General features: G+C 28.0%; 54 protein-coding genes, 1 riboswitch and 1 other annotated feature (1 of these 56 running past the window's edge). Of the genes, 2 read left to right on the plus strand and 52 right to left on the minus strand.

Annotation, left to right across the window (positions count from 1 at the left end; genetic code table 11):
* Positions 1 to 167 precede the first annotated feature (167 nt).
* From phoU to Q0Y03_RS02835, 39 genes are all read right to left on the minus strand, one after another.
* Positions 168 to 824, minus strand: a complete 657-nt coding sequence (gene phoU, locus Q0Y03_RS02645) for a phosphate signaling complex protein PhoU (protein WP_297712289.1) — start codon at positions 822 to 824, stop codon at positions 168 to 170.
* A 28-nt stretch (positions 825 to 852) separates the two neighbouring features.
* The gene (gene pstB / locus Q0Y03_RS02650) at positions 853 to 1617 is read right to left on the minus strand and encodes a phosphate ABC transporter ATP-binding protein PstB (RefSeq protein ID WP_297712290.1); all 765 of its coding nucleotides are present in this window, start codon (positions 1615 to 1617) and stop codon (positions 853 to 855) included.
* A 127-nt stretch (positions 1618 to 1744) separates the two neighbouring features.
* Positions 1745 to 2569, minus strand: a complete 825-nt coding sequence (gene pstA, locus Q0Y03_RS02655; protein WP_297712291.1) for a phosphate ABC transporter permease PstA — start codon at positions 2567 to 2569, stop codon at positions 1745 to 1747.
* A gap of 2 nt (positions 2570 to 2571) precedes the next feature.
* Positions 2572 to 3465 carry a phosphate ABC transporter permease subunit PstC gene (pstC, locus tag Q0Y03_RS02660; RefSeq protein WP_297712292.1) on the minus strand — a complete coding sequence of 298 codons (894 nt, stop codon included), beginning with the start codon at positions 3463 to 3465 and terminating at the stop codon, positions 2572 to 2574.
* 91 nt (positions 3466 to 3556) lie between these two features.
* Positions 3557 to 4408: a phosphate ABC transporter substrate-binding protein gene (locus tag Q0Y03_RS02665; protein WP_297712293.1), complete on the minus strand. Its 852-nt coding sequence runs from the start codon at positions 4406 to 4408 to the stop codon at positions 3557 to 3559.
* 225 nt (positions 4409 to 4633) lie between these two features.
* Positions 4634 to 6334: an ATP-binding protein gene (locus Q0Y03_RS02670; RefSeq protein WP_297712294.1), complete on the minus strand. Its 1701-nt coding sequence runs from the start codon at positions 6332 to 6334 to the stop codon at positions 4634 to 4636.
* Positions 6335 to 6340: 6 nt separating this feature from the next.
* Positions 6341 to 7036: a response regulator transcription factor gene (locus Q0Y03_RS02675; protein ID WP_297712295.1), complete on the minus strand. Its 696-nt coding sequence runs from the start codon at positions 7034 to 7036 to the stop codon at positions 6341 to 6343.
* An 18-nt stretch (positions 7037 to 7054) separates the two neighbouring features.
* On the minus strand, positions 7055 to 7792 hold the full coding sequence (pgeF, locus tag Q0Y03_RS02680; RefSeq protein ID WP_297712296.1) for a peptidoglycan editing factor PgeF: 738 nt from the start codon (positions 7790 to 7792) through the stop codon (positions 7055 to 7057).
* Between the two features lie 151 nt (positions 7793 to 7943).
* Positions 7944 to 8402 (minus strand): transcriptional regulator NrdR, encoded by a 459-nt coding sequence (gene nrdR, locus Q0Y03_RS02685; protein ID WP_297712297.1) that lies wholly within the window; start codon positions 8400 to 8402, stop codon positions 7944 to 7946.
* 60 nt (positions 8403 to 8462) lie between these two features.
* Positions 8463 to 8741, minus strand: a complete 279-nt coding sequence (locus tag Q0Y03_RS02690) for a YlmC/YmxH family sporulation protein (protein WP_297712298.1) — start codon at positions 8739 to 8741, stop codon at positions 8463 to 8465.
* A 111-nt stretch (positions 8742 to 8852) separates the two neighbouring features.
* Positions 8853 to 9626: an RNA polymerase sporulation sigma factor SigG gene (sigG, locus tag Q0Y03_RS02695; protein WP_133014246.1), complete on the minus strand. Its 774-nt coding sequence runs from the start codon at positions 9624 to 9626 to the stop codon at positions 8853 to 8855.
* 81 nt (positions 9627 to 9707) lie between these two features.
* Positions 9708 to 10415, minus strand: a complete 708-nt coding sequence (gene sigE, locus Q0Y03_RS02700; protein ID WP_297712299.1) for an RNA polymerase sporulation sigma factor SigE — start codon at positions 10413 to 10415, stop codon at positions 9708 to 9710.
* Positions 10416 to 10429: 14 nt separating this feature from the next.
* The gene (locus Q0Y03_RS02705; RefSeq protein ID WP_297712300.1) at positions 10430 to 11233 is read right to left on the minus strand and encodes a sigma-E processing peptidase SpoIIGA; all 804 of its coding nucleotides are present in this window, start codon (positions 11231 to 11233) and stop codon (positions 10430 to 10432) included.
* 245 nt (positions 11234 to 11478) lie between these two features.
* The gene (gene ftsZ / locus Q0Y03_RS02710; RefSeq protein ID WP_297712301.1) at positions 11479 to 12594 is read right to left on the minus strand and encodes a cell division protein FtsZ; all 1116 of its coding nucleotides are present in this window, start codon (positions 12592 to 12594) and stop codon (positions 11479 to 11481) included.
* Positions 12595 to 13000: 406 nt separating this feature from the next.
* Positions 13001 to 14056 carry a type IV pilus twitching motility protein PilT gene (locus tag Q0Y03_RS02715; RefSeq protein WP_297712302.1) on the minus strand — a complete coding sequence of 352 codons (1056 nt, stop codon included), beginning with the start codon at positions 14054 to 14056 and terminating at the stop codon, positions 13001 to 13003.
* A gap of 99 nt (positions 14057 to 14155) precedes the next feature.
* A complete protein-coding gene (sigK, locus tag Q0Y03_RS02720; RefSeq protein ID WP_297712303.1) occupies positions 14156 to 14851 on the minus strand; it encodes an RNA polymerase sporulation sigma factor SigK in 696 nt (231 codons plus the stop codon).
* 491 nt (positions 14852 to 15342) lie between these two features.
* Positions 15343 to 16959 (minus strand): penicillin-binding transpeptidase domain-containing protein, encoded by a 1617-nt coding sequence (locus Q0Y03_RS02725; protein WP_297712304.1) that lies wholly within the window; start codon positions 16957 to 16959, stop codon positions 15343 to 15345.
* Positions 16960 to 17012: 53 nt separating this feature from the next.
* Positions 17013 to 17630 carry a uridine kinase gene (gene udk / locus Q0Y03_RS02730; RefSeq protein ID WP_297712305.1) on the minus strand — a complete coding sequence of 206 codons (618 nt, stop codon included), beginning with the start codon at positions 17628 to 17630 and terminating at the stop codon, positions 17013 to 17015.
* Positions 17631 to 17643: 13 nt separating this feature from the next.
* Positions 17644 to 18888 carry a U32 family peptidase gene (locus tag Q0Y03_RS02735; RefSeq protein WP_297712306.1) on the minus strand — a complete coding sequence of 415 codons (1245 nt, stop codon included), beginning with the start codon at positions 18886 to 18888 and terminating at the stop codon, positions 17644 to 17646.
* A 4-nt stretch (positions 18889 to 18892) separates the two neighbouring features.
* Positions 18893 to 19537 (minus strand): O-methyltransferase, encoded by a 645-nt coding sequence (locus Q0Y03_RS02740; protein WP_297712307.1) that lies wholly within the window; start codon positions 19535 to 19537, stop codon positions 18893 to 18895.
* 18 nt (positions 19538 to 19555) lie between these two features.
* Entirely contained in the window at positions 19556 to 20635 is a 1080-nt protein-coding gene (gene mltG / locus Q0Y03_RS02745; protein WP_297712308.1) for an endolytic transglycosylase MltG, read from the minus strand.
* A gap of 92 nt (positions 20636 to 20727) precedes the next feature.
* A complete protein-coding gene (gene typA, locus Q0Y03_RS02750) occupies positions 20728 to 22554 on the minus strand; it encodes a translational GTPase TypA (protein ID WP_297712309.1) in 1827 nt (608 codons plus the stop codon).
* Positions 22555 to 22838: 284 nt separating this feature from the next.
* Positions 22839 to 24506 (minus strand): ribonuclease J, encoded by a 1668-nt coding sequence (locus Q0Y03_RS02755; protein WP_297712310.1) that lies wholly within the window; start codon positions 24504 to 24506, stop codon positions 22839 to 22841.
* A gap of 65 nt (positions 24507 to 24571) precedes the next feature.
* Positions 24572 to 25033 (minus strand): Fur family transcriptional regulator, encoded by a 462-nt coding sequence (locus tag Q0Y03_RS02760; RefSeq protein ID WP_297712311.1) that lies wholly within the window; start codon positions 25031 to 25033, stop codon positions 24572 to 24574.
* Positions 25034 to 25054: 21 nt separating this feature from the next.
* The gene (locus Q0Y03_RS02765; RefSeq protein ID WP_297712312.1) at positions 25055 to 25330 is read right to left on the minus strand and encodes a DUF1292 domain-containing protein; all 276 of its coding nucleotides are present in this window, start codon (positions 25328 to 25330) and stop codon (positions 25055 to 25057) included.
* A 123-nt stretch (positions 25331 to 25453) separates the two neighbouring features.
* On the minus strand, positions 25454 to 25873 hold the full coding sequence (ruvX, locus tag Q0Y03_RS02770; protein WP_297712313.1) for a Holliday junction resolvase RuvX: 420 nt from the start codon (positions 25871 to 25873) through the stop codon (positions 25454 to 25456).
* A 94-nt stretch (positions 25874 to 25967) separates the two neighbouring features.
* Positions 25968 to 26225, minus strand: a complete 258-nt coding sequence (locus tag Q0Y03_RS02775; protein WP_133014261.1) for an IreB family regulatory phosphoprotein — start codon at positions 26223 to 26225, stop codon at positions 25968 to 25970.
* Positions 26226 to 26361: 136 nt separating this feature from the next.
* Complete coding sequence (gene alaS, locus Q0Y03_RS02780) at positions 26362 to 29010, minus strand: alanine--tRNA ligase (RefSeq protein WP_297712314.1); 2649 nt, start codon at positions 29008 to 29010, stop codon at positions 26362 to 26364.
* 116 nt (positions 29011 to 29126) lie between these two features.
* Positions 29127 to 29302: a binding site (T-box leader), on the minus strand.
* A gap of 161 nt (positions 29303 to 29463) precedes the next feature.
* Entirely contained in the window at positions 29464 to 30492 is a 1029-nt protein-coding gene (locus Q0Y03_RS02785) for an AI-2E family transporter (RefSeq protein WP_297712315.1), read from the minus strand.
* Complete coding sequence (locus Q0Y03_RS02790; protein WP_297712316.1) at positions 30476 to 30976, minus strand: PRC-barrel domain-containing protein; 501 nt, start codon at positions 30974 to 30976, stop codon at positions 30476 to 30478. Before Q0Y03_RS02790 ends, Q0Y03_RS02785 begins: the two co-directional genes overlap by 17 nt.
* Before the next feature lie 174 nt (positions 30977 to 31150).
* The gene (gene ybaK / locus Q0Y03_RS02795) at positions 31151 to 31636 is read right to left on the minus strand and encodes a Cys-tRNA(Pro) deacylase (protein ID WP_297712317.1); all 486 of its coding nucleotides are present in this window, start codon (positions 31634 to 31636) and stop codon (positions 31151 to 31153) included.
* A gap of 156 nt (positions 31637 to 31792) precedes the next feature.
* Positions 31793 to 32542: an N-acetylmuramoyl-L-alanine amidase gene (locus Q0Y03_RS02800; protein WP_297712318.1), complete on the minus strand. Its 750-nt coding sequence runs from the start codon at positions 32540 to 32542 to the stop codon at positions 31793 to 31795.
* A 71-nt stretch (positions 32543 to 32613) separates the two neighbouring features.
* Positions 32614 to 34251, minus strand: coding sequence for a HAMP domain-containing sensor histidine kinase (locus tag Q0Y03_RS02805; protein ID WP_297712319.1), 1638 nt, complete (start codon positions 34249 to 34251; stop codon positions 32614 to 32616).
* A gap of 365 nt (positions 34252 to 34616) precedes the next feature.
* Complete coding sequence (locus tag Q0Y03_RS02810; protein ID WP_297712320.1) at positions 34617 to 35171, minus strand: metal-dependent hydrolase; 555 nt, start codon at positions 35169 to 35171, stop codon at positions 34617 to 34619.
* A gap of 135 nt (positions 35172 to 35306) precedes the next feature.
* Positions 35307 to 36707, minus strand: a complete 1401-nt coding sequence (locus Q0Y03_RS02815; protein WP_297712390.1) for an FAD-binding oxidoreductase — start codon at positions 36705 to 36707, stop codon at positions 35307 to 35309.
* Positions 36708 to 36755: 48 nt separating this feature from the next.
* Positions 36756 to 37976 (minus strand): electron transfer flavoprotein subunit alpha, encoded by a 1221-nt coding sequence (locus Q0Y03_RS02820; RefSeq protein WP_297712321.1) that lies wholly within the window; start codon positions 37974 to 37976, stop codon positions 36756 to 36758.
* A 13-nt stretch (positions 37977 to 37989) separates the two neighbouring features.
* Positions 37990 to 38778 carry an electron transfer flavoprotein subunit beta/FixA family protein gene (locus Q0Y03_RS02825; RefSeq protein ID WP_297712322.1) on the minus strand — a complete coding sequence of 263 codons (789 nt, stop codon included), beginning with the start codon at positions 38776 to 38778 and terminating at the stop codon, positions 37990 to 37992.
* Positions 38779 to 38957: 179 nt separating this feature from the next.
* Positions 38958 to 39659, minus strand: a complete 702-nt coding sequence (locus Q0Y03_RS02830) for an LrgB family protein (protein ID WP_297712323.1) — start codon at positions 39657 to 39659, stop codon at positions 38958 to 38960.
* A 1-nt stretch (position 39660) separates the two neighbouring features.
* Entirely contained in the window at positions 39661 to 40068 is a 408-nt protein-coding gene (locus Q0Y03_RS02835) for a CidA/LrgA family protein (protein WP_297712324.1), read from the minus strand.
* A gap of 371 nt (positions 40069 to 40439) precedes the next feature.
* Between Q0Y03_RS02835 and Q0Y03_RS02840 the strand changes: the two genes are divergently transcribed.
* Positions 40440 to 40850: a hypothetical protein gene (locus Q0Y03_RS02840; RefSeq protein ID WP_297712325.1), complete on the plus strand. Its 411-nt coding sequence runs from the start codon at positions 40440 to 40442 to the stop codon at positions 40848 to 40850.
* 367 nt (positions 40851 to 41217) lie between these two features.
* Here Q0Y03_RS02840 and Q0Y03_RS02845 read toward each other — a convergent pair whose 3' ends face one another.
* From Q0Y03_RS02845 to Q0Y03_RS02875, 7 genes are all read right to left on the minus strand, one after another.
* Positions 41218 to 41913, minus strand: a complete 696-nt coding sequence (locus Q0Y03_RS02845) for a FadR/GntR family transcriptional regulator (RefSeq protein ID WP_297712326.1) — start codon at positions 41911 to 41913, stop codon at positions 41218 to 41220.
* 186 nt (positions 41914 to 42099) lie between these two features.
* Entirely contained in the window at positions 42100 to 42477 is a 378-nt protein-coding gene (locus Q0Y03_RS02850) for a NifB/NifX family molybdenum-iron cluster-binding protein (RefSeq protein WP_297712327.1), read from the minus strand.
* A complete protein-coding gene (locus tag Q0Y03_RS02855; protein WP_297712328.1) occupies positions 42477 to 42863 on the minus strand; it encodes a metalloregulator ArsR/SmtB family transcription factor in 387 nt (128 codons plus the stop codon). The genes Q0Y03_RS02850 and Q0Y03_RS02855 overlap by 1 nt, the downstream gene beginning before the upstream one ends.
* Before the next feature lie 200 nt (positions 42864 to 43063).
* Complete coding sequence (locus Q0Y03_RS02860) at positions 43064 to 43858, minus strand: histidinol-phosphatase HisJ family protein (RefSeq protein WP_297712329.1); 795 nt, start codon at positions 43856 to 43858, stop codon at positions 43064 to 43066.
* Positions 43859 to 43974: 116 nt separating this feature from the next.
* Positions 43975 to 44358, minus strand: a complete 384-nt coding sequence (locus Q0Y03_RS02865) for a VOC family protein (RefSeq protein ID WP_297712330.1) — start codon at positions 44356 to 44358, stop codon at positions 43975 to 43977.
* A gap of 793 nt (positions 44359 to 45151) precedes the next feature.
* Positions 45152 to 45763: a hypothetical protein gene (locus tag Q0Y03_RS02870; protein ID WP_297712331.1), complete on the minus strand. Its 612-nt coding sequence runs from the start codon at positions 45761 to 45763 to the stop codon at positions 45152 to 45154.
* A 131-nt stretch (positions 45764 to 45894) separates the two neighbouring features.
* Positions 45895 to 46584, minus strand: a complete 690-nt coding sequence (locus Q0Y03_RS02875; protein ID WP_297712332.1) for a radical SAM protein — start codon at positions 46582 to 46584, stop codon at positions 45895 to 45897.
* 140 nt (positions 46585 to 46724) lie between these two features.
* Positions 46725 to 46771: riboswitch (PreQ1 riboswitch) on the minus strand.
* Positions 46772 to 46960: 189 nt separating this feature from the next.
* Between Q0Y03_RS02875 and Q0Y03_RS02880 the strand changes: the two genes are divergently transcribed.
* A complete protein-coding gene (locus tag Q0Y03_RS02880) occupies positions 46961 to 48028 on the plus strand; it encodes a PTS sugar transporter subunit IIC (RefSeq protein ID WP_297712333.1) in 1068 nt (355 codons plus the stop codon).
* 52 nt (positions 48029 to 48080) lie between these two features.
* Here Q0Y03_RS02880 and Q0Y03_RS02885 read toward each other — a convergent pair whose 3' ends face one another.
* From Q0Y03_RS02885 to Q0Y03_RS02910, 6 genes are all read right to left on the minus strand, one after another.
* Positions 48081 to 49304 carry a hypothetical protein gene (locus tag Q0Y03_RS02885; protein ID WP_297712334.1) on the minus strand — a complete coding sequence of 408 codons (1224 nt, stop codon included), beginning with the start codon at positions 49302 to 49304 and terminating at the stop codon, positions 48081 to 48083.
* Positions 49305 to 49590: 286 nt separating this feature from the next.
* Positions 49591 to 50235, minus strand: coding sequence for a YoaK family protein (locus Q0Y03_RS02890; protein WP_297712335.1), 645 nt, complete (start codon positions 50233 to 50235; stop codon positions 49591 to 49593).
* Between the two features lie 133 nt (positions 50236 to 50368).
* The gene (locus Q0Y03_RS02895; RefSeq protein ID WP_297712336.1) at positions 50369 to 52207 is read right to left on the minus strand and encodes an ATP-binding protein; all 1839 of its coding nucleotides are present in this window, start codon (positions 52205 to 52207) and stop codon (positions 50369 to 50371) included.
* 236 nt (positions 52208 to 52443) lie between these two features.
* Positions 52444 to 53037: a GNAT family N-acetyltransferase gene (locus Q0Y03_RS02900; protein ID WP_297712337.1), complete on the minus strand. Its 594-nt coding sequence runs from the start codon at positions 53035 to 53037 to the stop codon at positions 52444 to 52446.
* Positions 53038 to 53300: 263 nt separating this feature from the next.
* Positions 53301 to 54749, minus strand: a complete 1449-nt coding sequence (locus tag Q0Y03_RS02905; RefSeq protein ID WP_297712338.1) for a leucyl aminopeptidase — start codon at positions 54747 to 54749, stop codon at positions 53301 to 53303.
* A 221-nt stretch (positions 54750 to 54970) separates the two neighbouring features.
* On the minus strand, positions 54971 to 57671 hold the end of the coding sequence (locus Q0Y03_RS02910) for an endo-alpha-N-acetylgalactosaminidase family protein (RefSeq protein ID WP_297712339.1). 3071 nt of this gene lie beyond the right edge of the window; only the last 2701 of its 5772 coding nucleotides appear in the window; the start codon falls outside the window, past its right edge; its stop codon occupies positions 54971 to 54973.

The following is a 57671-nucleotide window of genomic DNA, read 5'->3' on the forward strand; positions in this document are numbered from 1 at the left end:
ATTAATTTTATTTTGCTATTTTTCATTTATTAACCTCTAATTACAATTTACTAATTTACCACAAAAAATAGCCGAAAGCTAGATTTCATCTAACTTTCAGCCATTGAAAATTTTATACTTTCCTATACATTAAAAAAAGAATATAGGTTACCCCATATCCTTTATTATTACTCATTTAAATCTACATAATCACCTTTTGCAGAAAAAATTATCCACTCACAAATATTTGTTACGTGATCTCCAACTCTTTCAAGATATTTAGAAGCAAATAATATTTGAGCTCCCTTGTTGATTATAGTCTCATCCTTTGCCATCTTTTTTAACATATCGTTAAATAATCCACGATATATTATATCAACTTGATCATCCATTTTACATATCTCATAAGCCGCATCTACATCTCCTGCAACAAATGCTTCAATAGACTTATTAATCATTTTTCTTAATATATCTACCATTTGCCAAATAGGATCACATTCTTCACCTAAAACATCTGACTCAACTCTTTTAGCAATCTTGCATATGTCAACTGCATAATCAGCCATTCTTTCTAAATCTGTTACTATTTTAGAAGTTGTAAATACTTTTCTTAAATCTGTAGCAACTGGTGATTCCATAGCCATAAATTTTAAACACTGTTCTTCGATTTTTCTATTTAACTCATCAACTTTATCATCATTTTCCATAACTTGCTTTACAAGTTTCATATCTTTATTTTTAAAAGCTTCTATACTATTATATATTTGCTTTTCAACTAAACTCCCCATTTCAGCAAGTTCAGATGTTAGTAACTTCATTCTCTTGTCTAAAAGATTTCTTGTCATATTCTCACTCCCTATCACAAATTAAATTTTAGCCAAATCTTCCTGTTATATAATCCTCTGTTCTTTTATCCTTAGGTCTATAGAAAATATCTTCCGTTTTACCATATTCTATAACTTCTCCTGATAAGAAGAATGCAGTTTTATCAGCAATTCTTCCAGCTTGTTGCATGTTATGAGTAACAATTACAACTGTGTATTGCTTCTTTAATTGATCCATAAGCTCTTCCATTTTATTAGTTGAAATTGGATCTAGTGCTGATGTAGGTTCATCCATTAAAATTATTTCTGGTGATACAGCTATAGTTCTAGCTATACATAATCTTTGTTGTTGTCCTCCTGAAAGCCCTAAAGCAGATTTTTTTAATCTATCTTTAACTTCATCAAAAAGGGCAGCTCCTCTTAAGCTTTTTTCAACAATTTCATCTAAAGTTTTTTTATCTTTTATTCCATGTATTCTAGGACCATAAGCTATGTTATCATAAATTGACATAGGAAATGGATTTGGTTTTTGGAATACCATACCAACTTTTTTTCTAAGGTCTATTTCATCATAGTCCTTATATATATCTTTCCCATCAATTAAAATTTCACCATTAATTTTAACACCTTCAATTAAATCATTCATTCTATTTAACGTTCTTAAAAATGTAGATTTCCCACATCCTGAAGGCCCTATTAATGCTGTAACTTTCTTTGATTCTATATCTAAATTAATATTCTTTAACGCTTTATTATCACCATAAAATAATTCTAAGTTTCTAACTTGAATTTCTGGCTTTACTACATTTGACATATTTACACCTCAAAATCTTATGATTTTCTTTAATCTACAGTATGTAACTTGTTAAAATTAAAAAGTCACAAATTTAATCTATTATTTTAATACTATTCTAATATTTCATTTAATATTATTATAATTACTAATAATTTGCTTTATTAAATTTCTTACTAATAAATTTTGCTAATAGATTTAATAATAAAATAATTACAATTAAAACTATTCCAGCAGCTGCTGCAGAAGTAATATCACCTTTTTCCTTAGTTTCAAGGAATGCATGAACAGTTAATGTTCTACCACTTGACATTATACTTGTTGGTATTTTATATACTGTACCTGCTGTTAAGAATAATGCTGCTGACTCTCCAATTACACGTCCCATAGAAAGTATTACACCTGAAAGTATCCCTGGTATAGCACTTGGAAGTATTACCTTATATAAAGTTTGGAATCTTGTTGCTCCAAGCCCAAGTGATGCCTCTCTATATGATGGGGGAACTACTTTTAATGCTTCTTCTGTAGTACGAATTATTACAGGTAAAATAATTATTGAAAGAGTTAATGATCCTGCTAAAAGTGAATAACCAAACTTTAATGCAGTTACAAAAAATGCTGCTCCGAATAATCCATAAACTATTGATGGTATTCCAGCCAATGCTTCTGTTGAATATCTAATTACTCTAACAAGTTTGCCTTGCTTTGCATACTCTTGTAAGTAAACAGCTGAAAGCACTCCTATTGGTGTTGCTATAAGTAATGATAGTCCTACAGTATATAATGTAGAAATAATAAATGGCTTTATCCCACCACCACCAGATGGCTTATATTCTCCAAATAAATAATTTAAATTTATTAATTTATAACCTTTTATAAATATGAATCCTATTATAAATACTAAAATTCCAACCGTTATTACTGCTGATAAATATAATAATATCTTTAATATATTTTCTTTAAATTTTCTCATTTTTATTTACCTTCCTTGCTAGAAAGTTTTGAAATCACTAAGTTTAATATTAAGATAAATGCAAATAGTACAACCCCTGTTGCAAATAACAATTCTTGATGTGATTGTGTTGCATATCCCATTTCTAAAGCTATGTTACTTGTAAGAGGTCTTACTTTATCAAAAATAGATGTAGGTATTTGAACTGAATTACCTCCAACTAAGATTATAGCCATTGTTTCTCCAATTGCTCTACCACAACCTAATACTATTGCTGCAAGTATACCTGACTTTGCTGCAGGTACTACAACCTTAAAAGTTGTTTCTATATGTGATGCTCCAAGACCTAATGAAGCTTCTTTATAACTTTTTGGAACAGCCTTTATTGCAGTAGTAGAAACTGAAATAATTGTTGGAAGCATCATAACTGCTAATACAATAATTACTGCTAACAAGCTTTGTCCTTGTGGTAAATTAAAAGTATTTTGTATCCATGGAACAATTACTGCCAGACCAAATAGCCCATATAATACAGATGGTATTCCTGCTAAAAGCTCAACTGCTGGAATTATAATTTTAGATACTCCTTTTGGCGCTACTTCTGCAATAAATATAGAAGTTAGTAATCCTATAGGTACTCCTATTATTAAAGCTCCTATAGTACCACAAGTAGATGCTATTATCATTGGTAATATTCCATATTTCGGATCTTGAGATGTTGGATACCACTCCGTTCCAAAAATAAACTGCGTAAATGATTTTCCTTCTGCAAAAAACGGTTTTAACCCCTTATAAAATACAAAACCTATTATTAATACTAAACTTACTACTGCAATAAGTGCACATATTAAAAATATTATTTTTGTAACTTTGTCTATAATATATTTACTTTTATTTTTCTTATTTTCCTCTACCATTTTAGTCCTCCTAATGGTAATAAAACACTTTGATTTATTTATATAGTAAAGATGCCCCAACACCTGAAGCATCTCTAAAGTTGTTTTAAACTTACTCTATAGTTATTAATTTATTTTCTCCTACTATTTGTTGACCTTCAGCACTTAATACAAAGTCAATTAATTTTTGCCCCTCTTCTGTTAAGCTATCTTCTTTAGTTACTAATATAAATGGTCTTGAAATTTTATAGCTACCCGCTTTAACATTGTCAGCTGTTGGTTCTACATCATCAATATTTAAAGCAGCTACAGTATCGTCAATATATTCAAAAGAAGCAAATCCTATTGCATTTTTATTTCCAGCAACTGTAGTTTTAACAGCTCCACTACCATCTGAAATTGTAGCATCCTTTACTAATTCTTCTGATTCATAACCAACTATTTCTTGGAATGCATCTCTTGTTCCTGAACCCTCTTCTCTTGAAACTACAACTATTGGTGAATCATCTCCGCCAAGTTCTTTCCAGTTAGTAATTTCTCCTGTATATATTTTTTTAACATCTTCTAAAGATATATTCTTTACTGGATTTTCTGTATTTACTAATAAAGCAATACCATCATATGCCACTATTGACCCTTGTACAGAAGTCTTTTCATCATCTTTTAATTCTCTTGAAGACATTCCTACCTCTGAAATTCCAGAAATAACATCTTTTATTCCAGCTCCTGAACCATTTTGTTGTATTTCTAATGTTACATTACTATTTTCTGACTCATATTTTTCTTGAATTTTTTCCATTAATGGACCTACTGAAGTTGACCCTGAAATTGAAATTGTTGTTGCATCTTTGTTAGAAGCTGTATTATTATCACTAGATCCATTTGATCCACATCCTACAAATGTTGCACCAACCATAGTTACTAATAATGCGCCTACTATTAACTTCAATTTTTTACTTCTCATTTTTATTCCTCCAATTTCATAAATGAATTTTTATTCATATACCTTACACAAATAATATTATCCCTCCAAAGTTAAAATAATATTACTTGAATGTTAAGTAATGTTATGTAATTGTTAAAAAAATGTTAAATATGTATATTTTTTTGTCATTTTAAACATAATATCGTAAAAAAATAAGATAAAAATACATTAAATATTCTTACCTTATTTTTATTTACAATTTTCTTATATTTTATTTTTAAATTTATTGTTTATTTTTATTCTTACAGTAAATATACTGCCAACTCCTAATTTAGATTGAACTGTAATATCACCACTAAACAATTTAACAATATGTTTAACAATCGCAAGTCCAAGACCTGTTCCTCTTGTTGATCTTGATTTATCTACTCTATAAAATCTTTCAAATATCCTTGGTATATCACTTCCAGGAATTCCTATACCATCATCACTTACTTTAAAAATGAAATATCCATTATTAAAAGTTATAAGAATTTTAACATTCCCATTTTCATTAGAATATTTTATAGCATTTTCTATCAAATTTAATGCTAATTGATGGAATTTGTCCTTACTTCCAACAATCTCATCACTAAACTCATTTATAAATTCTATCTTAACCTGTTTTTTTTCTGCTTGCTTTCTCATTATATCAATTATATTTTCTATAACTTCTTTAGGCCTAAAATTATCATTCTCCATTTTATGAAGGTTTTCAATATTAGAAAGTATTAAAATATCATTAATTAAATTAGTTAATCTCTCAGCTTCTTTATCAATAATATTTAAAAACTTACTCTTTGTTTCAGAGTCGTCAACATATCTTAAAGTTTCAGAAAACCCTTTAATTGATGTTAGTGGTGTTTTAAGCTCATGTGAAACATTAGCAACAAACTCACTTCTCATATTCTCAAGACGTTTAATATCCGTAATGTCTTGAATCGCTATTACTACACCTATTTGACTTTTTGCTCCACTTATAATAGGAGCCTTCTTCACTCTTATTTCTCTTTCTATAGGATGGAATAATTTTATCTCTTTCGTATTTATATCAGGTAATTCCCTTATAAAACTAATAAGATCATAATCAATAACACAAGATGATATCTTTTTCCCAATTACATCTCCCTGTAAATCAAATATTTTTTTTGAATATGGATTGCTTAATATAATTTTCTCATTATTGTCTAATGCTATTACTCCACTTTCCATACTTTCAAGTATAGCCTCAAGCTTATTTTGTTTATCTAATGAATCATTTATTTTAGTTTCTAATTGGTCTGCCATATTGTTAAATGTTTGTGCCAATAAACCAATTTCATCATAATTTCCAATTATTGCTCTTTTATTCAAATTACCATTAGCAATTTTAGCTGTTACCTTTTCAAGCTCTTTAATAGGATATACAATTATTTTAACTAGTTTTACTGCTAATGCTAATGACAATAAAAATACTACTATTACAATAGCAATATAATACTTTAAGGTTCCTAAGGTAAATATCTTTATATTATTAACAGGAACTGAACTTCTAACAACTATATCCTCATTTATCTTAGTTGCATAATATACCATATCAACAGATAATGTTTTACTAAATCTAACACTACTTCCTATCCCATTATTGAATGCTTCTATAATTTCTTGTCTATCTTTATGATTATCTAAATTTGATCTCTCATTATCAAATATTACATCTCCATCTCTATTTACTACTGTGAATCTAACAGAATTCCCTTTAAATTTATATATAGCCAAATCCTCATTAGTATAATCACCCTTTGAAAGGCTTTCATTATATATAGATAATACTTCCTTTGCATCATTTATAGTATTTATATTCACTAATACAATAAAGGAGCTTGTCACTATAATTAATGCAAATATAACTGTAATTACTACTGATGCTATAATACGTTTTTTCATAGAACACTAATTAGGGTTAAATCTATACCCTACTCCTCTTATAGTTTCAATTAGCTTAGGATTTTTATCGTCTAACTCTATTTTCTTTCTTAAATACCTTATATGAACATCTACAGTTCTTGTTTCACCTATATATTCATATCCCCATATTTTATCTAACAAAGTATCTCTAGTTAAAATTTTTCCCTTATTTCTAATTAATATTTCAAGTAGTTCAAACTCCTTAAGTGTTAAATCCAACTTTTTATCATTAACAAGAATCTCTCTCTTATCAAAATCAGCAGTTAAATTTCCAAAAACTAAAATATTATTTTCTGGTTCTGAAATAGAAAATCTTCTTAATACAGCCTTTACTCTTGCAAGTAGCTCTCTTACTGAAAAAGGCTTAGTAATATAATCATCTGCTCCAAGTTCTAAACCTAATATCTTATCAAGCTCTTCACTTTTTGCTGTAAGCATTATTATTGGAGTATTTCTAACTTCACTATTACTCCTAATATCTTTACAAACATCATACCCATCTTTTCCTGGTATCATTAAATCTAATAAAATTAAGTTTGGCTTTTCTTCAACTGCAAGTTTTACAGCATCATTTCCATTATTCGCTATAATTACTTTGTATCCATTACTAGTTAAATTATAACTTATGAGTTCTGCAATATTTTCCTCATCATCTACTACTAATATTTTTTCATTTGCCATTCCTATCACCCCAACAATTTATTTAATATATGAAAATGAAAATAATCTTCCATATGTTCCATTACTTGCTCTATAAGAAAATAGTTTATTTTCCTTTTCACAATGAGTACATAAATTGAAGGAATAAATATTCTCATCTTTAATACCAATAATCTTTAAATCTTCTTCTATACATAACTCCATACTTAAATTTCTATCATTAAAAAGTTTTTCACTAGTTACGTTAAATTTAGAAATGAACTTTTCCTTTAATTCTTCTGAAACTTCATAACAACATTGTCTGATATGGGGCCCTATATATGCTTTTATATTATTCACATCACAATTAAAATCCTTAATCATCTTTTCTACTGCATTTTTGCTTATATGATTAAAAGTTCCCTTCCATCCACTATGTATAGCTGCTATAACTTCTTTACTTTCATCAACAAGTATTACAGGAACACAATCAGCGGTAAAAGCTCCAATAATTACTGATTTCTCATTAGTAACTATTGCATCACCTTCATTTTCAATAAAGTTTTTTTCACTAGTATTATAAACTAAAACTTTATCACTATGTATTTGTCTTATATATTGAACTTCATCAACTCTGAAGTCATCTTTAAGTGATAATAAATTATTCACCCCCTCCTCAGTATGTCTGTTAAAGCTTCTGTCCATTTTAGCATTAGAAAATACAATATTAATATTTTCACTTTCTAATATCCAAAAATCTTTAAACTCTTTAAAATCATTTATACTTAACTTTTTCATACTTCACCTCTAAATTTTCCTACTATATTTTATCATTTAATATTAACTTTTACCTTTATTATGTATATTTTTTAACATGATTTTAACTTTATCAATATATTTAATCAATAATAATTATAACATAAAAAGGACTACCTTTTAGGTAGTCTAATTAATTTTTATTTGTCATTAACCCTTTGATTTCATCTAAAAAAGTATTAATATCTTTAAACTCTCTATATACAGATGCAAATCTTACATATGAAACTTCATCTATAGCCTTTAATCTATCCATAACCATTTCACCAATAACTCTAGATTCAATTTCTGTAAGCATATTATTTGAAATACTCTTTTCAATATCCTCTGCTAATTCTTCTATTTGCTTTCTAGAAATAGGTCTCTTTTGGCAAGCAATAATAAGCCCATTTACAATCTTTTCTCTGTTAAAATTTTCTCTTGTTGAATCTCTTTTTACTACTAAAATTGGAATATCCTCAATTTTTTCATATGTAGTATATCTTCTTCCACAGTTAGTACACTCTCTTCTTCTTCTAATTGTTGTATTATCATCTGTAGATCTTGAATCTACAACCTTACTTTCATCAAAAAAACAAAAAGGACACTTCAAACAAACCACGCCTTTCTCATATAGTTATATTTGTATTATACAATCTTTTTTCATTTTATTCTATATTTTATTTTCATCTGTATTTAATTGTATACCTGAAGCATCAACAATTAACACATCAACTCCTATTTTAACAACTTTGTCCCAGGGTATTTCTATATCATCATCTTTTGAAAACCATCCCTTAGAAGTAGACGGTAAGAATAATGAAACTACTTTATTAGTAGATAAATCAACTTTATAATCTCTAACATACCCTAATTTACTCCCTGTTGATACATCTATAACTTCCATACTTCTTATAGCATTTACTGAATATAATATTAAATCATCTTCCATAACTATCCCCACCCCTTAAATATGTATTTAAATCATTTACCATAATTATATATATGATGATATAAGGTATTTTATTAAAATAATTTTAAGAAAAAAAGGACCCTTAGGGTCCTATACATATTTCTTCATGTGTTTCAATGCCGTTTTTTCCAATCTTGAAACTTGAGCCTGAGATATGCCAATTTCATCTGCAACTTCCATTTGTGTTCTTCCATTAAAAAATCTTAAGGTTAAAATTAACTTTTCTCTATCATTTAATTTTTTCATCGCTTCTTTTATAGATATATTCTCTAACCAACTATCATCACTATTTTTAGAATCACTTATTTGATCCATTACATAAATAGCGTCACCTCCATCATGATATATTGGTTCAAATAAAGAAACTGGATCTTGAATTGCATCTAAAGCAAAAACTACTTCCTCTCTTGGTATATTTAACTCTTTAGCAATTTGAGAAACTGTAGGTTCTTTGTTATTATCCTTAATAAGTTTATCACGTACAAGTAAAGCTTTATATGCAATATCTCTTAAAGATCTACTTACCCTAATAGAGTTATTATCTCTTAAATATCTTCTTATCTCACCTATTATCATAGGTACTGCATAAGTAGAAAACTTAACATTTTGTGATAAATCAAAATTATCAATAGATTTCATTAATCCAATACAACCTACTTGAAATAAATCATCTACATTTTCCCCTCTATTATTAAACCTTTGAATCACACTTAAAACTAACCTTAAATTTCCCTTAATAAAGGTCTCCCTCGCTTGTGTATCTCCACTTCTCATCTTTAATAAAAGCTCTCTTTTTTCCTTTTCCTTTAGTACTGGTAATTTTGAAGTATTTACTCCACAAATCTCAACTTTGTTAATAATCAAAGTTAATCACTCCTTCAGAAGTAATAACATACTGCATTTAAAATTATTTCCGTTAGAGGATTCTTTTATACTAAAGACAACCTAAATCATTTTATTTATTTCTTTTTTTAATCTACTTATTATTTTCTTTTCCAATCTAGAAATGTATGATTGAGATATACCAAGAATATCAGCAACTTCTTTTTGTGTCTTTTCACTATATCCAGAAAGCCCAAATCTTAATCTCACTATTTCCTTTTCCCTTTCGTTCAAATTCCTTAGAGCTAAAAATAATAATTGCTTATCTACTTCATCTTCAATCAAATTATATACAGTATCATTTTCAGTACCTAAAATATCAGATAAAAGTAACTCATTTCCATCCCAATCTATATTTAATGGCTCATAAAAGGATACCTCTGCTTTTACTTTACTATTCCTTCTTAAATACATTAATATTTCATTTTCAATGCATCTTGATGCATAAGTAGCTAATTTAATTTTCTTTTCAGGATTAAAAGTATTTACAGCCTTAATTAATCCTATAGTTCCTACAGAAATTAAATCTTCAACACCTACACCTGTATTTTCAAACTTTCTTGCTATATATACAACAAGTCTCAAGTTTCTTTCTATAAGTGTATTTCTAACACACTCTCCACCAGTACTTAATTTATCAACTAAATCTTCCTCTTCATCCTTCTTCAATGGTGGTGGCAAAGCATCATTCCCGCCTATATAATCTACCCTTTTCATAAAAATATTAAACTTTGACAAAAATTTATTAATAAATAAAACTAACTTTCCCATATTTCCTATACCTCCTATACTATACCTCTTGATAATAAAGCTTGAAATTCATCTTCCTTACTTAACTTTCTTTCACATCCACATACTATAGCTTCTACCTTTCTCCAACTATTTGACTCTTCATTTCTAATCATTATATTTTGTCCTTTAAACCCTCTTACTTCACCTACTTCATTAATAGTGTCATACTTTATAATAAACTTTTTATCATCAGCTATTTCAAATTGATTAAAATAAGTATTTTCAACTATTATACAAGGTAAATTAGTTGCTGGTTCCCTCAACTCATTCCCAGTATCTAAAAATCCTTTTACTAGTACTGTTCTTGTTCCTTCCGTAATATATATATCATATAAAAAGTTTTTTACCATTGCCCTATCTTTAAGTAAATCTACAATTCGATTTATAAATATAAAAGTAATAGCCCCAGACAAAACTATAAATTTTGCTGAATTATTTTTAATAACAAACTCTTGTCCAATTAAATACTTATTTTGCATTTGTACTGCGCTAAAACATATACCACTTAACATGAATGATAGAATAAAAAATATTACAACTGATTTGAAAATAAACTTTAAATTTCTTTTTTTTATAGAAATATATATCATAATTGTTGGAACTAACAACTTTATTACTACAGAACTAAAAATCTTTACATTACAAAAAATAACTAACCCATATATTCCACCTAATAAAGCCGCTAAATATACATTTCTTCTTTTATAATCCATCCTCAATAGCTTAAAAGTAAGTAGCAATAAGAATAAATTGATTATTATATTTTCTAATAAATATATATCAATATAAACTTCCATATACTCCCCCCTCAATATATAAATTATACCGTTATATGTATATTTTTTTTGTCACATTGAAGGAGTTTAAAACAATTTTTAAACCAACTTTTTTTACATTTTACTTCCTGTTTTTTAATTATAAATTTTAATATGATTTTTATTTCTTTTTTTATGTCTTTTTATATATTTTAATAACAAAAAAAATAGATAGATGATGTAATTCCTATTTACATCATCTATCTATTTTTATTAATAAAATTTTATTACTTTCTTGATCTTAAGAAACTTGGAATATTTACACTTTCTCTATCTAAATCTAATAAAGGATCAGTATGAGATGTTGTAGGTTCTTCCTCTCTCTTTACAGTTTCAACTACTTTAGGTTCAATTCTAGGTTCACTAGCACTTGACACAATCTTAGCATTATCTTCTTCAAAGCCTGTTGCAATTACAGTTAATCTAATTTCATCATTTAAGCTTTCATCAATAACTGCTCCGAATATTATATTAGCGTCTACATCAGCTGCTTCTCTAACAATTTCAGCTGCTTCATAAACTTCTATAGCACCTAAATCTACACCACCTGTAAAGTTAATTATAACTCCTGTTGCACCATCAATAGAAGTTTCTAATAATGGAGATGATATTGCCTGCCTAACTGCATCTTGTGCTTTATTATCACCTTTCCCATAACCAACTCCCATATGAGCTAATCCTTTATCCTTCATTACTGTTTCAATATCAGCAAAGTCAGCATTAACTACCCCTGGTATTGTAATAAGGTCAGATATCGCTTGTACACCTTGTCTTAAAACACCATCAGCTAATTTGAAAGAATCTAATAATGTTGTTTTCTTATCTGCCATAGCTAAAAGTTTTTCATTTGGAATTATAACTAATGTATCAACATGTTGTTTTAAGTTTTCTAATCCCATTTCAGCATGTCTCATTCTTCTCTTTCCTTCAAATGGGAAAGGCTTAGTAACTACACCTACTGTTAAGATATTCATAGACTTAGCAATTTCAGCAACTACTGGAGCAGCACCTGTACCAGTTCCACCACCCATACCAGCAGTTATAAATACCATATTAGCACCTTTTATCGCTTCTGCTATTTCTTCTCTACTTTCTTCTGCTGCCTTCTTACCAATTTCAGGATTAGCTCCAGCACCAAGTCCCTTAGTAAGCTTTTCACCTATTTGAATCTTAGTGTTTGCTTGTGAAAGCAATAATGCTTGTTTATCTGTATTTACAACAATAAACTCAACATTCTTTAACCCTTCAATTATCATTCTGTTAACGGCATTACCACCGCCACCACCACAGCCTATTACTTTTATATTAGTTAATTCTTGCATATCTAATTCAAAATCTAACAAAATAACTCCTCCTTAAAACTCTCTCTATTAGTAATTTAAATACTTTCATAAAATTAACTTCACTAATTCATTTTACAACTATAACTTAAAATAAAAAATTATTTAGTAATTTAATTTTACATCATTAAATATATGTTAACAATAGCAAATTGCTAATTGGTGAAGAATTTTGTAATGATTTCTTCACTTTTGTAAAAAATAAGTATCTAAATTTGCCAGTTTATCCTAGTTAGTTTAAAATTAAACTTCTCTTGTTAAAATATAATTTTATATTATTAAGACAATATTATATTTTAATGCTTCCATAAATATAATTCAACGTATTTTTAAAATTCCCTCTATTTTTTAACATATTTTTAAAATTTTATAATATAAAGGAGCGTAAAAATTTACACTCCTATACTTTTTATAAAATTATCATTCTTTTTAAAGTTTCTCTATCAATAGCATATGTCATTGCCGTTTCCATAGAAATAACGCCTTTTTTATATAACTCAGAAATTGCCATATCCATAGTTTTCATCCCGTATTTATTACCAGTCTGAACTGCTGATTCAATTTGTTGTGTCTTTCCTTCTCTAATAAGGCTTTGAATTCCCGGAGTTATAACCATTACTTCAAGAGCTGCTATTCTTCCATCTCCTTGTATATTAGTCAATAATTGTTGTGATATAACAGCTTGTAATACCGATGCTAGTTGAATCTTTATTTGTTGTTGATGATGCTCCGGAAATACATCTATTATTCTATCAATTGTCTTTGTTGCGCCAATAGTATGCAATGTTGATAAAACCAAATGTCCTGTTTCAGCTGCTGTAATAGCTGTAGAAATTGTTTCTAAATCTCTCATTTCTCCAACTAAAATAACATCTGGATCTTCTCTTAAAATTGCTTTTAATGCATTTTTATAACTTTTACTATCTTTTCCGATTTCTCTTTGATTTATTATGCACTTTTTATGTCTGTGTAAATATTCTATTGGATCTTCTAACGTTATTATATGAGCTTGTCTTGTACTATTAATTTCATTTATCATAGCTGCTAAGGTAGTACTTTTGCCACTACCTGTTGGCCCTGTCACTAATACAAGTCCCCTCTTATTTTTGACTATTTCTTTAAGAACTGTTGGATGCCCAATCTCATCTAATTTAGGTATTTTAAGTGCAATAACTCTTATAGCTATAGCATCACTATTTCTTTGTTTAAAAATATTAACTCTAAATCTACCTATTCCTTGAACCGAATAAGATGTATCAAATTCACCAATTTTTAAATATTCATCATATTTTTCACATAAAATTTCCTTAGAAAACTCCTCCATATCATATGGTAATAATTTATCTACCCCAATCTGAATAAGCTTTCCATTACTTCTTACAGTGGGTGGCAAACCAACTGTTAAATGTAAGTCTGATGCATTCATTTCTATAGTTTTACTTAATAGTTCTTTTAATAAATACATTTTTTCTCCCTTTTATACCTCATCTATAGCTATATCTCCATTATATTTTATTAAAATATATAAAAAACTTCAATGTTTAATATATTTATTACTTTTTAGCTATTTAAATGTTAATTCTTTTTTTAGTTTTTTTAATGCTTTTTTTTCAATCCTAGAAACATAAGATCTTGATATTCCAAGCAAACTTGCTATTTCTCTTTGAGTTTTACACTTTCCATCAATTAACCCATATCTCATTTTAATAATTTCTCCTTCTCTTTCATTTAAAGAAGTATTTATTTTAGAATACAAAGCTTTAATTTGTAAATTAGTTTCAACTTTATCAATAACAGAATCCTTATCACTACTTAATACATCTATTAAACTTATTTCATTCCCTTCTTTATCTACTCCAATTGGATCATGAAGGAAAGTTTCTCCTTTTTGCTTTTTACTACTTCTAAATAACATTAAAATTTCATTTTCAATGCATCTAGATGCATATGTAGCTAATCTTGTACCCTTCGATGCATCAAATGAATCAATAGCCTTAATTAAACCAACTGTTCCAATAGATATAAGTTCATCTATATCCTTATTAGGTATTTGATATTTTTTCACAATATGCGCAACCAACCTAAGGTTTCTTTCTATTAAAACACCCTTGGCCTTTTTATCACCAGCTTTTAATAATTCTAAATACTTCTGCTCTTCTTTTTCATCTAAAGGCTGTGGAAACGTATTATTACCTGAAATATATCCAGCCAAAAACACATTAGCACACAACAATTCTAATATATTACCAATAACTATCACTAAGCTTCCTCCTAGTAGTGCTTATTATATAATATGATAGTTTTTGAAAATATTGCTTAAAGAATTTAAATTAATTTTCTTGACACACTTGTTCGTTACGTGGAAGCGAAAAAATGAAATATTTATTTTCCAGTAACCGTGAAATTAATATTTCATTTTTTCTTCTCTCACGTAACTACTTATAATATACTCCCTTGCAGTTAATATCTTTTGCTACATATTTATATGACAAGTCGTTAACTCTTAAAGTAGTATTGCAGTTCAGCAAGTGGAAGAGAAAATATTAATGATATTACCGGAAGGAATATCGTAATTAAGTTTTAGAATTTAATTGTTTTTGGAAGAAAAGGAGCGTTAAGAAACTGAGGGAACAAAGTGACTTTCTAAGCTTTAGCTCTTTTTCTGTAAAAAACAATATAAATTCTTAACGCAAATTACACAATTCCTGGAGGTCATATCATTAATTTTTCGGCTCCACGTGACGAACAATATTATTGCATTATGGATTTAATAATATCTCTATAAATAGGTGCAGCTGTATTTCCTCCACCTAATTCATTTCCATTTGCATCTACACCATTTATATTTGGTGCTACAACAACTAATGTGTACATTTTGTTATTTAACTCAAAATATCCAGCAAACCAACCATGAGTAGTAGCACCACCTTCACCTGTAGCAGTACCTGTTTTACCACCTTGTATTATCCCTTCTATTTTTGCTGCTGAACCTGTCCCTTGCAAAATGACATTCTGCATACTATTTTTAACTAACTTTGATGTAGTTGAAGTAAATATCCTATTTTGTTCATTTTGAATATTTTCTATAACATTATTATCTTCATCAACAATAGCTTCTATAAGTGATGGTTTGATGTATATTCCATCATTTACTACAGCATTAATAGCTCCTGCAATTTGAAGTGGTGTTACTGTGATACACTGACCTATTGCAAAGTTACTAATCCCATCACTAGGCTTAGCCATTACCCCTATAGCTTCTTCTCTATTTTCTCCTGCTAGGCCTAAGACTTTATTATATAAACCTAAATTAGTAGTATATTTTAACATTTTTTCATAACCTATCAATTGTCCCATCTTTGCAAATATATCATTACATGAAACTTCAAAAGCTTGATTTACTGTTAAAGTTCCATGAGCATACGATTTACCTCCATTACTACAAATTTCCCCACTACAATAAAAAGTGTCATCCATATTAATTAATCCTTCATTTAAAGCAATAGCTTCTGTTATAACTTTAAATATAGATCCTGGTTCAAGACCTAACTGTCCTATACCTAAATTAACATTTGCTTCAGATTCATCCTTCTGCACCATAGCCTTTATTTTCCCAGTATTTGATTCTAAAAGAACTACTCCTACATTATCTAAGTTATTATAATCATCACCATTTAAAACATTTTTTATTTTACCTGACCAACCATCATCAATAGTCAGTCTTATATTTTTATTATTTTCCCCATAATTAGTATCATTGCTCATATATATAGATTTCTCATCTAAATGAAATCCTATTGTTGGCCTTTTATTATCTTTAATTATATCTAAAATGTTCTCTTCAAATGAATCTTTTAATGTATTATCTTTATTTATAGATGCAATTATATTTTCTACACTCCATCTTTCCTTTAAATCTAACTCATTATAAACATAAGTATATATTCCCTTTATATCATTTAATTTATTTATCTTTTCATAAGTTTCTTTAGTTATAGTATAATAAAGCTTCCCACTTTGATTCATTATATCAGTGAAGTTAAATTCTTCATCTTCTGATTTCATTATAAAATTTAAAGCTAATAAATCTTGTAATGTTTCTTCATAGTTATTTAATTTAAAAGGTTTTGTATCAAGAACCATAATATACTTATTTTTATAGTTTATAAGGCTATTTCCATTTGTATCAAACAACTTATAATTAGTATCACTAGTATATTCCACTTGATGATTTTCAAGTTCCCCTTGAACAGAAGTTGTTGGATATATCATTAATACATATAATCTTATAGTTAAAGCAATAAAAATGCTGAAAAATCCAATACAAACAATTAGTGATTTTTTATTATCAATTTTATATCTATACAAAAAAACACCTCCTTTAGCTAAATTCTAGACTAAAATGAGGTGTTTTATTCAAATTACTTAAGTATATCTCTAATTTTTGCCATTAATAAATCTATTGCAACATAATTATGTCCACCTTCTGGAATAATTATATCAGCATACTTCTTTGATGGCTCTGTAAATTGAAGATGCATAGGTCTAACAATGCTTAAATATTGGTCAACTACTGATTCAACAGTTCTTCCTCTTTCATTTATATCTCTTACTAATCTCCTTAGAATTCTTATATCAGCATCAGTATCTACATAAACTTTTATATCTAGAAGATCTCTTATTCTTTCATCTTCTAATATTAAGATACCTTCAACTAAAATTATATCTCTCGACTCTACAGTAGTAGTTTCTTTAGCTCTATTATGAACAGTAAAATCATAACTTGGCTTTTCTATAGATTCTCCTTTTATCAATTTCTTTAAATGCTCAACTAATAAATCATTATCAAAAGCCATTGGATGATCATAATTTGTTTTAACTCTTTCTTCCATAGATAAATGACTTTGATCCTTATAATACATATCTTGTTGTATCATTGCTATACAATCTTTTGAAAAATTAGAATATAAGACATCAGCTATTGTACTCTTACCAGATCCTGTTCCTCCAGTAATTCCTATTAAAATAGGTTTATTCATTTGTTAGACCTCCTTAATTGTTATTAATATTAATAACATTGTTTGCTTTTACAAGCATATCATTAACTTTTAATGGTGTATCAACTTTAACAGTAAAAATCATATGTGCTCTATTAGCAACATCAGTTTTTCTATCTTTATCTAAATCATACATATCTTCAAGTCTAATCTTAAAATATGGTACATCGGCTCTTAAAACTTCAACCTCTTCATCTTCAAATACTCTATTTTTTTGAAGTACTGTTGCAGTTTTAGTTTCATGATCATAAGATTTTACCATACCGACAATTTCATAATCTCTAACATATCCTGCATCATCATAATTTTGCTCTCCATTTATTCCTAAATAGAACCCTGTATGATATGGTCTATGACTTACTTTTCTAAGCATATCCATCCATTCATCCTTAAACTTATAGTTACTTGGGTTTTCCCAGTAACTATCTAATGCTTCCCTATATGCCTTAACGACAGATGCTACATAGAATTCACTTTTCATTCTTCCTTCAATTTTGAAAGAATAAATACCACTCTTAACAAGTTCAGGTATATAATGAATCATGCATAAATCTTTTGAATTCATTATATATGTTCCGTTATCATCTTCTATAACAGGATAATATTCGCCAGGTCTAGTTTCTTCAACTAAATGATATTTATATCTACATACATTCCCACAGATACCTTTATTAGCATCTCTTTTTATCATGTAATTTGATATTAAACATCTTCCAGAATACGCAACACACATTGAACCATGAACAAAAGCTTCAATATCGCATCCACTTGGAATATTTTCAGTTATTTCATTTATTTCTTTAAATGTTAATTCTCTAGCTAATACAATTCTTTTAACACCTAAATCATACCAGAATTTAGTTGCCATCCAGTTAACAGTATTAGCTTGTGTACTTAAATGTATTTCTAATTCAGGTGCTACTTCTTTACATATAGCAATTAATGATGGATCAGCAACTATAACTGCATCTACACCTATATCATAAAGACCTTTAATATATTCTCCCGCTGAATTCAGATCATGATTTCTTGCAAAAACATTTAATGTTACATATATTTTCTTACCTCTATCATGACAATACTTAATTCCCTCAATCATTTCTTCATTAGAAAAATTATTTGAAAAGGCTCTAAGGTTTAATTTACCTCCACCTATATATACAGCATCTGCTCCAAAATCTATAGCTATTTTTAGCTTTTCTAAATTACCAGCTGGCGCTAATATTTCTGGCTTTCTCATACTGTTACCTCCTTCTTGTAATTGCAATTCCATCTCCCATAGGAATTACTGACGTTATTAAACTTTTATCTTGTGAAACTAGTTCTAAATAAGTTCTCATTCTCTTAACTATTGTGATTTTTCTTCTCTTAACTAATTCATCACTTGCAACCATACCTCTAAATAAAACATTATCAGCAATTATTATACCATCATCTTTTAAGAGTCTTAAACAGTGTGGTAAAAAATGATTATAATGTCCCTTACCTGCATCCATAAAAATTAAATCATATGGTTCTTGTAGCTTTTCTAATATTTCAAGACAATCCCCTTCTTCAATAACTATCTTATCTTCAAGACCAAAAGATTTTATATTTTCTTTTGCATACTTTATCATTTCTTCACTTCGTTCTATGGTAGTTATATGAGGATTTGTTCCTGCTGAATCATGCATTATAATTGCAGAATAGCCAATTGCAGTACCAAGTTCTAATATTCTTAATGGTTTTTTCATACTAACCATAAATTCTAAGAATTTTATTGTTTCTTTTTGAGCTATAGGCACACCATTTTCTTTAGCAAATACTTCTAGCTCTTTTAGTCTTCCTTCACTTTCTGGTATTAATCCTCTTATATATTCCTCCATATAATCGTAGGTAATTCCACTCATACTAAACCTCCGTATATGTTAATATCCTAACTCTTCTTTTTTCTTTAAAAAGTCATCATAATTATCAGTAAAATAATGTTCATCATCTGTCGCTAATAGATAAAATAAATAATTTGTACTATCTGGATTTAATGCAGCTTTTATAGATGGAGCACCTGGATTACATATTGGCCCTACCGGTAATCCCTTATACAAATATGTATTATACTTTGATTCAATTGCTAAATGTCTATTTCTTACACTTTCTATATAATATCCATGTGCATAAATTACAGTTGCATCAATTTGCAATGGCATATCTTGCTCTAACCTATTGTAAATTACAGATGCTATTAAAGGTCTATCTTCATCTACTCTTGCTTCTTTTTCAATAATAGATGCTATATTAATTATCCTTTCAATATCATCCTCTTTAACATCAAGGCCTTCTGTTATTTCACCCCATACCTCTTCAAATCTATTTATCATTGTTTTTATTATGTATTCTGGTTGAACTCCAATTTCAAAATTATATGTATCTGGGAATAAAAAACCTTCTAAATTATATCTTTTATCTGCATTATCCTTTACATAAGATGGTAGCGGATAACTTTTTACTACGTTTAAAAATTCATCCTTTGTACAAATACCTTTTTCCTCTAACCTAGCTGCTATATCTTCCACATTGAACCCTTCTGGAATAGTTACAGTTATTGCATTTGTATTATTGGGATCCTTTAAAGTTTCAGCTATATCATTTATTGACATACCTTTATCCAAAGTATGGCTTCCTGGAATCACTTCTAAATCAAGTCCTGTTAACTTAGCATAAATTTTTATTATAAATGGACTTTTAATCTTCTTTCCACTAGAAAGCCTACTTATAATACTATAAAAACTATCTCCATCTTGGACATTTACTACTTCTGAGTCTGAAATTTTAAGTGGGTTTTTAATTGTTGATATAAACACAGAAGCTAAAGCTATTACAATAATTAATAATAAAATAATTAAAGTTCTACCAGTTTTTTTAGCTCTTTTCCTAGTTAAATTTCTTCCAGTATCTTTAGCCCTTTTTTTCGTTAATGTTCTACCGGTATTTTTAGTACTTTTTTTCATAAATACCCCCTGTATTTAAAAGTGAATAGCCAAATTATTTAGCTATTCACTATTATAATACTTTTATATGAAATTATAAACAATTTACATAATTATTTTTTACTTCTGCTTATCATTCTCTTTCTTTCAGCAGCATCTAAGTATCTTTTTCTAATTCTAATGTTTTCTGGAGTAACCTCAACTAGCTCATCATTTGCGATAAATTCAATTGACTGCTCTAATGTTAATGTAGTAACTGGTACTAATTTAACAGCATCATCAGATCCTGAAGCTCTTGTATTAGTTAATTTTTTACCTTTACAAACATTTATATCTATATCTTCAGCTCTAGAACATTCTCCAACAACCATTCCTTGATATACTGGTGTTCCTGGAGTTATGAATAACTTTCCTCTTTCTTGAGCATTGAATAATCCATAAGCAATAGCTTCACCTTGTTCAAATGATACTATTGAACCTCTACTTCTTGATTCAATTTCTCCCTTATATGGAGCATAACCTTCAAATACGTGGTTCATAATACCATTACCTTTTGTATCTGTCATAAATTCATTTCTAAATCCTATAAGCCCTCTTGCTGGAATTACGAATTCTAATCTAGTATATCCATTAACTGCTGATGTCATATTAACCATTTCAGCTTTTCTTGGTCCCATTTTTTCCATAACAGCACCCATAAATTCTTCTGGTACGTCTATAGTTAAGTATTCCATAGGCTCTAACTTTTTACCATTTTCCTCTTTAAAGATAACACTTGGCTTAGAAACTTGTAATTCAAATCCTTCTCTTCTCATTGTTTCAATAAGAACTGATAAGTGAAGTTCTCCTCTACCTGATACTTCGAAACAGTCTGGAGTTATTTCTTTAACTCTTAAACTTACGTTAGTTTCTAATTCCTTCATTAATCTATCTCTTAAGTGTCTAGATGTAACGAATTCACCTTCTTTACCTGCAAATGGTGAGTCATTAACCATGAAATTCATGTTAAGTGTTGGCTCATCTATTTCAACGAATGGTAAAGCTTCTGGGTTAGATGCATCAGCTATAGTTTCTCCTATATTAGCATCCATAATACCGCTTACTGCAATAATATCTCCAAGTCCAGCTTCTTCAACTTCTTCTCTCTTTAATCCATTATAACCAAATACAGCAGTTATTTTGTAGTTTGATTTACTTCCATCTTGTCTAACTAAAACAACATTCTGATTTTTCTTAACTTTTCCCCTATGTACTTTACCAATTGCAATTTTACCAACAAAAGCATTACTATCTAAAGTTGTAACTAGCATTTGGAAAGGCCCGTCTATATATCCCTTTGGTGGTTCAACATGATTTATAATAGTCTTAAATAATGGTTCCATTCCCATATTTGTATCTTCTACATTATATCTTGCAAAACCTTCTCTAGCAGAAGCATATATAATTGGGAAATCTAATTGCTCATCATCAGCACCTAATTCTAGGAATAAATCAAATACTTCATCAATAACTTCTTCTGGTCTAGCATTTGGTTTATCTATCTTATTTATAACAACTATTGGTTTTAACTTTAGCTCTAAAGCTTTCTTTAAAACGAACTTTGTTTGTGGCATTGGTCCTTCATAAGAATCAACAACAAGTAAAACTGAGTCAACCATCTTAAGTACACGTTCAACTTCTCCCCCGAAATCAGCATGTCCTGGTGTATCAACGATGTTTATTTTTATTCCATCGTACATAACTGCAGTATTTTTTGAAAGAATTGTAATTCCTCTTTCCTTTTCTAAATCATTAGAGTCCATTACTCTTTCATCCATTTTTTCATTTGATCTAAATACGTGACTTTCTTTAAACATAGCATCAACTAACGTTGTCTTACCATGGTCAACGTGAGCTATTATTGCTATATTTCTAATATCATCTCTAGTTATTAATTCCATTTAATTTCCTCCATTAACTTTTATTAATGAATTTAAAATATTAATATTCAAATTCATTTTTATTTTAAAGGCTTATCTTACTTTTGAAGTAAAGCAGGCTAAAGGTAATGAAACCTCCGCTACGCTATATCATTGAAAATTCAAATTACTAAATATTAAACTTAGCCTTCTACCTTTGTAAACCTATAAATATTTTGCCCAAAAAGAAAATTGGATACACTCGTATCCAATTTTCAAATCTATCAATTATTCTACTATTAACTTTGTTACTTGTCAACTAATACTTATATTTCCATAATAATTGGTAAAATCATAGGTTTTCTCTTAGTCTTTTCATAAAGATAAGATCTAAGTTCATCTCTTACATTCGATTTTAATGTTGCCCAATCACTTATATTCTTTTCTTCACAATCAAACAAAATATTTCTAACAATATCTCTTGCTTCATCCATTAAACTTTCAGATTCCCTTACATAAACAAATCCTCTTGATATAATATCTGGACCCGCAACTATAGTTTTGTTTTCTTTAGATAAAGTTACAACTACTGTTAATATACCATCTTGAGATAAATGTTTTCTATCTCTTAATACTATATTTCCAACATCTCCAACTCCAAGTCCATCAACAAAAACTTGCCCTGAAATAACACTTCCATTCTTTTTAATACCACTTCTAGTAACTTCAATTATATCTCCAACATCAGGTATAACTACATTTTTAGAATCTACTCCTAATTTTATAGCTAATTCACCATGTTGTTGTAAGTGTCTATATTCACCATGAACTGGTATAAAATGTTTTGGTCTAACTAAAGTTTGCATAAGCTTTAACTCTTCTTGGCAAGCATGACCTGAAACGTGGATATTTTCCTGTGATCCATATATAACTTCTGCACCTTTTTTAAATAATTGATTAATAACTTTTGATACAAGCTTTTCATTTCCTGGAATAGGTGTTGCTGAGATAATTATTGTATCACCTTCAACAATATTTACTTTTCTATGCTCTGATGCTGCCATTCTTGATAACGCAGACATTGGCTCACCTTGACTTCCAGTAGTTATAATAACAACTTGATCATTATTATACTTATTGATTTGATCAATAGATACTAAAGTATCTTTATCAACTTCAATATAACCTAATTCTATAGCTACATTCATTATATTTTCCATACTTCTTCCAGAAACAGCAACTTTTCTACCATAAACTGAAGCAGCATCTATTATTTGTTGAATTCTATGAATATTTGATGCAAATGTTGCAATAATTATTCTTCCTTTAGTTTTTCCAAAAATTCTTGTTAAACTTTCTCCAACAATTTTTTCTGAGTTTGTGTATCCAGACTTTTCAACATTTGTAGAGTCTGCCATCATTGCAAGTACTCCTTTTTTCCCTAGTTCTGCAAATCTTGCAAAATCCATAGGTTCACCATCAATTGGTGTGTAATCCACCTTAAAATCTCCTGTATGAAGTACAACTCCTAATGGTGTGTGTACTGCAATTGCAACAGAATCAGCAATTGAATGGTTAGTTTTTATAAACTCTACAGATACTGAATTTAACCTAATTACATCTCTTGGCTTTACTCTTACAAGTTCTGTTGAACTTAATAAACCATGTTCTTTAAGTTTAGTTTCTACTATTCCTAATGTTAGTTTTGTTCCATATACCGGAACATTTAATTGTTTTAAAACATATGGTAACGCTCCAATATGATCTTCATGACCATGAGTTAAGAATATTCCCGACACCTTTTCTTTATTTTTTATAAGGTACGTTATATCAGGTATAACCAAATCTATTCCGAACATATCTTCATCTGGAAACTTAAGTCCACAATCTATTACAACTATATCATTTTTATATTCTATAGCTGTTAAATTTTTTCCGATTTCATTGACTCCACCTAAAGGAATAATCTTAACCTTTGCTTTTTCATTTTTCATATGTCCCCTCCTTCTCTTTTCTATTATGTATTTCAAAATATATAACTACTATTTAAAATATCCCTTTACTCACCTTTTTGTTTTTCGCAACATTTAGAACATATCCCAAAAAACTTTACACTATGATCTAAAATTTTAAATCCATATGTATTTTCAATTCTATATTCAAGCTCATCTAAAAGATCATCTTGAACCTCAAATACAGCTTTACATTCATTACATACTAAATGATGATGTCTATGTTCCTCTTCACTATGAACAAGTTCATATCTACTACATCCATCATTTAAATCTAACTTAAATATAACACCGACCTCTTCTAATAATAATACAGTTCTATATACTGTTGCTAAACCTATATCAGGACATATTTTCTTAACCTCATCATAAATTTCTTCTGCTGTTAAGTGCTCTCCCTCTTTTTCAATGATTACATCTAAAATAGCTCTTCTTTGAGGCGTTAACTTATATCCTTTTTGTTTTAGGTTTTCTTTTAATAATTCAATATCTACATTAACTGTGCTCATATACTTAACACCTCATTTCTTTTATTCTTCGTCCATGAAAATAGTGTTATAAGCTTCTTCTATCGCAGCTAACTCCACTTCATTTTCAATTAGTTCAAACATATCATTATCTTCTTCATCTTTTATTATTTTTAAAGCAAATGGATTTTCATCTTCATATCCTTGTTCTTGAGCTATAACATACTCACTTTTTTCTCCCGTCTCAGGATTTACCATATCAAAGAATGCTATTACATTTAAATTTATCTCATTTCCATCTTCATCAAATAATTGTATAGTTTTTAAATCTTTTTCCATTCTACAAACTCCTTTTTCATCTGAATTGTTTATTATATTATTACACAAAATATTAAAACTGCAAATATCTTAATTTAATTAGTAATTAAGATTTTAAAATTAGTTATTGTTTTTTATAACAAACTATTTACTAAGTCTCAACTTGTCAAGATAGCCTTGTAATATATATGTTGCCGCTATTTTATCTACAATTTTCTTTCTTTTATTTCTTGAAAGATCTGCTTCTAACATTGCTCTATGTGCAGCTACTGTTGTTAATCTTTCATCCCACATTTCTATTGGCAATCCAGTCTTTTCTTTTAATAACTCAGCAAACTCTAATGCTTTTTCACCTGATTCTCCAATAGTTCCATTCATATTTTTAGGCAAACCAACAACTATAGTTTCTACCCCATATTCATTACATATTTTATGTATTTCTTCTAAATCTTGTTCCTTCTTAGTACGTCTTATTGTTGTAATTCCTTGTGCTGTCCATCCTAAAGGATCGCTTAAAGCAACTCCTATAGTTTTTGAGCCCATATCAAGTCCTAATATTCTCATAGAAACTCCTTTGTTTAATTAAAAAACTAATTTCTTAATTTATTTTATCAAATTAATTTTGGATAAAATAAAAGTGCCCGCTTAACGGGCACTTTTATTTTATTTCTAGATAAGATTTTATTACCTCTTCAAGTATTTCATCTCTTTCAAGTTTTCTAAGTAAAGCTCTTGCTCCGTTATAACTAGTAATGTAAGAAGGATCCCCCGAAATTAGATAACCTACCAATTGATTTATTGGGTTATATCCCTTTTCCTTCAATGCTGTATATACATCATTTAAAATTGATTTAGTTAAATCTTCTTTGTTAATGTTTAAGTCAAATTGCATTGTTCTGTCAAGATTATTATCCATATCCTCCGCTGCTTACTTAGCAGCTTCACCCCCTTACGAAAGTTTTTTATTTATTTTTAATCATTAGAAATTTTTATACAATCTTATTATTTATATTATATCCTAAATTAACATAATTGTATACTCTATAAAAAAACTATTTTACTAAATTCTCTATTGTTTTGAACGCAACTTCTATAGATTGTGGTATATTTTCAGGTTTCTTACCACCAGCTTGAGCCATATCTGGTCTTCCACCTCCGCCACCACCAACAACAGTAGCTACTTCTTTAATAATTTTACCACAATGTATTCCTTTATCTAATACATCTTTAGTTGCCATAGTAACTAAATTAACTTTATCTCCTAATTTACTTACTAATACTACAACTCCTGAATTCATCTTACTTCTGATTTTATCTGCTAAATCTCTTAAAGCATTACCATCTACACCTTCAAGTCCATATGCTATAGCTTTAACTCCATTTATTTCTCTAGCAGAGTTTAAAATATCATCTAATGCCCCACTTGTAAGCTTAGATTTAAGTTCAGCAATTTCTTTATCTTTTTCCTTAAGTTCTGCACCTTGAGTAGATATTTTCTTTAAAACATCCTTTTCAGTACATTTAAGTGCTGCACAAGCTTCTTTTAATAATCTTTGCTTTTCTTCCATGTATTTTATAGCAGCTCTTCCTGTTAAAGCTTCTATTCTTCTAATACCAGCAGCAACCCCTGTTTCAGAAACTATTTTAAATAGTCCTATTTCTCCAACATTAGATACGTGAGTACCACCACAAAGTTCTTTAGAGAATTCTCCTGCAGCTACTACTCTTACTTTATCACCATATTTTTCATCGAATAATGCTGTTGCTCCAGATTCCTTAGCTTCTTCAATTGTCATAAGCTTAGTTTCTACAGTATCAACTTCCATTATCTTATCATTAACTAAATCTTCAACCTTTTGAATTTCTTCAACTGTCATAGCTTGGAAGTGAGTAAAGTCAAATCTTAATCTTTCATTATCTACAAAAGAACCTGCTTGATGAACATGAGAGCCAACAACTTCTTTTAATGCAGCTTGTAACATATGAGTTGCTGTATGGTTTTTACAAACACTAGATCTTCTCACCTTATCTACACTTAAGTTAACCTCTTCACCATTTTTTATGCATCCAGCTTTAACTTCAACATAATGAACAGTCTTTCCACCAACATTTTTCTTAGTGTTGTATACATAAGCTGTTCCGTTAGCTCCAGTAATCATACCAGTATCACCAATTTGACCACCCATTTCAGCATAAAAAGGAGTCTTATCAGTTAAGATGTAACCTTTGTTACCTTCAGTTAATTCATCAACAAAAGCTTCATCAGTTGCAAGAACTACAACTCTTCCAACACCTTCTGTAGAAGTATATCCAGTAAATTCAGTTTCAACATCAGCTTTTACCTTATTTATTGGATTTTCATCAGCTCCCATGTAAGAAGTTTCTCCTCTTGCACTTCTAGCTCTCTCTCTTTGAGCTTCCATTTCCTTCTTGAATTCTTCATGATCAACAGTCATTTCTTTTTCCTCAAGAATTTCTTCTGTTAATTCTAGCGGGAATCCGTAAGTATCATATAATTTAAATGCTTTTTCTCCAGAAAGTACTGTAGATTTAGCTTCTTCTAATTCCTTAATATATCCATTTAAGATGTTCATTCCACCATCAATAGTTTCATTAAATCTTTCTTCTTCTAAAGTTATTATCTTAGTTATATAATCTTTATTTTCAACTAATACTGGATAATTTCCACCATAGTTTTCAACAACAGCATCTACAACATCTTTTAAGAATAATCCCTTAATTCCAAGTAATCTTCCATGTCTTGCAGCTCTTCTTAAAAGTCTTCTTAAAACATATCCTCTACCTTCATTACTTGGCTGAACACCATCTGATATAAGCATAGTTACAGCTTTAACGTGGTCTGTTACTATTCTTAATGATATATCGCTATTAGCATCTTTTCCATATTCTACACCTGATAAAGAAGATACTTTATTTAATATATTCTTTACTGTATCAATTTCAAATATGTTATCAACACCTTGCATTATAGTTGCAATTCTTTCAAGTCCCATACCAGTATCTATATTTTTGTTCTTTAATGGAGCATAGCTTCCATCTTCTTGTTTATCAAATTGAATAAATACTAAGTTCCAGAATTCAACTATTCTATCAGCATCAGAAGCAGCTACAAAATCATCTACATTTGTAACAGGAGCTACATCTACACCTCTATCAAAATGAATTTCTGTACATGGACCACATGGACCAACTGTTCCAACTTCCCAGAAGTTATCATCTTTACCTAATCTAAATATTCTACTTGGATCTATATCTGTCTTAGTAGTCCAAATTTCATATGCTTCATCATCTTCTAAATAAATTGTTACATATAATTTATCCTTAGGTAATTTTAAAACTTCAGTTACATATTCCCATGACCATGGAATAATTTCATTTTTAAAGTAATCTCCAAATGAGAAATTACCTAACATTTCAAAGAAAGTACCGTGTCTTGAAGTCTTTCCTACGTTTTCTATATCACCAGTTCTAATACACTTTTGGCAAGTTGTTACTCTAGTTTTTGGTGGTTTTTGTATACCTGTGAAATATGACTTAAGTGGTGCCATACCTGCATTTATTAATAATAAACTGTTATCATTTTTAGGTACTAATGGAAAACTTTCCATTCTTAAATGTTCCTTAGATTCGAAAAAGCTAATAAAACTTTCTCTTAATTCATTTGCTCCCATGAATTTCATGATTTTTTCTACCTCCAAAATTCTTCTATTAATAATTTAATTATAAATTAAACTAATTCTTAAATTTATTTATAATTAGGAATTCAACCAATAAAAAAAGTCTCCATCCCTAAAGACAAAGGGACGAAAACTTATAACTTCCGCGGTACCACCCTAATTATGTACATAAATACATCACTTAAAGTAAAAAAAGCTCCAAGATAGCTTCAATATGCTAAATAAGAAGTTTTCACCATCCACTTCCTCTCTTAATATTTACATCATATTTACTCATTCTTTTCATCGCTTTATGCTATAGATTTATGACAAAATTATATTTCATTTAAGTATTTATGTCAATAAACTTTATCGTATATGAATATAAGTGAGGTTTAAAATCAAAATCACTCTTAGCTACTCCTTTTACTACTAGTAGTATGTTTGGATAAATAAATCAAATATTTATAATCTCACTTAAAATAAATAATAATCTATATCATCATATATAACCTTAATAATTACGGCAATTGGAACAATCAAAATCATTCCTATTACTCCACCCATTTTCTCACCTAATATTAATAGAATAATAATTATTATAGGATGCATATTAGTACTATCCCCTGTTATTTTAGGCGCTAAAAAGTTACCTTCTACTTGTTGTATTAAAAACACTCCTACAGCTGCTAATAATCCTTTTGTAACAGATCCTGTAAGAGCCATAAAAATTATAGGAATTCCTCCAATAATAGGTCCAAAGTAAGGAATAATATTAGCAATAGCATTTATTATAGATAATACTAAAGGAAATTTTATTCTAAGTGCTAATAATAAAACAAATGATAACACTCCAATTATTAATGATAATAAAAGCTGACTTAATATGTATCTACTTAATATTTTATCAATATTATTATTTATATTTTTAATTAAAACTCTTTTATCTGTTGGAAAAACTAATAATAATTTATTATATATTAAATGTCCATCAGCTAATAAATAATAAGTTGTAATTGGTATAACTGCAAGGCCAACAAGGTTCTCCCCAATAGAAATCATATTATCTACTAAATTAGTTGATGCATTACTTAAAACCATATTTATTTTTTCCCCAACTTGTATGTATATAGTATCAAAAACCGGTAACCTATCTAATTTAAATTTATTTGCAAAAGCTAGAATATATTCTTCTATACTATCTAGCATAACTCCAAAATTGCCACTTTCTTTTAGTATGGATGGAACTATACAATACAAAAGTCCAATAAACGCTAATAAAAATAATAATATAATTAAAAGCGAACTTTTTTTAGCTGATATATTCAATCTATCACTTAAATAATTTCTTAATGGCTTTAAAGTATATGCAATTATAAATGAAATTACTAATAAATTAACAACATCCCTTATAGGAGTGAAATATATATATATAACAACACTAAGTATTACAAGAACTGTTGCTACTATTATTTTATAAATTAAATTTTTATGCTTTGCTAACATCCTTAGAGCCTCCTAAGTTATGAGGTAAAGTTTTAAGCTTAATACGCTCATTTCCATTGTATAAAATATAATCATCACATAAAGCACAATGTTTTAACGTTATAATTTCCTTTCCCCTAAACATCTTATCAAATATTCCTGAACTAATAATTAACCCTTTTATACTAAAATTTTCTTTATCTATTATTAAATCTTCAAGTACTCCAATTAACTTTTTATTTCCATTTATAATATCTATAAATTTAATTTCTTTAAATTTCAATCCTTTAAATTTTGATGTTTCTTTAATTCTCATTACTTTATCTATAGATACTATTGCATCACCAGAAACGAAAGTATGCTTTTTTATTATAGATGCAGGTGAAATTGTAAACCCTTCTATAATTCCTTTATTAAAATCTATGGAAATATCCTCTACAACTCCAATATATTTATTTTTAGAATTATAAACTTTCATTAAATAAAAATCTCTCCATTTAAACATTACTTCACCTCTAAAAATATAATAACCATAGTATTTCCAAATACTATGGTTATTATTAGTAAAATTTGTGTATTTTTTATATTTCATTCTATTTTTTATTAATATTTATATAATTTTATAATGATTCTTCATGCTTACTAGAGAAAATCCAACACTTTTTATTTATATACTAAATTATTTTATTATATATTCAAATTTTCCTGATACTATATTTATTAAATCATCAGGATTTATCTTTATCTGATATCCAATCTTTCCAGCACTAACAATAATAAACTCTAATTCCTTAGCGCTTTCATGTATAAATGTTTTATATTCACGTTTTTGCCCTATTGGCGAACACCCTCCACGAATATATCCAGTATACTTCATAATATCATTAACATGAATCATTTCTATTTTTTTCTCGCCAGTTATTGCAGCAGCTTCTTTTAAATTTAACTCTTCTGCTACAGGAATAACAAAAACATACAACTCTTTACTTGTTCCTTGAGATACTAAAGTCTTAAATACGTTAGCTTCATCTATACCAATTTTATGTGCCACTGATATACCATCTATTTTCCCATCCTTACTTTCATAAGTAATAATTTCGTAATTTACTTTCTTTGAATCTAGTATTCTCATTGCATTTGTTTTTACAACTTTTTCTTTAGCCACACTTATCACTCTCCTAATAAAAATCATAACATTATTTTGCATAAATTAATATAAATAAAAAATAGTATAGAGTTGTTTTAAATTTATTTTTCTAAATCCTAATAAAATAAGACAAGGCTAGTAAATAAAATTTCTCTTACCTACTAACCTTTAAAATTATAATTTAGTTGTATAAGAAAGACTTATCCAACCAGCTCCACTTTTTAATTTACCCCACCCATTACTCTCTTCTACTATTGTATAAACCTCATTTCTTTTAACAGTAGTAGAAATGGAATAATTAGTTCCTGCACCTTTTCTTACATTTAGTATACTTGCTGTAATTCTTACTCTATAACTAGATTCAATATTTGATGGATTATCTGGTAGGGGAACAACTTGAGTTTTATTATTAGCAATTGATTCAGCTATTTTCTTGCCAACTGCATCAGGCCCTAACCTTTTATATAAAGCAACATCTTCTGTAGCTTCTACAAAACAAGTTTCTACTATCATAGCTTTCATACTAGTATTCCTCAACTCATAAAGCCCAGTTCTGATCTTTTGCCCCCTATTTTTAAATCCTAACTCACCTAATCCATTAACAACTCTTTGGGCTATATCATAGGTTGAATATACACATACTTCACTTCCTAAGGCTCCATTGTAGCTATTATATGCTTTATTAAAATGAATAGATACAAATAAATCCGCCCTTATTTCATTAGCTTTATTAACACCGTAAGCTAAATCTGCTGATGAAGTTGAAGTTGAATCTGGTGGAGTTACATCTAAAACTTCATGACCTAATTGTTTTAAATATTTAATTACTGCATTCTTAACTAATCTATCTTCTGTTAACTCATCCAATATTCCTCTTGATCCTGGAACTTTTGGACAATGTCCACCTCTTACTGCTATTTTCATATTATCACTCTCCTTTTAATTTATATTATGAAAAGTAATATATTATTGTTAATAAAAGAGAGTTTCTAATTTTATATACATATATCTGACATCTCTAAATCAACCTTTTGCATAATATCATTTTTAAAATTAACATCATTGTAATAATCTTCATACATTTCTTCATCATATTCTACTTTAGGTATAATAAGAGTTATCTTTGTTCCAACTCCCTCTTCACTTTCAAGTTTAATTTCTCCATTAAACTTCTTTACTATTTCCTGTACTATATTAAGCCCTAATCCTGATCCCTCCTTATATCCATCTTTACTTGCTTTAATCCTTTCATATCTATTAAAGATATACTTTTGTTTTTCCTTTGGTATACCAATACCACTATCCTCAACTTCTACAATAACCTTCTCTTCTCTTAATCCAACAAAAACACTTATCACACCATTTTGTTTATTATATTTAATAGAGTTTGATAGTATATTTAAAATGCTTCTTTCAATTAAATCTTTATCTGCTAAAACAAAAAACTCCTCTTCTTCAGTATCAAAAACAATCTCTATTCCTTTCATCTCAGCAAAAGATAATATTGACATTGTAGTATTCTCAACAACAGAAACTATATTTAAACATTTTAAATTAAGTTTATAATTCTGTTCTGTTAGCTTACTTGAATCAATAAAGTTATCTATTAACCTTATTAATCTATAACAATTTTGTTTAATTACAGAATTAAATTTTAAAATTTCATTTATATCATTACACTCTCTTTTCATGTCTTGCATTTGTATTGCAGAATAAATAACATTTACTGGAGTCTTAAATTCATGAGAAATATTAGCTAGCAACTCTTTTTTTATCTCATCTTCTTCATTTTTTCTTTTTAATTCAGCCAACTTTTCTTCTAGTATATTAGATTTAATCATTAAATCATTATATAAAACTTCATGTGGCTTTCTAATAACTTCTAATCCAATAATCTTAAATACATAATAATCTCCTATAAACCTTATTAAATAGGCTATTAAAGTATTAATAATATTATTTTGTTCAAAAGTAAAAATTACAAATATAGATAATACAATTCTTGAAACAGTATATTCTATTAAATTTAAAAATATCCTGTTGGAAATTTTTTCTTTATTTCTTCTAATGATAAACACTAATACTATATATAATAATATAATTACTATTTCTACTATAAACTTAGTTTCATTAAACCCTAGAATTTGTAGTTTATTAAAGAAAGATAATTTGCTTCTAAAAGCTAAATATGTAGCTATTAAAGTTGCTATCATAACATTTGTAAAAAGATTTCTTATATTTCTTTTTTTATCTATATTTAAAAATGATAATATAAATACTAATATTTCAAATATAGAAATTATGTAAAACATTCTACTAAGCTTACCATACACTAAGGTAATTTCAATGTTATTCTTTAATATAAGTATATTAGAAACTGACAAAAATCCAACTCCTGAAAATCCTATAGATAAATACTTATACATATTATTGATATATTGGCTATTATTTAATATTAATATAAATATACTAACTGTATAAAAACAGCATGTGACTAATGACATAATTTGAATAAAAGTAATAATATTGAAGCTTTCATCAACTAAAAAACTATAACATACACACACTGCAAAAATTATTAAAATACTAACTATTTCTTTTACCTCTAAAAAAGCTTTTTTATTATCCCCCATTTTATTACTAAACCTTTCTTTTTTTAATAATATTTACAAAATAAATATATATTTTCCCTTTATTACTATTTTATATAATTTTTTGTTATTTGGAAACATTTTATTTGTATTTTTTGAAATTTTATGAATTTAATTATCTTTTTCATTAAACTTTTCTTTTAAATTTAAGAAAATTTTACCTGTATTGATAATATATAATTATTAGTAACTAATTTACTTAGTTGTTTCAAAATATTAAAAAAACAAAAGGCATACTTAAATAAATAAAAACAAATTTGCCTAAAAAGATAAAAATAAAAGAATTGGCAGCTAAATAGTTGCCGATTCTTTCATTAATTACAGATTTAATCTATTAAAAATTATATTTACCAAGTAACAGTTGTCTTATTCTTTGAATTTTTACAAGGCAATTTAAACTCAAAGAATTTTAAATTCTTGCCTCTTGGTGAAAATCTATCACAAACAATATGTAAAATATATCCCATAGAAAAACCTAGTGCTAAATATATATTTCCTGTTAAATATACACTTCCACAAAACATTAATGTGCCAAGCCATTTATGAGTAAACATTCTATGTGGAGATAACTTTCCTAATACAGTTGTTATACAAAACATAACTGTCGCAGAACAATTTTTAATATTATTTTCTAAGAACTTCAATACATCACTTACACTTAATGCTATTCCCAACATATATCCTAATACTATTGCTATTATAGAAAATGTTAGTACCTTATTAAAAACTTGCCTTGCTTTAGAATTATGTGAATCAATATCAGGCATATATGATCCAATAAATCCACCAATAATTAAAGGAGCTAAATATACAGCACTATCAAAAGTTTTAGTAATTAAAAATCCAATCCCCATAGTTGCCGTTGCAGTAGTTCCTACAATCATATGTTCTTTTCCCTTCATATACTTCCATCCTCTGTAATTTTATCAATTTATATTCTACTACATTTTTCAACAAAGTGAAAGTATGTTCTTTTTAAAATTACGGGATCGATTCAATATATGGATTGACCCCGGAGGCATCCCGAATTTTGTTGTTTATTGACAGACCTTACCTGGATTTAATATATTCTTAGGATCAAAGGCAAGTTTTATTCCTTTCATAATTTCTATAGACTCTTTTGGTAATGACTCATTTAAAAATGGCTTTTTAGCAAATCCAATACCATGTTCCCCTGAAACTTGACCATTTAACTCTCTTGATTTCTTATATAATATCTCCATAACATTATTAAGTTTATTATTCCATTCTTCTGAATTTAAGTCATCTCTTAATATATAAATATGAAGATTTCCATCTCCTGCATGTCCAAAACTCTTTATTCTTATATCTTGAGATTCTTCAACCTCATGTGTAAATTTAACAAATTCAGCAACCTTATTTCTAGGTACAACAACATCTACTTCATCCATTTCAGTAGTTAATGCTTTTATAGCCTCTAAAAATGCTCCTCTAGCACTCCAAATAGCTTCTTGTCTTTCTTCTGTATCTGAAATAAATACATCTAAAGCTCCAGATTCTAAACAAATATTAGCTACTCCTTCATATGCTCTTTCTATTTCTTCTTTAGAATTTCCATCAAAGGTTAATAATAAGTATGCATCTGATGAATTATCAGGAAATGGTTTCTTTAAAAATTCTTCAGCTGCAACTATAGCTGCTCTTTGCATAAATTCTATTGCAGTTGGAATAGATTTTGATTTAATTATTTTTGGTACAGTTTCAATTGCATTATCTAAAGTATCAAAAGGAATTAAAAGACTAATTGCTTTTTTAGGTAATGGTAATAATCTTAATACAGCTTTTGTAACAATTCCTAAAGTTCCTTCAGAACCTACCATCAAATCCTTTAATGCATATCCTGAACTATTTTTTACCACTTTTCCACCAACATTAATAATTTCCCCATTAGGTAGTACAACCTCCAGGCCTCTTACATAATCTCTAGTAACTCCATATTTTACTGCTCTCATTCCTCCTGCATTAGTACTAATATTTCCACCTATAGTTGCAGTTTTTTCTCCAGGGTCTGGTGGATAAAATAAATCAAATTCTTCTACATACTTTCCTATTTCCATAAGAAGCACACCTGGCTCAACAGTTAATGTTAAGTTTTCTTCATCTAACTCTAAAATCTTATTCATCTTACTTAAATCTATAACAATTCCAGCTTTAATAGGAACTGCTGCTCCTACAAGCCCTGTGCCTGAACCTCTTGGAGTTACTGGAATATTATTGTTATAAGCATACTTCATTACCTTTGAAACCTCTTCAACATTTAAAACTTGTACTACCACATTAGGCATAACTCTAACAGAACCAAGCTCATCTCTACTATAATCTTCACTTATATTTTCACCATATAAAACTCTATCATTATCACTAATTAAATCTAATATATTTTTATAATCTTCTACAGAAAATTCCTTATATTCCATCATAAATTCCCCCCTTTTATACTTGCCTTAGAATCAACTAAAATTAAACTAAACTCCTTCTATAGCCAATTCCTTTATTACACCACAGCCATTATTTTTAAGCTTTTCAATTAACATTGGTACAACTTCATAAATATCACCAACAATTCCATAATGAGCAACCTTAAAAATTGGTGCTTTCTCATCAGTATTAATAGCAAATATATAATCAGAATTATTCATTCCTGCAGTAAACTGAACTGCACCAGATACTCCACAAGTAATAATAAGCTTTGGTCTAACAGTTCTACCACTTAACCCAACTTGCCTTTTTGCATCAGCCCATCCAGCTTCAATTAATGGTCTTGTACAAGCAACTTGACCTCCTAAAAGCTCACTTAATTCCTTTATCATTTCTAAATCCTTTTCACTCTTTACGCCTCTTCCTGCAACAACTAAAACATCAGCTTCACTTATTTCTTTTTCTTTAGATTTTTTAGAGACTTCTAATACATTAATATTAGATTTTAATTTTTCCTTTTTTATAGATAACTTAACTATTTCGCTTACTTCATCTTCACTTCTTTCTGGTGCTGACATAACTTTATATCTAACAGTGGCAAGTTGTGGTCTAGAGTTAGGAGTAACAATTTGAGCCATAATATTTCCACCAAAAGCTGGTCTTATTTGAACTAAATCTGTATTTTCCTTTATGTCTAAAATAGTACAATCTGCTGTAAGTCCAGTTCTAAATCTAGCTGCAACTCTTGGTGCTAATGATCTACCAACAGTTGTAGCTCCAACTAATAATACAGCTGGCTTAACATTATTTATAAAGTCCTCAATTACTGAAGTATAAGGCTCAATTCTAAAATACTTTAATTCCTTATCTTCATATAAAAATACTTTATCAACTCCATAATGTAAAAGCTCATGAACATTATTTTCAATATTATCTCCCATGGCTATACAGTAAACTTCTTGATTAATCTTATCTGCCAGCTCCCTTGCCTTTCCTATAAGTTCAAGTGTTACAGGATGAATCTCTCCATCAACGTGATCCACATAAACAGCAATTCCACTCCAAAGACTTTTATCTATCTCTACCTTTTCATCTTCAATAAATACAACTGCACCTTTTGGCCCTTTTCTAACACATAATTTACACATTTTGCATCCACTATTTATATCTAATTTATCATCTTTAATTTCAAGTGCGCCAAAAGGACATATCTTAACTAATTCTTCTTTATTACCAACTTTATCTTGATTAATTACTAACCTTCCCATAAACTATACCCCCTTAAATAAACTTTAATTCCTTCAATGTATCTTCAAATTTTGTAACTAATTCTTCACTGCTACCTTTCCACATTTCCCTTTTATCATTAACCTTAGGAGGAAAAATTCTTTCAACTTGAGTTGGAGAACCATTTAATCCGTAATTGTTTTCATTTCGATCTTTAAAATCACATAAACTCTTAACATCTATTTCTCTATCTTTAGTTAATATTTTCTTTTTATAAGAAGGTAATCTTGGCTCGAAAATTCCTTTTTCCACAGTAATTAAAGCAGGTAACTTAACATCTACTACCTCTAATGTATTTGGCATATCCATTTCAACTACTATGGATTCATCTTTTACTTCTATAATTTTTCTAACATTTGCAACATGAGGAATATTTAAATACTCTGCCATTTCTGGACCAACTTGAGCAGTGTCACCATCAGTAGTTTGCTTTCCACAAATTATTAAATCAAAACTTCCCATACTTTTAACACCTTGAGATAAGGTATAAGAAGTTGCTAAAACATCTGCTCCTGCAAATTTTCTATCAGATAATAATACACCATGGTCAACTCCCATTGAATAAGCTTCCTTAATAATTTCCTTAGCTTGTGGTGGTCCCATTGTTAAAACATTTATTTTACCACCTTTATTTTCTGAAATTTTAAAAGCTGTTTCTAATGCATATAAATCATATGGATTCATTTTAGAATCAACACCATCTCTTTTTAAAACTCCAGTAACTGGATCAACTTCCACTTTAGATGTTCCTGGAACTTGCTTAATACAAACTAAAATATTCATAAACTCTCATCTCCTGATATACATTAATTAAACTTATATTATATTTTTAAAATTATATTGCTAGCTTATTTATTAATAGATTACTTTTAAAATTGGTACTACCAATTTTAACTCTATAAAACCCTATATATAATTCTTTATTTATATTTCTACTAATTTTTATATAAATAAACTAGTATCTAAAAAAATTTAGATACAATATTAAGACATATAGGTGCAATTACAACTGTTATAAGTCCTGCAATTCCAATGGATAATGAACTCATAGCACCTTCTGTTTCTCCCATTTCTAAAGCCTTTGAAGTTCCTACAGCATGAGATGCAGTTCCTATACCAATTCCCCTTGCTACTGGATCAGTTATTCTAAAAACTTTACAAACTATAGGTGCAATAATTGCTCCTGTTATCCCTGTAATAACAACTGCTAATACAGTTACTCCAGTTATTCCTCCAAGGGTGTTTGAAATTTCTATACCTATAGGAGTAGTTACTGATTTAGGTAATAAAGAAATAATTAATTCATTATTTAAATTAAATAATCTAGCTAGTGCCATTATAGATAAAACACTTACTAAGCACCCTATTGTTATACCAATAATTATAGGTATAAAGTTTTTCTTAAGTAATGATAATTGTTTATAAAGTGGTACTGCTAATATTACTGTTGCTGGTCCTAAAAACATATTTATAAATTGACCACCTTGATTATATGTTTCAAAGTCAATATTAAATACTTTTAAAAATACTATTACTAAAATTATCCCTATCAAAAGAGGATTAAATATTGGTAACTTTGTTTTTTTATAAAGAATTTGTCCAATTTCATATGCAACTAATGATATGAAAATTCCAAAAAACATATTAGAAGTGAAAATATCCATATTATTCACCCCTTTCTAAAGAAACTGTAGATTCTTTATTTTTAATCTTTTTAACTGCTGAAGACTTTATTTTTCTAGATACTAATTGAACTGTTAATCCTGTACATGACATTACAATGAAAGTAGTTATAACAACTATAAATAGTATTTGTGCAACATAATTACTTATTATTCCAAAGTAATTCATTAAACCAACACCTGCTGGAATAAATAGAAATGCTAAATTACCTAATATAGACTTTGCAGCATCCTCTATTTTTTCTAGTTTAATAATACCTGTAACTAAGAAAAGGAAAAGAAATATCATTCCCATAATATTACCAGGTATAGGTAATGATAAACTTTTCGCTGCAACTTCCCCTAAGAAATAAACAAATAAAATTAAAATCCATTGTTTAAGTATATTCATTGACTCCCCCTTCTTCCTAAAATTGGTATTACCAATTATCTATATTATAAATCTCTCTTTTTTAATTGTAAATAATTGTTATTAAATTAACGTAAATGTTTTCTTTTTTAAAAGAAGTTCTATAAATATAGTTATGATATATTATATAGCTACTATATTCATGTTAATTAGATGCATTCTATATCTTTAATAAAGGATTGTAAGATTAGAAGAGTAGTTTATATATAAATAGTAAAATTGTTTTATTTTTACTATTTTAGGTATATAATAAATATAATGATTTATAAACAATTATATTAAATTATTCACACCAAAAGGTGAGATATATTTTGCAAATAATTAATCTATTATTCAATAAGAAGGAGGTTCTCATGACAATATTTATTTTACTTTGTAACATTATTATTCCAGTAATTATGATTTATATAGGAGTATTGTATAATAAGCATTCCAATAAAAGAATAAATAAAATATTAGATTTGTTTATACCAATTACTATGCTTGGTAGTGGATTAGGTAGTAAGGATAATAGTGATATTTTTAAAGATAAAAACTCATTAGAATCTTCTAATAAAAAGTGTAGTTTAATTTGGTTGGTATCGGGATTAGTTACATTTATTATAACTGCTACTGTATTAATAATAAATAAATCAAATATTTTAAATGCTACAACTTTTTTAGATACTAGTAATGTTAGTGTCATTATGTTAGAAATTGAGTTTGCAATAGTAGTTATGATTTTTATAAGTGTGGAATTTGTTTTTAAGAAGTCTTTTCATTAAAAGGAACGGATAATATTGTTCATCACGTGGAGCAGAAAAATTGATGAACCGCAATGCCATCTTAAAAGTTAATGATTTGTCATATATATGTAGCAGAAATGATTAACTATAAGGTACAAGGCTATAAGTAGTTACGTGAAAAAAGAAAAAATGAAATATTAATTTGGAAGTAACATTGAAATTGAACCGTAAAATTTAATAATTGATGCAGTAAAGTTGGCGTAAAAAAGTTTTTACTGTTTGAGCTAACAGCGAGTTTAAAAACTTTAGCAAACTTTACGGAATCAATTATATAAATTCTAGGTGAAAATTTCGCAGTTACTGGAAAATAAATATTTCATTTTTTCGCTTGCACGTAACGAACAATTTAGTTATTTTGATAGGCTTTTTTTATTATTTCAAAATGCTTTTTCATTGAATATATAGCCTTTTCTTCATCTCTTTCTTGCAAAGATAATACTATTTCCTTATGAGTACTTAAAAGAACTTCTCTATTATTATTTTCACAAAGAATAACCTTTCTAGCCTCCCTAATAAACTTGTCCATAAGTTGAGATATAACTTCAAGCATATTAATAATTAAGGGATTATCAGAAGATTTAACAATTATATTATGAAACCTAATATCTAATAATAAACTTTGCTCTTCATCATTTGTTTTATACATATTCTCAATTATACCATTTAACAATTTAATATCATCATCAGATATTCTCTTACTTGCTACCCTACAACACTCTATTTCAAGAGTTTCTCTCAGTTCATGAATGTCTTCTGTTGAATATTCTTGTAACATAAACATTATAGATAAAGGCTCGAAAAGTGAATTTCCAAAACTATTAGCTATGTAATTTCCAGATCCCCTCTTGCTTTCAATTAATCCCATAATTTCTAGTACTCTAATTGCTTCTCTTATAGATGTTCTAGATACTTCTAGTTTTTCTGCCATTTCTCTCTCTGATGGCAATCTATCTCCATTTTTTAATTGACCACTTAATATTTTTTCTTTAATATCTTTTATTACTTTTGTATAAACCTTTGTATCTTTAATTTTTTCACTCATCTTACCCTCTATAACTAAATTTAATATATTATCAAAGTTTCTATTATTATTTTTCTCTATTATTGATAATAATAACAAATTTTACATAAGATTTCTATATTCCTTTTATTAACGAATTATAAATATTAAATACTTCTTCTTTACAAATGACATAAAAAGGTCAGCTTAACAGCTGACCTAATAATATTAATTATGATGATGTGAACATCCATCATGATTACATGTATGATTACTATCAAACTCTTTAAGTTCACCATTTTTTAATGAGTTAATATTATCTTCTATAGTTCCTTCAATAGCTTGATAAACCTTTATTCCCATAGAGTTTAATTTAACTATAGCACCTTTGCCAATACCACCAACTACAACAGCATCAACTATCTCTCCTGATAAGGCCTTAATAGGTTGACACTTTCCATGTTCATGTCCTAAATCTCCATTTCCTATTGCCTTAACCTCATTAGATTCTAAATCACAAATGACAAACGCTGGAGCACTACCAAAATGATTATAAGGCATACTACTCATACCTTCATTTGATTTAACTGGGAAACATACTTTCATTATAATTCCTCCTTAAATTTTCTCTTACAACAACATTTATTTGATTTACAGCTAAGCTTACACTTAGTTATATTTAAATCACTAATTTTAATATTACATTGCTTACTTATTAAATCTATATCTTTATGAATGAGAAGGTCCATAAATTTTTTAGCGTTTTCTAAAACGGCCTTATTTAATTCATACATAACGTAATATCCATCTTTATATGCCATTACAAGATTTGCTTCCTTAAGAGTTTTTATATGTTGTGACACTGCTGCTTCAGAAATCTCTAAATGCTTAGCAATTCCCTTTGCACATACATTTTTACTAGATAATAAAATTAATATTTTTAACCTTGTTTCATCACCTATTGCTTTAAAAACTTTAACTTTTTCATTCATAAGTATACCTCAATCTAATTAAGTAATTGCTTAATTAAATTGTATTCCTCTTAATTGATTTTCTCAAATTTAATTTAAAGCAAATTTATATGATAATTAGTTAAAAATCAACAACCCACTTATTTATCTTACAATCACTTCCAAATACAGTAATTTTCTTCATTTTACAGATTGTCCCAGTATTTTAGTAATAATCTTTATTAAATTTCTACTGGGATTGCTTGTCTATTTTTAAATCTATATATATTTTTAAAGCCCATATTCTTTAATACCTCAATACTTTCTTTAATATCTGCTCCAACATCTTCAAGCTTATGAGCATCAGAACCTACAGTTATTATTTCTCCACCTAAATCATAATACATTTTTAATATATCATTTGATGGCATAGTTTCATTAACCATTCCTCTTAATGTAGAGGTATTAACCTCAATACCTTTACCAGACTTAATAATATTTTTAAGTACCTCTTCTATCTTTTCCTTATAATCATTAAAATCATAATTCCCATGAGTATTAAAAGCATATCTCTTCATTAAATCTAAATGAGCTACAACATCAATATAAGGTGAAGTGCAAACCTTATTTACTTCTTCAAAATATCTACTATAGCTTTCTTCTTTAGAATGAGAGCTCATATATGTTGCAAGTCCAATATTATAATCAAAATTATGTACTGATCCTAAAATAAAATCAAAAGGTATATCTTCAAGTATTAACCTTAATTCTTCCTCATTTTCATGTGGCTCACAAATTTCAATCCCAGCTCTAATTGTAAGTTTATCTTTAAAAATATCCCTACACTCTTTTATTTCATCACTATACTTCTTTAAATTTAGAAAACCATAGCTTTTTATTCCTTCTTTAACAGAAAAATGTTCAGTAAAACAAATTTCATTTATACCTTTTTCAATTGCAACTTGGCAAACTGATAATATAGTTTCCTTACTATCAAAAGAATTATTTGAATGAATGTGATAATCAATTAAATACATATTGTTCTCCTTATTTGCTACGAATTTTAGTATATGCATAGTATAACATAAATTTTAATTTTCACTTATTTCATAATAAAAATACTGTTGCTTCCTTTTCCTAATAATATAACATTCTATTTTTCATATAATTCAAGTGGCAGTTTATCTGGATCTTCAAAAAAAGTAAATCTTCTTAATGTAAACTCATCTATTCTTATAGGCTCACATTTCACTCCATTACTTTCTAAATATCTTACAGTTTCTTCAATATCATCAACTTCGAAAGCAAGATGTCTAAGCCCCCTTGCCTCAGGATAACTTACTCTCTCAGGAGAATTTTTAAAAGAAAATAATTCTATTTGACTATCACCAAGCTCCAAATCTAGTTTATAAGATTCCCTTTCTTCTCTATATACTTCCCTAATAACCTTAAGACCTAATATTTCAGTATAAAACTTTTTTGATACTTTATAATTTGAGCAAATTACTGCTACATGATGTATTTTATTTATCTTCATAATTTCTTCTCCATAAAATTATTTATCAATATTTTTTAAATTAAATTCTCTAACTACTATTTCAGCTACTTTTTCTGCAACTAATCCTGTAAAGTGGATACATTATTCTTTATGCTCCCCTTGTTTCAATCAAATTCTTTTGTTAATATACGACAACATAAAGCATTCTTACCATTAGCCATATAAATAAATCCTCATCATCCTTCTTTACCTTATTAATACTAATCTCTGTTTTCATTTACATTTTTAATTCCTCCTAAAGTAAATATATAAATACTTTTATAAACTATAACTTGATTCAAGGTCTCTAATTGGTATTTTACGGAATAATACTATTTATTTCAATAAAAAAATAAGATGTTAAATAGCTTGTTCTATCTAACATCTTATTTAATACCCTTTTATACCACAATTGTTTTACCCTAAATACCATAAATAAACTATAAGAAACCTTACCCATCAGCTCCTATAAGCTTATAATTTAAATTCTCTTAATACCCTAATGTATCTTCATACTCTTTAAGTATGGCATCTTTTTCAGATGATTTTACTTCATCTTTTTTCTCTTTTACTTCCTCATTCATTTCTACAACTTTTGATTCATCAACCATATTAAACCCTCCCGCTTTATATTTTGTATACGTTTTCCAGTTATGTATTTATTATATCATATTATTTTTATTTTTCCATATATTTTTTATAATTTTCTGACTTTTTTTATTTTTAACCTATCTTCAAATCTAATAATTTACCCCTAGTTTTTATGTATTTTTTCAAAACTAGAGGTAATCTACTATGGAGTTAATATTGGTAATGATTCATTTTCTAATATGCAATATCTTACATTGTTGTTCGTTAAATTACATATATTATTTTCAAGCATAAAATTAAAAACTACCCTAACCCTTACATTATTAATTACAAAAATATGTCCATTTTCTATAATTCCTAACATATTAAAAATATTTAATGCTATATTTTGATGTTGTTGTCCAACAACAATTGTAATTACTTCTGGGCATTTACCATCTTTTCTACACTCCAAATATTCCTTATGCAATGCCCATATTATATCATTTTTATCTAAAATACTTCTTATTAAAGATATAACCTCAAATGTTCTACTTCTTTCCTTCTCAGAAATATAGGCTATCATTTCTCCTTCTATACTTCCAATTGAGTTATTCACTATACCATTAATAAGATTATAAAGATTACTAAAATATCTCTTTCTAAACTCTACAAAACTACTTTTAATTAAAAATTCACAATCACCATCATTATTTTTTAATACCTTCTTATAAACTCTTTTTTCAGTCTTATAATACTTCTTTCTTATTTCAGCAACTTTTTTCCTACATAAAATTTCTTTTAAATTACTCACTTCCTGAATGTCCGATGACATATAATTCCTCCAAATATATCACTCTTACTATAATTCTACATATGAATATTGTTTTTTATTCTAAAAAATCTACCTCCGGGGTCAATCCAATATTTGGATTGACCCCGGAGGTAGATACATTATATGGAATATTAATCTCCTACACCAAAATCGGTATTATGATATAACACTTCAATTGTTGGATAATCATCTAAATAACTATATTCCTTTCTAAACCATTGAACTAATTCTTCATCTCTTTTTATAGATGTAGTATTATTAACAAAAACATTAATTGTTCCATACTTAAAATTCTCTAAAAGTATTTCTATGTCTTTTCTAATCATTTCTTTAGTTTGTCCCTTTATTCCCACCATCAAACATACAGATTGAAACTTCTCAGAAACCTCTTTAGCATCTTTAAATTTAGCATTTTTATTAAGAAAATTATTTCTAAAATCGTAATCAAAAGTTTCAACACCAATTTTAAATATTATAGGTACATTAAAGAAATTTTTAATTTCATCTAACCTATTTCTATAGCACCAGTGACTTTCAAAAAATAATAATTTAATCTTTTTTTCATCTACTATTTTCTTTATATAATTCATAGTTTCTTTAGGTATTTCAAAGCAACTACCTGAATTAATAACTTCAAGTACTCCAAATTCACCAGTTATGTTATCTAAAACCTCTTTATTTAATCTGTTTAACTCATCTTCATCTCTTCCATTATCATCAATGTAATCACAAAAACTACATTTTCCCCAAATGCACGGGAATGCTCTTAATAAAACAATTTCTCTATTATTTTTATTTGTAATTTTATTATATCTATCCATTTTCCACTCCTCCTATTTAGTAATAGTAAGAGAGGCCTCTTCTACCTTCCAAAATAAATAGACCCCTAAGTTATTACTCAGAGGTCCTATAAACAAAACATATTCTTATTAAATTATAAAATAACATATTTATTTTATAACTAAGCCTAGTTTTTTATAGAGGGATGGTCATACGAACCTCTCCTAGTAATTCTACTAGATTTATAAATTTCTTTAATATTATATCTTGATTATTTATTTTTTACAATACTACTAATTAACATAACCATTAGAAACTGCAAAATAAATTGACCCATATATTAAAATTATGCTAAAATCATTTTGTTATTACAAATGTATATACATATGTCAATTTAAAACGGGGGATATATTAAATATGAAAAAATTTAAAGAATACTTAAATCACATATTTATTGATGGGTTAAGTGGTATGGCTTTAGGGCTATTTTCTACATTAATAATAGGTACTATATTGCAACAAATAGGTATTTTTATAGATGGAAATCTAGGTAATACTATCTTTCTTATAGGTAAACTTGCAGCATCTGCTACTTGTGCTGGAATAGGTGTTGGAGTTGCTTATAAATTTAAAGAAACTCCACTTATAGTAATTTCTGCAGCAGTATCTGGTATGATTGGTGGATTTGCAACTAAAATATTGACTGGTAATATAATGAGTGATACTGGAGTTATTACACTTGCTGGTCCTGGTGAACCATTAGGTGCTTTTATTGCTGCATTAGTAGGAATTGAAGTTGGACATCTTATTTCTGGTAAAACCAAAATAGATATAATAGTTACTCCACTTGTTAGTATTGGTATTGGTTCTACTGTTGGTTTACTTATAGGTCCTCCAATTTCAGAATTTATGACTTGGCTTGGAACAATAATAATGTTTGCTATGGAACAACAACCTTTTATTATGGGTATTTTAGTTTCAGTAATTATGGGTATCTTATTAACACTGCCTATTAGTTCTGCTGCCATTGGAGTTATATTAAATCTTGATGGAATAACTGCTGGAGCTGCTGTTGTGGGATGCTGCTGTCAAATGGTTGGTTTTGCTGTTGCAAGCTATAGAGAAAATAAATTTGGTGGTCTTCTTGCACAAGGTGTTGGTACATCAATGCTTCAAATACCTAATATAATTAAAAAACCTGTAATATGGCTACCTGCAATTATATCTAGTGCAATATTAGGTCCTATTTCTTCAACCTTCTTAAAAATGACTAATAATGCAACTGGATCAGGTATGGGATCTGCAGGATTTGTTGGACAAATTATGGCTTATCAAACAATGACAGAAACAGCATCATCAAAAATAGTTATATTACAAATAATCATAATGCACTTTGTCCTTCCAGCTCTTCTTACATTCATAATTTCCGAATTTATGCGTAAGAAAGAATGGATTAAACACGGTGATATGGCTTTAGACTTGTAAAAAATGGGTAAACCTCCGGGGATAATCCAATATATGGATTATCCCCGGAGGTTTACCCATTTTTTAACTCATTTATACATCTTCCTTTATTAGTCCAAATAGGCAAATTAACAACATATTTTTCAATTATATCTACTCCTAATTCCTTAGCTTCTTCCTCTTGAATCATACCTCTTATTTCACTTAAAATTTCATCTAAACTCTTTTCCTGTACTATAACATATAAAAACTTTAGGAATTCATCTATTTCCTCTTCTGACATAATAAAATATTTTAAAAATCTTTGTTTAAAATCCTTTGCATAACTATTATTAACTTCCCAATTACTCTTAGATAATGATAATAATTCACTTTCAGAAAACTTTCTATAATCTCTATTTTTCATTTTTCTATTAATTTCATTATAAAGATTAACATAATTATCTATATTAGAGTTAAATATAAAAACACCTTCAACAATATATTCATCACTATATTTAGAACTTTCTCTTAAAATGGTAAGTAAATACTGATGCTGGTATTCTTCATCTAAATATTGCTTGACAAATTCAATAATCTGATTTATTTCTAATAAACCATAAGCTCTAACCATCCCTCTATATAAATTTATCACCATAGTATTATTTTTAATTTTACGCCTAGCTTGGAAATCTTCTAACAATTTAATAATTTCTTGAGTTACTAATGGCATTAAGAACATCTTATTCCCTTCTTTATTTTCAACAGGAAATATTGCTCCAAGCTCAACAAAATAATCTATATAAATCTCCTCATCATTAGGAATATTATCCAAATTTCTTTCACCATCATTTTTATAATATTTTCTTAAAGCCTTAAATGCCCCCTCATCTAAAAGTTCAAATTTCTCTAATATAAGCTTTTCATAAGATGATAATAAAGCTTCTTTTAATTCTTGCTTTTTATATTTATAAACTTTACTAATACCTAAAGCTTCAGCAATCTTAACTAGCCTTTCTCTTGTCATAGCAGACAATAATTCATTTAAATCCTTAGAATATGGTGTATTTTTAAATTGTTTTTCAATTCTTTTATTATTTTCCTCTTTTACAGAGTTACATAACCTTTCCATAGCTATTAATATATTATTAAGTTCTTCATTATATTTATCTTCATCACTTTTTTTTATAAATTCATCTATATTTAAATCCTTATATCCTTTATTAACACACTCTTCACACAACCATAATTGCATATTAATATCAAAAAATACAGCATCTTTACCGCACTTCTCACATCTCTCATGCTTTTGCTTCATTAATCACGACCTCCATTTCTACCTTTCACGCTTTTATCATTATTTCCAAATAATATAAAATTTAGTCGCCCTTTATGCAAGTTTTGTGTTTTAAAAGTATAAAAGTAGTACTCTAACTATTCTTAGCTTAAGTACTACTTTATAATATTTATTTATATATTAATATTATTCTAAAATATAAACTGTTACTCATTTTATATGTAATAACCTAAAAAGTTTAAACTTATTATTTTTATATTCTCTTGGTTATTAACACTTTACATATATATTATAAACTTATATCTTCTTACTTCTTATATCCCATTATAACTAGTGCTAACACAAGTGGAATACAGGAAATTAATATAGCCTTTTTTCCTATACTTAATGAAAAAATTGAACCTATAAAAGCACCAAAACAAAATACAAATATTATAAAATAATATTGCAAGGCTACTTTTAAATGCTTCATATCTTTATTTTTTATAAAAACAACCAACTTTTCTGTTCCACTTCTTAAATTACCTGTACACATAGTCGTAGCATAAGCATTTCCATGAAATTTTCTAAAACTTTCTACTTGCATTGCACAAATTAATGAAATTAAAGTGTTTGCAATATAATCATAGGATATAAATGCTACAAGTATAAGTAAGATTATTTCTATTGCTAAAACAGCTTGTCTCCAATGTATTTTTTCATGAGCTGATAATCTATGCCTTATAATTTCAGCCAATAAAACTCCAGTTGCAAAAGCTATAATTGGAACTATATATTTAACAATATCACTTGTATTGCCTTCTATAAAGCTAATACCTAACATAACCATATTTCCTGTTTGAGCATTTGCAAATACCTTTCCCCTACATAAATAAGTATATGCATCTAAAAATCCACCTGTTAATGCTAGTAAAAAACCAACCCTTAATGATTCTGAAAATTGTTTATTCATAAATAGCCCCTATATCCCAATTCTTTTATAAATTTCTATAATAATACATTATACTACTTTTAATTGTATAATACATTCTATAATAAAAAATAAACAGAGATTTATAAATAATATTTCTCTGCTTATACAATATTTAAATATAAATATCTGAAAACTCTATATTCATCCTTGTTATCATTCCATTAAATACCTCATTATAATCTAATTTATTTAAATGATCTTCATTGCTTAAAATTGAAACTGGTAATTTTACAGTAAATTCACTTCCAACTCCAAATTCACTTTTTACATCTATTATACCGCCTTGAATATTAATTAAATCTTTTACAATAGATAATCCTATACCACTTCCCTCACTTCTCTTTCTAAGCCTATCCTCTACTTGCTTAAACCTTTCAAAAATAACTTTTAATTTATCATCTGGAATTCCAATTCCATTATCTTTTACGGTTATATTAAAAGTTTCACCACAATCTTTTAATAATACCTCTATTTTACCAGATGAATTAGTATACTTAATACTATTAGAAAGTAGGTTAAGAATTGTTCTCTCTAGCTTTTCTAAGTCAAATGCCATTATTTTTTCCTCAACATCTGTGTCAAAAATTAAAGTAATATCATTTTGCTTAGCAAATTCAGCCACAGCCATAGCTATATTTTCAATAAAATTTACTATATTATAATTTTGAGGATTATACTCATAATAACCACAATCAAATTTAGTAGAATCTATTAAATTATTAACTAACTTTAATAGACGTTTAGAGTTTTGATTTATTATTTCAATATAATTTTTTAACCTATTATTCTTTTTTAATAAATCTTTTTCTATTAACTCAATAGTTTGTAAAGAGCTAAAAATTAAGTTTAAAGGAGTTCTTAATTCATGTGATAAGTTTGCAAAAAACTCCAACCTCAATTTTTCAACTTCGCTTCTATGAGAAATATCTCTTATTATATCAATAACACCTACTAAATTACCATAACTATCTAGAAATGGTTCCTTAACAATTTCAAACTCTACTGATTTTTCATTAATTTTCACATACTCATTATATATTTTTCTACATCTATTATTAATAACCTCTAAATCTGATAGGATAGTATCTTTAGCTATATCACTTAATTTAGGAATAGTAGTAATTTTTTTACCTATAACTTCTTCTCTACTAACATTTAACCATTTTAAAAAACTATTATTGCAATCTAAATAAACCCCTTCAGTATCTCTAAGCACTACGTACTCAGACATATTGTTAGTTATATAAGCTAATGTATTACCATCATTTATTTTCTCCATCTTTCCAATTATGCTTTCAAAAACTCCTATAACTCCAATTATTTCATTATTACTATATATTGAATATCTATGAAGTAAATAAATATTACTTTTCAATTTACAAATTTCTCTACAATAGTACTTTCTTGACTTTATAAATTCTTCGCAAGATTTCGAGTACTTCTCTCCCATCTCTTCGCCATATATTTCAATATCATTTGCTCCATAAATATCCTTTTCAATATAATCAGAAAGAATTTTAAAATTTTCACTACCTCGAACATATTTATTTTCTGAATTCTTAATAAAGAAAATCTCATCTTTTCTTTGAACATCTTCTAAAAAACGTTTATCCATACAGGATTCAAAATATAATATAAAATATTCATCATTTACTTTTTGTATAGTAACTTTAATAAAGTCATTTAATTGTCTAATATATTTAGTATAAGTCAAATTATTATCATCAGAAGCTTGTACCATATTAAGAAAATTTCTATCTTCTTTATATTCTGATAAAACATCAAAAAAATCTTTACTTATAACATCTTCATAAGCCATATTTAATAATAAAAGCACTTTATCACTAATATATTTAATTTCCATATTAAAATCTTCATTTTCTAAAAATCTAAATTTACCATATATCATAGCCATAGGCATTTTTCTAAAAACCTCTTTATAATCAATCATCTTTCTACCCTCGAAATATAAAACTCTATAATTATATCTAATAAACATAACTATATTAATTAAATTAAAATTTACTTATATAATTTTAGCATTTTTTATTTAAATATAACATATTTGTAAATAAATTATATTATATTATATTTCTTTTAATATTTGCAATAAAAACTAAAAATAGTGATTATTTCATTTATAAATAATCACTATTTTACAAATTACTTTATATTAAATCGTATAAATTAAACAGATTTAATCATTTTATATAAGCTGTGGGAATAATAAGGCTCTTCTTTTTCAAACACGAAATCTAATTTTTCATAAAAACTTTTAACACCAGCATCCTTTGCTAATAAAGAGCAATTTTTATATCCTGCTTTTTTAGCACTTTCCTCTGCTAATTTTATAAGAGACTTTCCAATACCTTTACCTCTATACTCTTCTAAAGTAGCTAAGTTAGCAATATAGAATTCATTCTTCTCACACTCATTAAAATCTAATTCTAAAATAAAATCTTTTATAAACCTAATCTTATTTTTTATTCCCTTAATATATTTAATTAGCTTTATGCTTGTCTTTAAATCTAACTTTGATAATTCTTTTCCTTTTATTAATATTATAGCTCCACAGATTTTACCATCTAGCTCCGCAACTTCTACATTCTTATATGAATATCTTGAATCCTCACTTTCAACTAGCCATTTTATTCTATCAATTATTTCAACTTTACTACCATAACCCCAGACGTGCTCAGGATCATCTTCTGTTTTATAAACCAGTTCTGCAATAAATTTCGATTCTCCTTTTGTTGCTTCCCTTACCGTGAAACTTTCCATAAAAACTCCTCTTTTCTTTAAAATAATAAACTTTATATATTTATTATATTTTTTAGTAGTTATATAATTAAGGCTTTGTGGATGTTAAAATATGTACTTATATGTTAATAATTATAAAAAAACTTAATTGTAATTTGATACAAATGTACTTAATAGAACCGGAAATTACTACAATATATTTATAACTAACTTTAACTTATTTTTTTATTTTATTAGCAAAAAAAGAAGTCAAGCTTAAATTGACTTCTTTAAAAAATTTATTTTTACTTATGTTTACACTTATGCTTTACAATAAGCTCATATAATGTAGCAACTGGTGCACCAGTTCCACCCTTTGGTGTAGTATCATTTCCAGAATCAGTCCAAGAAGTTCCTGCAATATCTAAATGTAACCAAGGTTTATCCTGTACAAACTCTTCAATGAACATACCTGCAGTAATTGTTCCTCCATAACGTCCACCAGTATTTTTAAGATCTGCAAAATCACCTCTATATAACTTTTTAAAGCACTTATCATTAGGTAATCTCCAGAATTTTTCACCAGTTCTCTTTGCCGCCACTAATAACTCTTCATAAAAAGCATCATCATTACTTAATACTCCTGTTATTTCAGACCCAAGTGCTACTAATACTGCACCTGTAAGAGTTGCTACATCTACTACTTTATCTACTTTTTCCTTTTCAATAATATAAGTAATTGCATCAACTAAAGTTAATCTTCCTTCTGCATCTGTATTTAAAACCTCAATAGTTTTACCTGCCATAGAACCAATAATGTCCCCTGGCTTATAGCTTCCACCTGAAATAGCATTTTCACAAGCAGCTACAACTGCTACTACATTCTTTTGTACCTTATTTTTTGCAAGTGCCTGCATTGTTCCAATAACAGCTGCTGCTCCACCCATATCACTTTTCATAGTGTCCATAGAAGTTGATGGTTTAAGAGAATATCCACCTGTATCAAAAGTTAGTCCTTTACCTACAAGTCCTACTCTTTCATCACTGTTAGCATTACCCATATATCTCATAACAATTAATCTTGGTTTATGCACTGATCCCTTTGCAACTTCTAAGAATGCCTTCATTCCTAATTCTTCTATTTGCTTTTCATCAAATACTTCTACTTCAAATCCACTTTCTTTTCCTGCTTCTACTGCATGCTGAGCTAAAGTTTCTGGATATAATATGTTAGCAGGTTCATTTACAAGATCACGAGCTAAGATAATCCCATCTGCAACATTGCTTGCTTCAGCTATTTTCCCTTTCATCTTTTCAATCTTTTCTTTTGGTGCATCTAATATAGTTACATCTGGATTGTAGCTTACTTTATTTTTCTTATACTTATCAAACTTGTAGCTTGCTAATTTCACACCTTCAACAATAGACTTAGTAACTCCACCAGTACATAATCCATTTGCTTTTATAAAGTATATCCCAAGATCATCTATCTTTAACTTTTCAGCTTGTTTGATTCCTTTAGCAACTGCATTTATTAAGTCTGTTCTTTCTAACTCTTCATACTTTCCTAATCCTACAAAAATTTCATAAGTTAATTCTTCAGTGGTTCTGTAAAATACTTGCCCACTTTTTCCTTCAAATACTTTTTTTGATTTTAAAGTATCTACTACTTCATTTTTTGTTGGCTTATCTTCATATACAAGCGTAATAATCCCTTGGAAGCTACCAACAGCTAAATCTTTTACTTTTATCATCCTTTGATTCTCCTTTATCTATTATTTAATAACTTTTCTCTATTATACTATAAGTTTCAAAAAAATGTAATGACCTCCGGGGTGCTTACATAAAATGTAAGCACCCCGGAGGTCATTACATTTTATGTAAATACTATATAAAAATTGCTTCCTAAATCAACTTACTTTATTTCATTGATTTAGGAAGCATATATTTATCTTTTCCTATTTTTATTTAATTACTATTTTTTATTGTTATTTTTTCTTCTAAACAATAATCCGCCTCCAATAGCAGCTAATCCAGTAAATAATGTAACTAAGGCATTAGTTCCACCTGTTTGTGGTAATTTTCCTGAATTTGAAGGTTTATTTGAATTTCCACCATTACTTCCGTTATTACCACTGTTTCCATTGTTTCCACTATTTCCGTTATTATTATTTCCACCATTGTTATTATTATTGTCATTATTATTGTTATTGTTGTCATTTCCGTTATCAGAATCTGCTATAACTAATCCATCTAAAGCTGCACTTAATGACTTTTCAGCATTAGCTATCTCCTCTTCAGTTGCATTATCATCAGCATAAACTTCTTTAGCTAATTTTAATGCCTTTTCTAACTTGTTCCAAGATGAATCAGTATACTTACTTGAATCTAATCCTTCAGCTTTCTTTATTAATTCCTCTAACTTCTCCTTGCTTGGTTTTAATCTTAACTCTAAGAATGCTTTCATTAAGCTATCATAACTTTCAGAAACTTCTTTTTCCATGGCATTCTCATTTGCTATTACACCCTTAGCAACATCTAATTGTTTTTGAAGATTATCCCAAGTATTAGCTATATATTCCTTAGAATCTAATGATTCTATTTTATCTACTAATTCTTGTAATTCTGTCTTATCACCTTTTTCGAAAGATAACATTTGCATTACTTTACTTAATCTATCAAATGATTTATCTACTTGATCTTGTGTTGCAGTTCCACTTGCTAATAACTCTTCAGCTTCAGCTAGAGCTTCTTTAAACTCCTTAACTACTGCTGGAGCAACCTTATCTAATTCAGCATCTGTTATTTTCTTAGCCATTTCAACTGCAATTTCTAGGTGCTTTGTATGTTGCTCTACATCTTCTTTAACAACCTCTTTAATATATAAATTATCTAAAACTAATTCATCATATCCAGTACCCTTATTTATAGCTAAATAGTAATCATTAGCATCACCAGTTGTAAATTCATACTTAAACTCTTTTACCTCTCTGCTATATTTTGGACCATCTTCAGGTACTCCAATAACCTCTCCTGGAGTTAATACCTCTTCAAATAATGTTCCTGCAGTTGGTGAGTTAATTGATACTGTATATAAATTATCAATCTTATTAGTATACTTAAATCCTAATTCATAAGTTTTATTAGGTTCTAATTGTAATGTTGATTGATCAGTTAATAAAATATGACCTGTAGTACCTTCTTGTTGGTTAGTCTTTAATGAGAATCTATCACTTATAACCCAGTTCATGTATTGTCCACCTTCTGGATTCTTTTCAGCATAGTGAGTTCTGTTGTCAGTTGCTAAATTTTGACCCATATAGAATGGTCCATGACCTTCATCAACATTTTCAAAATCTTCATATATAACATATCCATCTCTATTTGTCTCAACAGATTCTTGTGGATTTGTCCAAATTCTAAAATCATCTAACATTACATCAGTAGCTTCTTCTGATCTTGGAATATCAACATATAACTTAGCTGTTGTAACTCCTTCAGGCACCTTGAATTCTACTCTCATTCTAGTTAATCTTTCACCATGCCATTTTAATCCTTCACCAACATTCATTCTAGTAGTTGCTCTATCAATTGTGCTTGTAGTTTCCTTTCCACCACAATCTACACCTAATGTAACTTCCCTATTTCCACTATTCTTAACCCATACTGATGCTATATAAGTTTCACCAGGTACTAAGCCTTTTAATTCTTGAGATATATTAGCACCTTCTCCATATACCTTCTCTTCTTCTGGAATCTCTACATTTTTATGAACATTTAATTCTGCTATTGAAACAAATTTGTTGACATATTCATTTGCTACTAATCTTACATGAGTAGCTTCTACTGGATCAAAAGTTATAGTCTTAAGATCTGATGATTGTGTCCAATCTCCTTCTGATACAGTTGTAAAATCTTCTCCATTAGTACTTACTTGTAATTCATATTTAGTTATTAAACCATTAGTACCTGTTTGTCTTGGAAGACAAGTAACTTTATTAATTTCTTCTTTTCCACCAAGATCTAAAGTAATACTTTGAGGTCCTGTTACACCTGAATAACTAGTATGCCATAAAGTGTCTTCTGAACCATCAATCGCTTTATCTGCCTCTTCTCCTGATTGACTGTTTGTAGCAGTTGCTGTCATTTGAGATTGTGGTATTAATGTTGGGTCCTCTTTTTCAATACCCTTAACTAAAAATACATCATTACCTTTTCTTCTATCAACATTTTCATTTTCAATACTTATATGATCCATATTATCAGTAGTTGATTTTACATTCCAATTATCAAAAGTTTGAGAGTCAAATCCTGGATCTTTTATTAAAGTTCCTTCTCCCCAAGAATCAATTCTATCTTCATTAACTTTTTCTTGGAATACTACATAAGGAGTGTTTTCCTTAGCATCAATTGTTACTTTTCCATCAACAACTTCTATTTCATCTACAAAAGTTCTTCCTAAATCTGATAATTCATATAATTTAACAGATTCAGTTCCTTCCCATCCTGTTGGAAGATCCCAAGTTGTTTCTCCTCCATATGGATTCCAGTGATATACCTTATTTTCTGCTTCATCACCTAATTGTTGCCATGTCCATGGTAAGAATAATGTAGTTTTACCTATACCTCTTTCATCAATAGTATCTTGTGCAGTAGAAGCTATAAGCTTACCATCT

The organism is Clostridium sp. (genome assembly GCF_026168755.1).
GTDB lineage: Bacteria > Bacillota > Clostridia > Clostridiales > Clostridiaceae > Clostridium.

Excerpts from the sequence above, each read along its gene's own strand:
- Q0Y03_RS02845 (WP_297712326.1), bottom strand. The coding sequence starts at position 41,913 with ATGAGTGAAAAAATTAAAGATACAAAGGTTTATACAAAAGTAATAAAA.
- Q0Y03_RS02835 (WP_297712324.1), bottom strand. The coding sequence starts at position 40,068 with ATGAATATACTTAAACAATGGATTTTAATTTTATTTGTTTATTTCTTA.
- Q0Y03_RS02880 (WP_297712333.1), top strand. The coding sequence starts at position 46,961 with ATGAAAAAATTTAAAGAATACTTAAATCACATATTTATTGATGGGTTA.
- pgeF (WP_297712296.1), bottom strand. The coding sequence starts at position 7,792 with ATGAAAAAGTTAAGTATAAATGATTTTAAAGAGTTTAAAGATTTTTGG.
- Q0Y03_RS02825 (WP_297712322.1), bottom strand. The coding sequence starts at position 38,778 with ATGAATATTTTAGTTTGTATTAAGCAAGTTCCAGGAACATCTAAAGTG.
- Q0Y03_RS02875 (WP_297712332.1), bottom strand. The coding sequence starts at position 46,584 with ATGGATAGATATAATAAAATTACAAATAAAAATAATAGAGAAATTGTT.
- Q0Y03_RS02870 (WP_297712331.1), bottom strand. The coding sequence starts at position 45,763 with ATGTCATCGGACATTCAGGAAGTGAGTAATTTAAAAGAAATTTTATGT.
- pstC (WP_297712292.1), bottom strand. The coding sequence starts at position 3,465 with ATGGTAGAGGAAAATAAGAAAAATAAAAGTAAATATATTATAGACAAA.
- Q0Y03_RS02900 (WP_297712337.1), bottom strand. The coding sequence starts at position 53,037 with ATGGAAAGTTTCACGGTAAGGGAAGCAACAAAAGGAGAATCGAAATTT.
- Q0Y03_RS02735 (WP_297712306.1), bottom strand. The coding sequence starts at position 18,888 with ATGAGAAAGCCAGAAATATTAGCGCCAGCTGGTAATTTAGAAAAGCTA.
- Q0Y03_RS02850 (WP_297712327.1), bottom strand. The coding sequence starts at position 42,477 with ATGAAAGTATGTTTCCCAGTTAAATCAAATGAAGGTATGAGTAGTATG.
- Q0Y03_RS02840 (WP_297712325.1), top strand. The coding sequence starts at position 40,440 with ATGACAATATTTATTTTACTTTGTAACATTATTATTCCAGTAATTATG.
- Q0Y03_RS02820 (WP_297712321.1), bottom strand. The coding sequence starts at position 37,976 with ATGGGAAGGTTAGTAATTAATCAAGATAAAGTTGGTAATAAAGAAGAA.
- Q0Y03_RS02800 (WP_297712318.1), bottom strand. The coding sequence starts at position 32,542 with ATGAAAATAGCAGTAAGAGGTGGACATTGTCCAAAAGTTCCAGGATCA.
- Q0Y03_RS02785 (WP_297712315.1), bottom strand. The coding sequence starts at position 30,492 with ATGTTAGCAAAGCATAAAAATTTAATTTATAAAATAATAGTAGCAACA.
- ruvX (WP_297712313.1), bottom strand. The coding sequence starts at position 25,873 with ATGAGAATATTAGGACTTGATATGGGCTCAAAAACTATAGGAGTTGCT.
- Q0Y03_RS02690 (WP_297712298.1), bottom strand. The coding sequence starts at position 8,741 with ATGGAAGATGATTTAATATTATATTCAGTAAATGCTATAAGAAGTATG.
- Q0Y03_RS02755 (WP_297712310.1), bottom strand. The coding sequence starts at position 24,506 with ATGAAAAATGAAAAAGCAAAGGTTAAGATTATTCCTTTAGGTGGAGTC.
- pstA (WP_297712291.1), bottom strand. The coding sequence starts at position 2,569 with ATGAGAAAATTTAAAGAAAATATATTAAAGATATTATTATATTTATCA.
- Q0Y03_RS02765 (WP_297712312.1), bottom strand. The coding sequence starts at position 25,330 with ATGGAAAAAGATTTAAAAACTATACAATTATTTGATGAAGATGGAAAT.
- pstB (WP_297712290.1), bottom strand. The coding sequence starts at position 1,617 with ATGTCAAATGTAGTAAAGCCAGAAATTCAAGTTAGAAACTTAGAATTA.
- Q0Y03_RS02760 (WP_297712311.1), bottom strand. The coding sequence starts at position 25,033 with ATGAGCACAGTTAATGTAGATATTGAATTATTAAAAGAAAACCTAAAA.
- Q0Y03_RS02670 (WP_297712294.1), bottom strand. The coding sequence starts at position 6,334 with ATGAAAAAACGTATTATAGCATCAGTAGTAATTACAGTTATATTTGCA.
- Q0Y03_RS02860 (WP_297712329.1), bottom strand. The coding sequence starts at position 43,858 with ATGTATTTAATTGATTATCACATTCATTCAAATAATTCTTTTGATAGT.
- Q0Y03_RS02790 (WP_297712316.1), bottom strand. The coding sequence starts at position 30,976 with ATGTTTAAATGGAGAGATTTTTATTTAATGAAAGTTTATAATTCTAAA.
- alaS (WP_297712314.1), bottom strand. The coding sequence starts at position 29,010 with ATGAAATTCATGGGAGCAAATGAATTAAGAGAAAGTTTTATTAGCTTT.
- udk (WP_297712305.1), bottom strand. The coding sequence starts at position 17,630 with ATGAATAAACCTATTTTAATAGGAATTACTGGAGGAACAGGATCTGGT.
- phoU (WP_297712289.1), bottom strand. The coding sequence starts at position 824 with ATGACAAGAAATCTTTTAGACAAGAGAATGAAGTTACTAACATCTGAA.
- Q0Y03_RS02830 (WP_297712323.1), bottom strand. The coding sequence starts at position 39,659 with ATGGATATTTTCACTTCTAATATGTTTTTTGGAATTTTCATATCATTA.
- Q0Y03_RS02895 (WP_297712336.1), bottom strand. The coding sequence starts at position 52,207 with ATGATTGATTATAAAGAGGTTTTTAGAAAAATGCCTATGGCTATGATA.
- mltG (WP_297712308.1), bottom strand. The coding sequence starts at position 20,635 with ATGAAAAAAAGTACTAAAAATACCGGTAGAACATTAACGAAAAAAAGG.
- Q0Y03_RS02890 (WP_297712335.1), bottom strand. The coding sequence starts at position 50,235 with ATGAATAAACAATTTTCAGAATCATTAAGGGTTGGTTTTTTACTAGCA.
- Q0Y03_RS02810 (WP_297712320.1), bottom strand. The coding sequence starts at position 35,171 with ATGAAGGGAAAAGAACATATGATTGTAGGAACTACTGCAACGGCAACT.
- Q0Y03_RS02715 (WP_297712302.1), bottom strand. The coding sequence starts at position 14,056 with ATGTATTTATTAAAAGAACTATTAAGTAAAACTATAGAAATGAATGCA.
- Q0Y03_RS02705 (WP_297712300.1), bottom strand. The coding sequence starts at position 11,233 with ATGGAAGTTTATATTGATATATATTTATTAGAAAATATAATAATCAAT.
- Q0Y03_RS02865 (WP_297712330.1), bottom strand. The coding sequence starts at position 44,358 with ATGAAGATAAATAAAATACATCATGTAGCAGTAATTTGCTCAAATTAT.
- Q0Y03_RS02885 (WP_297712334.1), bottom strand. The coding sequence starts at position 49,304 with ATGAAGCAAAAGCATGAGAGATGTGAGAAGTGCGGTAAAGATGCTGTA.
- Q0Y03_RS02805 (WP_297712319.1), bottom strand. The coding sequence starts at position 34,251 with ATGGGGGATAATAAAAAAGCTTTTTTAGAGGTAAAAGAAATAGTTAGT.
- Q0Y03_RS02675 (WP_297712295.1), bottom strand. The coding sequence starts at position 7,036 with ATGGCAAATGAAAAAATATTAGTAGTAGATGATGAGGAAAATATTGCA.
- Q0Y03_RS02665 (WP_297712293.1), bottom strand. The coding sequence starts at position 4,408 with ATGAGAAGTAAAAAATTGAAGTTAATAGTAGGCGCATTATTAGTAACT.
- Q0Y03_RS02855 (WP_297712328.1), bottom strand. The coding sequence starts at position 42,863 with ATGAATGAAAAAGTTAAAGTTTTTAAAGCAATAGGTGATGAAACAAGG.
- Q0Y03_RS02905 (WP_297712338.1), bottom strand. The coding sequence starts at position 54,749 with ATGATAAAAGTAAAAGATTTAGCTGTTGGTAGCTTCCAAGGGATTATT.
- Q0Y03_RS02775 (WP_133014261.1), bottom strand. The coding sequence starts at position 26,225 with ATGGATAATAATCTTGACAGAACAATGCAATTTGACTTAAACATTAAC.
- Q0Y03_RS02740 (WP_297712307.1), bottom strand. The coding sequence starts at position 19,537 with ATGAGTGGAATTACCTACGATTATATGGAGGAATATATAAGAGGATTA.
- Q0Y03_RS02815 (WP_297712390.1), bottom strand. The coding sequence starts at position 36,707 with ATGGAATATAAGGAATTTTCTGTAGAAGATTATAAAAATATATTAGAT.
- sigE (WP_297712299.1), bottom strand. The coding sequence starts at position 10,415 with ATGGGAAAGTTAGTTTTATTTATTAATAAATTTTTGTCAAAGTTTAAT.
- typA (WP_297712309.1), bottom strand. The coding sequence starts at position 22,554 with ATGGAATTAATAACTAGAGATGATATTAGAAATATAGCAATAATAGCT.